General features: G+C 67.6%; 35 protein-coding genes, 1 pseudogene and 1 riboswitch. Of the genes and pseudogenes, 10 read left to right on the forward strand and 26 right to left on the reverse strand.

Going from position 1 to position 46,765, the window contains the following annotated elements:
- Positions 1 to 1,865, reverse strand: a 1,865-nt coding sequence (locus HMPREF0043_RS02240; RefSeq protein WP_198010264.1) for a hypothetical protein, incomplete at its 3' end; no start/stop codon positions are given.
- Here HMPREF0043_RS02240 and HMPREF0043_RS02245 point away from each other — a divergent pair.
- Positions 1,852 to 2,241, forward strand: a complete 390-nt coding sequence (locus HMPREF0043_RS02245) for a hypothetical protein (RefSeq protein ID WP_040317666.1) — start codon at positions 1,852 to 1,854, stop codon at positions 2,239 to 2,241. The two genes, HMPREF0043_RS02240 and HMPREF0043_RS02245, sit on opposite strands and share 14 nt — an antisense overlap.
- A 259-nt stretch (positions 2,242 to 2,500) precedes the next feature.
- On the opposite strand, the gene pgi is transcribed toward HMPREF0043_RS02245, so the two are convergent.
- From pgi to HMPREF0043_RS10580, 5 genes are all read right to left on the reverse strand, one after another.
- Positions 2,501 to 4,159: a glucose-6-phosphate isomerase gene (gene pgi, locus HMPREF0043_RS02250; RefSeq protein ID WP_040317674.1), complete on the reverse strand. Its 1,659-nt coding sequence runs from the start codon at positions 4,157 to 4,159 to the stop codon at positions 2,501 to 2,503.
- A gap of 249 nt (positions 4,160 to 4,408) precedes the next feature.
- On the reverse strand, positions 4,409 to 7,102 hold the full coding sequence (gene pulA, locus HMPREF0043_RS02255) for a pullulanase-type alpha-1,6-glucosidase (RefSeq protein WP_051317398.1): 2,694 nt from the start codon (positions 7,100 to 7,102) through the stop codon (positions 4,409 to 4,411).
- 724 nt (positions 7,103 to 7,826) lie between these two features.
- A complete protein-coding gene (locus tag HMPREF0043_RS10950) occupies positions 7,827 to 8,138 on the reverse strand; it encodes a hypothetical protein (protein ID WP_021601202.1) in 312 nt (103 codons plus the stop codon).
- 42 nt (positions 8,139 to 8,180) lie between these two features.
- Positions 8,181 to 8,738, reverse strand: coding sequence for an LppA family lipoprotein (locus tag HMPREF0043_RS10575; RefSeq protein WP_198010265.1), 558 nt, complete (start codon positions 8,736 to 8,738; stop codon positions 8,181 to 8,183).
- A 70-nt stretch (positions 8,739 to 8,808) separates the two neighbouring features.
- Entirely contained in the window at positions 8,809 to 10,527 is a 1,719-nt protein-coding gene (locus tag HMPREF0043_RS10580; protein WP_021601204.1) for an alpha/beta hydrolase, read from the reverse strand.
- 271 nt (positions 10,528 to 10,798) lie between these two features.
- Here HMPREF0043_RS10580 and HMPREF0043_RS02260 point away from each other — a divergent pair, with 271 nt between their 5' ends.
- Complete coding sequence (locus HMPREF0043_RS02260; protein WP_021601206.1) at positions 10,799 to 13,069, forward strand: 6-phosphofructokinase; 2,271 nt, start codon at positions 10,799 to 10,801, stop codon at positions 13,067 to 13,069.
- Between the two features lie 198 nt (positions 13,070 to 13,267).
- Here the strand turns inward: HMPREF0043_RS02260 and HMPREF0043_RS02265 are convergent, their stop codons facing one another.
- Together HMPREF0043_RS02265 and HMPREF0043_RS02270 are read right to left on the reverse strand one after the other, a co-directional pair.
- Entirely contained in the window at positions 13,268 to 14,572 is a 1,305-nt protein-coding gene (locus HMPREF0043_RS02265) for a hemolysin family protein (RefSeq protein ID WP_021601207.1), read from the reverse strand.
- A gap of 468 nt (positions 14,573 to 15,040) precedes the next feature.
- The gene (locus tag HMPREF0043_RS02270; RefSeq protein WP_021601209.1) at positions 15,041 to 16,465 is read right to left on the reverse strand and encodes an amino acid permease; all 1,425 of its coding nucleotides are present in this window, start codon (positions 16,463 to 16,465) and stop codon (positions 15,041 to 15,043) included.
- A 261-nt stretch (positions 16,466 to 16,726) separates the two neighbouring features.
- On the opposite strand from HMPREF0043_RS02270, the gene HMPREF0043_RS02275 reads away from it, so the two are divergent.
- Positions 16,727 to 18,211 (forward strand): amino acid permease, encoded by a 1,485-nt coding sequence (locus tag HMPREF0043_RS02275; protein ID WP_021601210.1) that lies wholly within the window; start codon positions 16,727 to 16,729, stop codon positions 18,209 to 18,211.
- Positions 18,212 to 18,270: 59 nt separating this feature from the next.
- Here HMPREF0043_RS02275 and HMPREF0043_RS02280 read toward each other — a convergent pair whose 3' ends face one another.
- On the reverse strand, positions 18,271 to 18,543 hold the full coding sequence (locus HMPREF0043_RS02280; protein ID WP_021601211.1) for a DUF3017 domain-containing protein: 273 nt from the start codon (positions 18,541 to 18,543) through the stop codon (positions 18,271 to 18,273).
- Between the two features lie 88 nt (positions 18,544 to 18,631).
- Between HMPREF0043_RS02280 and HMPREF0043_RS02285 the strand changes: the two genes are divergently transcribed.
- Positions 18,632 to 19,735 carry an FAD-dependent oxidoreductase gene (locus tag HMPREF0043_RS02285; RefSeq protein ID WP_198010266.1) on the forward strand — a complete coding sequence of 368 codons (1,104 nt, stop codon included), beginning with the start codon at positions 18,632 to 18,634 and terminating at the stop codon, positions 19,733 to 19,735.
- A gap of 96 nt (positions 19,736 to 19,831) precedes the next feature.
- Here the strand turns inward: HMPREF0043_RS02285 and HMPREF0043_RS02290 are convergent, their stop codons facing one another.
- The 7 genes from HMPREF0043_RS02290 to HMPREF0043_RS02320 all read right to left on the reverse strand — a co-directional run bounded on the left by HMPREF0043_RS02290 (position 19,832) and on the right by HMPREF0043_RS02320 (position 29,427).
- The gene (locus HMPREF0043_RS02290) at positions 19,832 to 23,224 is read right to left on the reverse strand and encodes a proline dehydrogenase family protein (protein WP_040317669.1); all 3,393 of its coding nucleotides are present in this window, start codon (positions 23,222 to 23,224) and stop codon (positions 19,832 to 19,834) included.
- Positions 23,225 to 23,286: 62 nt separating this feature from the next.
- A complete protein-coding gene (gene purH / locus HMPREF0043_RS02295) occupies positions 23,287 to 24,798 on the reverse strand; it encodes a bifunctional phosphoribosylaminoimidazolecarboxamide formyltransferase/IMP cyclohydrolase (RefSeq protein ID WP_021601214.1) in 1,512 nt (503 codons plus the stop codon).
- Positions 24,799 to 24,819: 21 nt separating this feature from the next.
- Positions 24,820 to 24,904, reverse strand: a riboswitch (ZMP/ZTP riboswitch).
- A gap of 345 nt (positions 24,905 to 25,249) precedes the next feature.
- A complete protein-coding gene (locus tag HMPREF0043_RS02300) occupies positions 25,250 to 25,516 on the reverse strand; it encodes a hypothetical protein (protein ID WP_021601216.1) in 267 nt (88 codons plus the stop codon).
- The gene (locus HMPREF0043_RS02305; protein WP_021601217.1) at positions 25,516 to 26,601 is read right to left on the reverse strand and encodes an alpha/beta hydrolase; all 1,086 of its coding nucleotides are present in this window, start codon (positions 26,599 to 26,601) and stop codon (positions 25,516 to 25,518) included. Before HMPREF0043_RS02305 ends, HMPREF0043_RS02300 begins: the two co-directional genes overlap by 1 nt.
- The gene (gene purN, locus HMPREF0043_RS02310; RefSeq protein WP_269528507.1) at positions 26,588 to 27,241 is read right to left on the reverse strand and encodes a phosphoribosylglycinamide formyltransferase; all 654 of its coding nucleotides are present in this window, start codon (positions 27,239 to 27,241) and stop codon (positions 26,588 to 26,590) included. Before purN ends, HMPREF0043_RS02305 begins: the two co-directional genes overlap by 14 nt.
- A gap of 9 nt (positions 27,242 to 27,250) precedes the next feature.
- Positions 27,251 to 28,486: a cell division protein PerM gene (locus tag HMPREF0043_RS02315; protein WP_040317670.1), complete on the reverse strand. Its 1,236-nt coding sequence runs from the start codon at positions 28,484 to 28,486 to the stop codon at positions 27,251 to 27,253.
- A gap of 659 nt (positions 28,487 to 29,145) precedes the next feature.
- Entirely contained in the window at positions 29,146 to 29,427 is a 282-nt protein-coding gene (locus HMPREF0043_RS02320) for a GNAT family N-acetyltransferase (protein ID WP_021601220.1), read from the reverse strand.
- Positions 29,428 to 29,739: 312 nt separating this feature from the next.
- Here HMPREF0043_RS02320 and HMPREF0043_RS02325 point away from each other — a divergent pair, with 312 nt between their 5' ends.
- Both HMPREF0043_RS02325 and HMPREF0043_RS02330 read left to right on the forward strand, forming a co-directional pair.
- Positions 29,740 to 30,114 (forward strand): ArsR/SmtB family transcription factor, encoded by a 375-nt coding sequence (locus HMPREF0043_RS02325; protein WP_021601222.1) that lies wholly within the window; start codon positions 29,740 to 29,742, stop codon positions 30,112 to 30,114.
- A 1-nt stretch (position 30,115) separates the two neighbouring features.
- The gene (locus tag HMPREF0043_RS02330; protein ID WP_021601223.1) at positions 30,116 to 31,051 is read left to right on the forward strand and encodes a cation diffusion facilitator family transporter; all 936 of its coding nucleotides are present in this window, start codon (positions 30,116 to 30,118) and stop codon (positions 31,049 to 31,051) included.
- A 205-nt stretch (positions 31,052 to 31,256) separates the two neighbouring features.
- Here HMPREF0043_RS02330 and sucD read toward each other — a convergent pair whose 3' ends face one another.
- Both sucD and sucC read right to left on the reverse strand, forming a co-directional pair.
- On the reverse strand, positions 31,257 to 32,177 hold the full coding sequence (sucD, locus tag HMPREF0043_RS02335) for a succinate--CoA ligase subunit alpha (protein WP_021601224.1): 921 nt from the start codon (positions 32,175 to 32,177) through the stop codon (positions 31,257 to 31,259).
- 26 nt (positions 32,178 to 32,203) lie between these two features.
- A complete protein-coding gene (gene sucC, locus HMPREF0043_RS02340) occupies positions 32,204 to 33,382 on the reverse strand; it encodes an ADP-forming succinate--CoA ligase subunit beta (protein WP_021601225.1) in 1,179 nt (392 codons plus the stop codon).
- Positions 33,383 to 33,457: 75 nt separating this feature from the next.
- On the opposite strand from sucC, the gene HMPREF0043_RS02345 reads away from it, so the two are divergent.
- A complete protein-coding gene (locus HMPREF0043_RS02345) occupies positions 33,458 to 34,543 on the forward strand; it encodes an oxidoreductase (protein WP_040317672.1) in 1,086 nt (361 codons plus the stop codon).
- Between the two features lie 15 nt (positions 34,544 to 34,558).
- Here HMPREF0043_RS02345 and HMPREF0043_RS02350 read toward each other — a convergent pair whose 3' ends face one another.
- Positions 34,559 to 37,201: a UvrD-helicase domain-containing protein gene (locus tag HMPREF0043_RS02350; RefSeq protein WP_021601227.1), complete on the reverse strand. Its 2,643-nt coding sequence runs from the start codon at positions 37,199 to 37,201 to the stop codon at positions 34,559 to 34,561.
- A gap of 184 nt (positions 37,202 to 37,385) precedes the next feature.
- Here HMPREF0043_RS02350 and HMPREF0043_RS02355 point away from each other — a divergent pair, with 184 nt between their 5' ends.
- The gene (locus HMPREF0043_RS02355) at positions 37,386 to 37,922 is read left to right on the forward strand and encodes an isochorismatase family protein (RefSeq protein ID WP_021601228.1); all 537 of its coding nucleotides are present in this window, start codon (positions 37,386 to 37,388) and stop codon (positions 37,920 to 37,922) included.
- 21 nt (positions 37,923 to 37,943) lie between these two features.
- On the opposite strand, the gene HMPREF0043_RS02360 is transcribed toward HMPREF0043_RS02355, so the two are convergent.
- The 5 genes from HMPREF0043_RS02360 to pflB all read right to left on the reverse strand — a co-directional run bounded on the left by HMPREF0043_RS02360 (position 37,944) and on the right by pflB (position 42,734).
- Positions 37,944 to 38,972, reverse strand: a complete 1,029-nt coding sequence (locus tag HMPREF0043_RS02360; protein ID WP_040317673.1) for a bile acid:sodium symporter family protein — start codon at positions 38,970 to 38,972, stop codon at positions 37,944 to 37,946.
- 195 nt (positions 38,973 to 39,167) lie between these two features.
- Positions 39,168 to 39,380, reverse strand: a complete 213-nt coding sequence (locus HMPREF0043_RS02365; protein WP_021601230.1) for a TOBE domain-containing protein — start codon at positions 39,378 to 39,380, stop codon at positions 39,168 to 39,170.
- Positions 39,381 to 39,421: 41 nt separating this feature from the next.
- Positions 39,422 to 40,285 (reverse strand): pyruvate formate-lyase-activating protein, encoded by an 864-nt coding sequence (gene pflA, locus HMPREF0043_RS02370; protein WP_021601231.1) that lies wholly within the window; start codon positions 40,283 to 40,285, stop codon positions 39,422 to 39,424.
- Positions 40,285 to 40,533 (reverse strand): autonomous glycyl radical cofactor GrcA2, encoded by a 249-nt coding sequence (gene grcA2 / locus HMPREF0043_RS02375; RefSeq protein WP_021601232.1) that lies wholly within the window; start codon positions 40,531 to 40,533, stop codon positions 40,285 to 40,287. Before grcA2 ends, pflA begins: the two co-directional genes overlap by 1 nt.
- A 98-nt stretch (positions 40,534 to 40,631) precedes the next feature.
- Positions 40,632 to 42,734 (reverse strand): formate C-acetyltransferase, encoded by a 2,103-nt coding sequence (gene pflB / locus HMPREF0043_RS02380; RefSeq protein WP_021601233.1) that lies wholly within the window; start codon positions 42,732 to 42,734, stop codon positions 40,632 to 40,634.
- A gap of 351 nt (positions 42,735 to 43,085) precedes the next feature.
- Here pflB and HMPREF0043_RS02385 point away from each other — a divergent pair, with 351 nt between their 5' ends.
- A complete protein-coding gene (locus HMPREF0043_RS02385; RefSeq protein ID WP_021601235.1) occupies positions 43,086 to 43,952 on the forward strand; it encodes an EamA family transporter in 867 nt (288 codons plus the stop codon).
- Between the two features lie 40 nt (positions 43,953 to 43,992).
- Here HMPREF0043_RS02385 and HMPREF0043_RS02390 read toward each other — a convergent pair whose 3' ends face one another.
- Positions 43,993 to 44,352: a hypothetical protein gene (locus HMPREF0043_RS02390; protein WP_021601236.1), complete on the reverse strand. Its 360-nt coding sequence runs from the start codon at positions 44,350 to 44,352 to the stop codon at positions 43,993 to 43,995.
- 204 nt (positions 44,353 to 44,556) lie between these two features.
- Entirely contained in the window at positions 44,557 to 46,125 is a 1,569-nt protein-coding gene (gene guaA, locus HMPREF0043_RS02395; RefSeq protein WP_156897481.1) for a glutamine-hydrolyzing GMP synthase, read from the reverse strand.
- Positions 46,126 to 46,322: 197 nt separating this feature from the next.
- On the opposite strand from guaA, the pseudogene HMPREF0043_RS11380 reads away from it, so the two are divergent.
- A pseudogene (locus tag HMPREF0043_RS11380) lies at positions 46,323 to 46,765 on the forward strand (phosphate acetyltransferase); the annotation flags it as partial.

The following is a 46,765-nucleotide window of genomic DNA, read 5'->3' on the forward strand; positions in this document are numbered from 1 at the left end:
CCGGTGCCGGTCGGGGACGGTGCGGGCGAAGCCGGCATGGACGTCGCCGAGGGCGAAGCCGGCGTGGACGTCGCCGAGGGCGAAGCCGGCGTCGCGGAGGCAGATGCAGACGGATCCGTCGGCCGCACCGGTGCGCGCGGCACGAGGACCACGGCCTGGGAGGCGTTCGTCTCCGGCTTCGTGTCGCCCAAGGCGCTCGCCGTGGTCCGCACCGTCTGCCGGACCGTCTGCAGGTCCGTCGGCGTCGCGGAGCGGCTCTCCGACGCCGGCTGGGCGCCTTCCTGCCGGGTCATGCCGAGGACGCCGTCGACGCCTATCCTCACCGATTCGCCCTTGGCGATCGAGGGGACGGTCCCCTTGAGCTTTCGACGCGCGGGGTCCCAGGCGAGATCGGCCGGGCACCGGGTCCCGCCGTTCGCCGCGCCGGTCACCGCGCACGTGGGCTTGACCTGGTCTCTGATCGCCACGCCGGAGGGGATCTGCGTCTCCACCGCAACGTTCTCGGCCACGCCGGCGGAGTTGGAGATCACGGCCGAGATGCCCAGGGGCGTCCCGATCTCGGTGCCGGATTGCCGGACGTCGGTGGCGGTGGAGACGTCGTTGCAGGCGATGTACCCCTTGACGGCGTCGCTCGTCCGCGAGGTCAGCGGCTCCCCCGCCTTCGATTCGACGCTCGCGCTGTTGTGGGCTTCGATCTTGGATCCTCCTGCGCACTCCACCCGCGAATTGACGACCACCCTGAACCTGATGTTGGACTTGGCGGGCAGGAGGACCTCCCTCGCGTCGATCACCTTGCCGTTCACCACGTCGAAGGCCTTGCCGTCGGCCCATTTAGGGCATCGGGCCTGGCCCCTGGAGCTGAGGCAGGAGACCGTCGCCGTGCTGCGCTCGCCCGTCGCGTTGACGACCTTGTACGCGTCGCGGAGGGTGAGGAGGAGGGACTTGGCCCCCGGATTGTCGAGGCTCAGCTCGTAGTGGCGGCCCTGCCCGGTGGCGACCGTCTCACTGCCCTGCTCTTTCGTGACGGTCACGGGCGAGGTGTCCGACGAGCAGTCGCGGGAGGCGATGTAGCCCACCCTGCTGTCGGTCGTCTGGCCTGCCACGTCCACGCCCTTTCCCTTGCCGACGAACACCTTGTTGGTCACCGTGATCTTCTGCCCGGCCGTGCACTTGGCCTGGGTTCTGATCGTCACTTTGATGACCAATTCCGAGCGGGCCTTCAGCGCGACCCTGCGGTCGAAGATCACCCCGTCCTTGACGGTGAAAGCCTTACCGTCGGCCCACGTCGGGCACGCGTGCCGTCCCGCGCATTCGACGGTCGCCGTAGTGGTGTCGTCGGCCGCGCCGTCCAGGCTGTAGGTCATCAGCAGCCGGGCGTCGGGAACCGCCACGAAGCCCCGGTTCTCCACGTGCATGGTGTAGACGCGGTCCTCGCCGGGGGCGGTGGTCTCCTTGTCCTGCCATATCATGGTGAGGATCGACGTCGAGGGGGAATCCAACGTCACGGTGTCGGACGCCCGGTTGGAGGACGGATCGGAGTCGGCGACTCCGGCGGGAGGGGCGACGGTCGCCGTCCATCGCGTCGAATTCACGCTCGGGAAGACGCCCGAGATCCCGACGGTCGCGAACTTGCCCGGAGCGATGCTCGGGATCGTCCCGCTCATCCTCCCGCCTGAGACGACGACGTCCTTGGCGTCGCCGGCCACGTACTCCAGTTTCGTCGGCGCGGGGTCCATGGCGAAGGCGAAAGTCGCGTTGTTCACCGTGCCGGATCCCCGGTTGTAGATCCTCATCCCGTACTGGAAGGTCGCGGTCTGCACTCCCCGGGTGAGGGACCAGTACATGCCCGGTATGAACATCTCCACCGCCAAGTCCGCGGTGTTCGAGGCGGCGGGGGCGCCCGTCGCGGTGGCAGCGCTCGCAGTCGGCGCTCCGGTCGCATTCTGCGCGGGGGCGCGGCCGGTCGTCCCGGTCCGCGCCGTCGCAGACGAGGGGCTCGCGGGCGTCGCGGGCGAGGGGGTCCCGGAGGCGGTTCCGTCCGCGGCGGGCGGAGTCGGCGTCGCCGGAGGGGTCTGGGCATGCGCGACTCCGGAAAGGGCCGTCAGCCCGAGGAGGGACATCGCGATCGCCAGAGTTCTCGCCAGCCGGCTCGCAGCGCCGCGGCGGGCGGTCTTCCGCGACCCTTCCGGTCGGGGTCGGTTCGTCGTGCGGGACATGGTCATGCCGGGCCTCCGTGGGTGAGCGACGATTCCAGCCGTGGACTTCCGCGCGTAAAGGGGCCGCGAAGGAGGCTGGAATCCTTCTAAGAAAGCACACAGGATCCCGGATCCGCGGGCATCATTCCACGGGATGAATGCGACGCCCGCCGAACGCGACCGTCGGACGAGTGCGCTGACGCGCCCGGCCCCGTTCACCCCCGACGGGTTCGGGCGTACGCCCGCCCAGGCCTGACTCCCGCGAACTCGGGGCGGGAGCCAGGCCTACGCTCAGACGGGCGCGCTCACGAGCGATTCCGACGGTAGTAGGCGATCAGGCTGGCGGTCGAGGAGTCCTGCTCGGCGAGAGCCGCTTCGTCGCCGCCGATCGCCGGGCCGAGGTCCTTGGCCATCTGTTTGCCGAGCTCGACGCCCCACTGGTCGTAGGAGTCGATGCCCCACACGCATCCCTGGACGAAGGTGATGTGCTCGTAGAGGGCGATGAGCTGGCCGAGCACGGACGGGGTGAGCGAGGGGGCCATGATCGAGGTCGTCGGCTTGTTCCCCGGGAAGACGCGCGCGGTGACGATCTCCTCGGCGGTTCCCTCGGCCCGCACCTCTTCGGCGGTCTTCCCGAAGGCGAGGGCCTTGGTCTGGGCGAAGAAGTTGCCGAGGAACAGTTCGTGCTGGTCCACCCCGTCCTCGCCCACCAGGGGGTGGGTCGGATTGGCGAAGGCGATGAAGTCAGCGGGGATGAGCTGGGTGCCCTGGTGGATGAGCTGGTAGAAGGCGTGCTGGCCATTGGTGCCGACCTCGCCCCAGAAGACTTCGCCGGTCGTGGTCGTCGCGTCGGATCCGTCCCAGCGCACGCGTTTGCCGTTCGACTCCATCGTCAGCTGCTGGAGGTAGGCGGGGAAGCGGTGGAGGTACTGGCTGTAGGGGAGGATCGCGTGGGTGGCGGCGCCGAAGAAGTTCGCGTACCACACGTTGAGCAGCCCCATGAGCAGCGGGACGTTCCTGTCGGCCGGGGCGGTGGCGAAATGGAGGTCCATGGCACGCAAACCGGCAAGGAAGTCGGTGAAGTTGCTCGGGCCTATGGCGATGGCCAGCGATGTGCCGATGGCAGAGTCGATGGAGTAGCGGCCCCCCACCCAGTTCCAGAAGCCGAAGGCGTTGACGGGGTCGATCCCGAACTCGGCGACCTTCTCCAGATTGGTCGAGACGGCGACGAAGTGCTTGGCCACCGCCCCCTCCGCCTCGACGCCCCTGTCGGCCAAGGCGTCGAGGAACCAGGCGCGGCAGGCCTTCGCATTCGTCAGGGTCTCCAGGGTGGTGAAGGTCTTCGAGGCGACGATGAACAGGACCGTCTCCGGGTCCACTCCGCGCAGCTTCTCCCCCGCGTCCGAGGGGTCGATGTTCGATATGAACCGGCACTCCAGGCCCTCTTGGACATAGGGCTTGAGCGCCTCGTAGGCCATGACGGGGCCGAGGTCGGATCCGCCGATGCCGATGTTGACGATCGTCGTCAGCGGTTTGCCGGTCACGCCGCACCACTGCCCCGAGCGGATCGCCTCGGCGAAGGCGTAGATCCGGTGGAGGACTTCGTGGACGTCCCCGACGACGTTCTGGCCGTCGACGACGAGGTGGTCTTCGGCGGGACGGCGCAGGGCCGTGTGGAGCACGGCGCGGTCCTCGGTGACGTTGATGTGCTCTCCGGCGAACATCGCCGCCCTGCGGGTGGTGATTCCCGTCTGTTCGGCGAGCTGGAGCAGGGCGGCGAGGATGTCCTCGTCGATGTAGTTCTTGGACAGGTCGACGAACAGGTCGGCGGCCTTGCGGGAGTAGCGTTCGGCGCGTGCGGGATCGTCGGCGAACCTCGCACGGAAGTCTGCGTTGAATCTATGGAAGAGTTCGGTCAGTCTCGACCAAGCGGGAGTCTGTGTGGCGTCCACGGGTGCGGTCATGATGAATCCTTTCATTCGGATGGGAGCGGGGCCGCCGGAGGGCAGCCTCGCGCCTCTCACCCCATCCTAAGGCGAACAGCGACGGTATATCGCCGAAATGTCCTGTCCGTCATATTATCCGCCTCCGAGGCCCCGCGCGGACGGCCCACGTTGTTCATCCGCTGCGCCGCCGAGTCGATAGTAGCCGAGGGTGCGCATCATGAGCGCCGGCCCGTTGACACGGGGCCGAGGGTGTGTCTCCGGCGTCTCTCACAGCCTCGCACCCGCGCTGGGCAGCGTGAGGACGGCGACCGTGCGTCCGGGGATCGTCACCGTCCCGGTGGCGGCGTCCCACACCGTCGACTTGACGACCGGGTCCGTGCCGTGCGCCTGGATCGGCGAGAGCCGATAGGCCTTGCCCCTGCCGCCCTCAATCGTCTCGACGATCGGGCGGGGCGAGGCGTTGAAGACCACCATGACCCCGTCCAGGGCCGGGTCCAGATCCTCCCCGACGGTGTCGTCGACGACCATGACGAGCAGCCCCAGCGTGGCGTTCGGGCCCGCATTGGGGAAGGAGACCTTCTGCTGGATCGTCTCGGCCTCCCCGAGGGTGAACAGCGGCGTGCTCCTGCGCAGCGCCAGGAGTTCCAGCGCCTGGCCGTGGGCGGCGGCGATGTCCTTCGCCCCCGGCTTGTTGGCGGGATTGGCCAGGTAGGGGGACATGGCCTGCCACCGGCTCCGGTTGTCGCGCTCGGGGGGCAGTCCGACGCCGAAATTCGACTCCTGCCCCGTCCAGTTGATGGCGTTGAACCAGTCGCCGGAGTTGTAGGAGTTGCGGTCCATGGACTTCGAGCGGAGCAAGTCGGTTCCCGCATGCCAGAACGCGGGGGACTGCCCCAGGGTCACGGTGGCCAGCGAGACGGTGTTCATGCGCACTCGGTCCTCCATCGTCGAGTTCGCGGGCATCTTCCACATGTTCAGGTCGTAGAGGGTCTCGTTGTCATGGGCATCCACGTAGTTGATGGACTCGTACGGCTGGCTGGCGTAGCCGACCACCTGGCCGTTGAAGTAGATCTCCGACCCTCGCCTCACGGTGCCGTCGCAGGCCGTGAACCGGTAGTCCCGGAGGTTTCCGGCCAGCCCGACCCTGATGACGTCGGTGAAGAAGCGCAGCTGGACGGCGTCGCCTCCCGCGATGCCGTTGGGGTCGGTGACCAGGCCGTTGCCGAAGCCCTGCGTGTCGTTCTTCCCGTCGGACTGCGAGCCGTGGACGGCGTCGCGCAGACGGTCGTTGAACGTCCCGATCCCCGTGCCGTTCATCGCGCCCTGCACGGACGGCGTGAAACGCGAGCCGTTGGCCGTCGTCCCGAACGACCACCCCTCCCCGTACAGGTACATGCTCTTGCCGTCCACGCCGTCCTCTTCCATGGTCAGGCCGTCCAGCGCAGCGCGGATCCTCTTCATGGACTCGACCGAGGTGAACTCCATGAGGTCGAATCGGAAGCCGTCGATCTTGTAGGCCCTGGCCCACGTGAGCAGGGAGTCGATCATGAGGTTCTCGGCCATGACGTGCTCGGTGGCGAACTCGCCGCAGCAGGGGCTGGTCAGCGTCTGGCCTTCGTATCCGAGACGGTGGTAGTAGCCGGGCACGATCTTCTCGAAGACGGACTTCGCATCCTGGCCGTAGGCGTAGGTGTGGTTGAAGACGATGTCCTGGACGACCTGGTATCCGGCCTTGTGGAGGTTGCCCACCATCTGGCGGTATTCGGCCGTGCGGGTCCCGCCGTTCGCCTTGACGGCGTACGATCCCTCCGGGGTCGTGTAGTGGAGGGGGTCGTACCCCCAGTTGAAGGCGTCCACGTCCGCGACCTTGCCGACGGCGGCCTGCTGTTCCTGCGAGTCGGGCGCCGCATCGGCCGGCACGGCCGCCTTCCGCTGCTCGGCCGGGTCCTCGGGCACCGAGCCCATGTCGTAGGTGGGCAGAAGGTGCACTGTGTTCATCCCCGCCGCCGCGAGTTCGCGCAGGTAGGCCATCCCGGCCGAGCCCTCGACGCCGAAGGCCCCGTACTTGCCCCGCAGCCGCCGGGGGACGGTCGCGTCCGTGGCGGAGAAGTCGCGCACGTGCAGCTCCACGATGGCGCGCTCGGCGAAGCCTCCGATCCGCGGAGCGGGGGTGTCCGCCCACACCTCGGGCATGTAGCGCTCGTCGGCCAGATCGAGGACGACCGATCGCTTGGAGTCGATGGTCAGCCCCACCGAGTTCGGGTCGGTGACGAGATTGTGCTGGACGGTTCCCGCGATCCGCCTCTGGGCTTCGTCTCCGGGGGTGACGGCGGTGACGGGGATGTAGACCTCGACGTCGTACAGGTAGGGCTTGTCCCTCCAGGTCGGCCTGCCGGTGAGGGTCCACGAGCCGTCCGATTCGCGCCTCATCGGATGCTCGGTGTACCTCTCCGAGATGGGGCCCCTGTACAGGCGGAGCGTGACGGACTTGGCGGTAGGCGCCCACAGCGCGAACGAGGGGACGCCGCCGGCGAAGGTCACGCCCTGGGGCCTCAGGCGCGCCGATTCGGCGTACATCGCGTCGAGGATCCGCGCCGTCTGGAGCGAGGAGAAGGCGACGGGCCTGCCGTCGGGGCCACGCTGGAGGACGACGACCTGCCCCGTCAGGAGGGCTGCGGCGTCCACGGGTTCGGCGAAGCCCAATGCTCCGAAGTCTTCGCCGTCGAACGTGTAGGCGCCCGTCAGGTAGGGGTCGAGGGCCTTCTGCCCGGAGGTGATCCCGCCGTCCTTGACCAGCAGCTCGACCGAGCCGTCCGCTCCCGTGACCCTCTCCCCGTCGAGTTCGATCCCCCCTCTGGCCGCGTAGTACAGCCTGTACGTCGACCCCTGGCGCGTCGGCCAGGCGATCGTGTCCTCGTCGAGCCAGAACCCGATGGCCTGGCCTTCTCCGATAACCGTCATCCTCTTCCTCACCTCCACCGTCGAAACGTGTGAGACGCATACCCTCGAATGTGTCCGATATGCGGCAAATACCGCGAGCTTACCCGGTGCGTCCGACGGATGCGCATTGCGCATCCCACACCCCCGCGCGGGGGAGGCATCTGCCCCATAGGTACCACTCTTCCTAGGCTTCGGGCCCACACCCCCACACGGGGAAGACATCCCACACGCCTATCCAACGCCTGAAGCCGCGGAGAATTTCCGGCCGGGCCGTCGGCGCCCGGCCGAGTCGAAGCCGGGGCCGGCCGCGGCTGCGCCCTTCGCGTCGACGTGAACGACCCGATAGCGCGTTCCCCCGGCGGCCTCCGGCCGTGGAAGGTTCTCAGGCCCTCGCCCGGCGCGGCGCAGGGCGAAGGCCCCTCGTGCTCGCGAGGCGACGGGAGAACGCCGTTTCCGCCCACCGCGAACCGGCCGGTGGAGACGGACGCGAGCGGTCGCCCGGCGCCAGCGGCTGCCTTCCGCTGCCCGGGCAACGTCGCGGTCGCGCACGATATCGACACGCAATTCCATCCCGCGACCGGATCGGAGTGAAATATCATTTATTTATGCCATAAGAGCTCAAATGAGTTGGTGCGGCAAATATTTGCCGCACCAACTTCGATTCAGCTATGAGTAGTTTCATCGCCTTCGACGGAGGAAAACAAACGATTCATTGCACTTTATAGCCGAAAATGACAGTTTGCAGTCAGGAATGTCCATTTTGTTTTCGAAGACCGTGAAAATTACTTGCTACATCGGAATCCGTTCCTTTTATTATCGTTCTGGCCTGTTCAGTTGCAGTTCTGTAGTGCTTCAGACGCTCGACGATAGTATCCCGACTATTCTGAAAAGCCGTGGCAGCAGATTCGGCTTTCGCGCTTAAGCCCGAATTCACCAGCCCATCCTCTGAGGCTCTAATGGCGTTTTCACCGTCAATGCGTTCGACTTGTTCAATAGCCGCGTCCAATTTCCATAAAATGGATTTTATAGTGGACTCATCGTATCGTAGGATATTCATTTCTTATTTTCCTTTCTTTAGAATTATTTCAAATAATAAATGTCATTTATTACTTGTGGCCCATGTTTCAGGAGGTTCATTATTTTCATGCCTCCCCGTTGTTCGCAGCCTTTGAGGAATATTTTCAGTGCCTTTGGGCCATTCATCATAAAGTTTACCTTTAACGCATGGTGTTTCAATTTGAATTATGCTTCTTTTTAAATATGAAATATAAATGCGTGCACCTTTAGGATGAGAAAATACCGCAGACGCGCCACCGGGTTCACTTATATCGGGTTTAGGTGCATTAAAACCGTAAGGTTGTGCTATTTCATGCATTTTATTTATGGCAGCCTGCCAATTCTGCCGAGTGAACGGCCCTGCAGAAGCCAGACGATACGCTTCCGACGTATAACCGATGGGACAATCGATATGAAAGTTTTCCTCCACCTGTGCCTGAACGGACTGTGGAACCCACTCCCCTACACCGAAATCACGCGTCAGAACATCATAAAACGATAAAAGAAGATTTACCGTTCTATAACGTGCCTCTACTATGGATAAACTGCTTATATTTTTATGTACGTGCCTATCAGTTATATAATCGTCTGATTTGTTCATACAACTTCCTAAGAGTGATATTATAGAATATATTGCAATCAATTTGAACAATTTCAGCTGCATATAGTCCTCAGTTCTCTGGAGCGGCCATTCCGTTACCAGCGAGAATACTCGCTATATTATACGCAGAAGTACGATAATGGCCGTCATCTGTTTTATTCATGTACTCTGAATGTCCATATGATCCGGCATAGACTTCACCTGACGGACTCTTCCATTTTTCCGTGCTGAAATGCTCATAATCGACGTTATGGTCTGGAATAGCGCTTGGCGGAGTATTATGCCAGGCCGATCCCGCTACCGGATCGCCTCTGGCGCCACCGACGAAAACATGCCCAGGAAGCATGTTGAGGTTGGAATTACCCCCTTTCCCAAATCCCGGGGGGCCGAAAGCGGTATATCCATCGGGGGCCGTCGTTCTATTGAGAGCATATGCACTCAATAATGATCCATAAGAATGACCTGTAACAATCATGTGGGGGTCACCATTATGAGTTGTCTGTACGGCATCGCACAATCTAGAGAGTTTTTTCGCACCAGATTTCGCATGTTCATTCGATAAGACAGACCCGTCAGTGTTAAAAAGCGTATCATTCCAACTAGGTGCATTATAGTTCAAATTATAAATACCAGCAACACTTTGATCTTTCCTATCTGATTTTGATAAAATCATACGAGTTAATTGAAGTATATTATTCATATCTCTTATTCCCCCTCCCCAATTGCCGTTCTTTCCGAATATATTCTTATCTACTGTACTATTCATCCCCGGAGTATGAACCATCACATGATCCGCATTGTCAACGTCTCCTACTCCCACAATTGCACGTAAATTGGCTTTAGGTGAGTCTCTGAAACCTATCAACGAATAGTTGAACGATTTTTGATTGAGAAGAGTGTTGATCTCCTCATCACTGATTGGAATAGAGAAATTTTTTTGTAGAATATCAAGCGGCTGTTTCATATCACTCAATTCTGTCAGTCTTTTTTCTTCATTCAATGTAAACGGAGGTCTACCTTTTCTCATAATGAGTCCCATTTCATTATTAATTGATATATATTTATTTCTTAAATACATAATATTAGCTTTATGACGATCATTGCATGGAACTCCATCCAAATTCCTTATCCAATCAGATTTATTCTTAATAATATCTATTTGCTCCTGTGGAGATCTAGAAGTCCACCAATCGTTAACTTCTTCTACATTCCATGACGGATTAGGCTTTTGGTTCCAATTCAAGACTGAAACTTTAGTACCTTTTGCTTTTTTGTTGAGTTGAATAATTTCACTATACACATTATCAACGAACTTTATTATATCCTTTGCTTTCCTTATGCATAACGCGACCATTGCATTCAATTTCTGATTCGCATCGGAAATCCCTTCCCAAAGATTTCTTCCACTCTTATAAATATGATCAACATTTACTTTGTAATTTTGATCTGCATCATATACATTGCCATCTGCTGTGAAGTGACCTCCAGCGGCGCACACTGAATTGAATATATCATTTGCCTCTCTGGAAAGCTCTTTGACTGCCTTCGAAGCCTCGGCCAAATCAGACTCGATTTTATGACATCCCGAGTAGAGGTCCATGGCGTCATCCGCTATCGCGCGCCGAGTGCGCATCTCCGATTCCGCGAATGCGCCGGAGAGCTTCGAATTATTGACATCTACGAGCTCGTCGTTGAGATTTTTGTACTTGCCAGCCGCGCAGTGAAAGTCGAAACTGGCCTTTTCAAGCCCTTCTCCACTCCAGGCCATCAGATCTTGAAGAGTGAACATGCGCATCCTTTCTTCAGACCTCTTACTCATTCATCTTTCCACACTGGAACCCTCAAGGACAAGAGGTGAAAGTGCATTTCGCAGCCTTTTGACGAGGATCCACCCGCACGCCATAAAGCCTGAAAGCCTTCGAAAAGCGGCGCAATCCCGCCATGTTCCGCCCTGGTCCCCTGATCGGAGCCCGGGATCTCCTCCGATTCCTGCGAAAGCCTCCCGAAGCGAGCGACGACGGGGCACAATAGTGGTAGGCGCCTAAACGAAGGAGTTCACCATGGCCGAGCCGACCAAGATCGCCGTACTGACGTCGGGCGGAGACGCCCAGGGAATGAACGCCGTGGTGCGCGCCGTCGTGCGCACCGCCATCCACGAGGGCGCCGTCCCCTACGCCGTCCACGAGGGGTGGAAGGGCGCCGTCGAAGGCGGGGGCCTCATCTCCGAGCTGACGTGGTCGGACGTCTCGGGCATCCTCAACGAGGGCGGGACGACCATCGGCACGGCCCGCTGCGCGGCCTTCCGCGAGCGCGACGGGCTGCGGGCCGCCGTCGGCAACTTCGTCTCCCGGGGCATCGACCGCGTCGTGGCCATCGGAGGCGACGGAACCCTCACCGGCGCAGACCAGCTCCGCGAGCTGTGGGGCGAGCTGCTGGCCGAACTCGTCGAGCGGGGGGAGGTCGCGCCCGAAGCCGCACAAGCCCACCCCCGGCTGCACCTGGCGGGCGTGGTCGGCTCGATCGACAACGACCTGGTCGGCACGGACATGACGGTGGGAACCGACTCGGCCCTCCACCGCATCATCGAGGCGATCGACGCCATCACGTCGACCGCCGCCTCGCACCAACGCACGTTCATCATCGAAGTCATGGGGCGCCGCTGCGGCTACCTCGCCCTGATGAGCGCGATCGCGGGCGGATGCGACTACGCCTTCATCCCCGAGCTCCCCCCGGCCGACGGGTGGGAGGACGGCCTGTGCGAGAAGCTCCGGGAGGGCCGGGCGGCGGGCCGCCGGGATTCGATCATCGTCGTGGCCGAAGGGGCCCAGGACCGCTCGGGGACCCCCATCTCGGCCGCGCAGGTCCGCGACCTCCTCGCCGAGCGCCTGGGCGAGGACGTGCGCATCACGTCGTTGGGCCACGTCCAGCGCGGCGGCACCCCCTCGGCCTACGACCGGTGGATGCCGACCATCCTCGGCTACACGGCGGCCCTCGAAGTGATCAACGCGGGCGAGGAGGACGAACCATGCATCGTCGGCACCCGCGGCAACAGGATCGTCCGCCTCCCGCTCATGGAGGCGATCGGCAACACGCGCGCCGTCAAGGGGATGCTCGCCTCGGGCGACTATCAGGGCGCCGTCGCGGCCCGCGGCCGCACGTACGAGAGGATGATCCGCATCTTCGAGACCATGTCCTCCCCCGTTGCCACCCCCCACGAATCGGCCGCGACGGCCAGGCTCGGCCGGCCGCCGCGCGTGGCGATCGTGCACGCCGGCGGGCTCGCTCCGGGAATGGACGCGGCAGCCCAGGCCGCCGTGCGCTTGGGCGTGGACCACGGCTTCACCATGCTCGGCGTCGAGGGCGGCTTCCCGGGCCTGATCGAAGGCGAGGTTCGGGAGCTCACGTGGGGCGACGTCGACACGTGGGTGGGAACGGGCGGCGCCCACCTGGGCACCCGACGGCAGATCCCCACGCTCGACCAGTACTACGCCATGGGCCGGTCCATCGAACGGAACGAGATCGACGCGCTGCTGATGATCGGGGGCTTCTCGGGGTACCTGGCCGCCTGGCAGATGGTCCAGGAGAAGAGCCGCTACCCGGCCTTCTCCATCCCGATCGTGTGCGTCCCCGCCTCGATCGACAACAACCTGCCCGGCTCGGAGCTGTCGATCGGCGTGGACACGGCCCTCAACAACAACGCGGAGGTGCTCGACCGCATCAAGCAGTCGGCGGCCGCCTCCAGGCGCTGCTTCGTCGCCGAGGCGATGGGGCGCCGGTGCGGATACCTCACCCTCATGTCGGGGATCGTCACCGGCGCCGAACAGGTCTACCTGTCCGAGACGGGGATCTCCCTCGCCCAGCTCACCAAGGACTGCGCCCGCATCGTCAAAGCCTTCAAGGGAGGCCGCGAACTCTACCTCGTCATCGCCAACGAGGAGGCGTCGGAGTACTACACCACCGAGGTCCTCACACATCTCTTCCAGGCGGAGGGCGGCAGCCTGTACGACGTGCGCCCGGCCGTGCTCGGCCACATGCAGCAGGGGGGCAACCCCACCCCCTTCGACCGGACGCTGGCGGTCAGCCTGGCGGCCCGCGCGATGGACGAGCTGGAGGCCCAGTTCGCCGAGGGGGCCAAGCGGGGAACGTACGTAGGCATGGACAGGACGGGGATCGCCGTCGGCAAGCTCTCCCACATGGACGAAGAGATCGACATGTCGACCCGCCTCCCCTACCACCAGTGGTGGAGGGACCTCGTCACCGTCCTCTACACGGTGGCGGACAAGGACTTCGACGTCCCGCTCGAACAGCTCCCGATCTACCAGCGCGACTGACGAGTCGGCGACTCCGCCGGTGCGGCCGACGCCCGGACAGGCAGGGCCGCGCCAAGGAGCCCATGGCGCTTGCCAAGGCCTCGGCGCCGCTGACGCCCGGGACGCTACGGGGGCGGATACGACGGAACCGGATTTCGGCAGGGAGAATTCCGTGAAAGCGGTGCCAGCCCGGGCCGGATGCGACGGGGCCGGGAGCGGTCAGCCGTCCTCGGCCTGGACGCCGTCGGGCTCCTCTTCCTCCTCGGTGACCCGCAGCCAGGATATCCGCCGCCCCTCCAGGCTTCTGACGCGAAGGACGCGGCGCCCCCAGCGGACTTCGTCCCCCACTTCCGGCATGCGCCCGAGTTCGTTGACGACGAAGCCGCCGATGGTGTCGAACGGGCCCTCGGGAAGTTCGTCGCCCAGGACCTTGACGACCTCGGCCCGGCTGGCCAGGCCGTCGACGTCGCGCGAGTCGCCGCGCTTGATGGCCACCGGGGTCTCCCGGTCGTACTCGTCGCGGATCTCGCCGACGAACTCTTCGACCACGTCTTCGAGCGTGATGATGCCGTCGGTGCCGCCGTATTCGTCGACGACGACCGCCAGGTGGGCGTGTTTGGCCCGCATCTCCGCCAAGGCGTCCATGACGGGCTTGCCGGTCGGGAACAGGAGGATGTCGCGGACGAGGTCGCCGACGCGGCGGACGTGCGGGGCGGGGCGGATGAGGTCGCGGATGTGGATGAAGCCGAGGACGTCGTCGTCCGAGGACCCCTGGCGCACGGGGTAGCGGGAGTGCTCCAGCCGCGAGACCTCCAGCTGCGCCTCCTCGACGGGAGTGTCGGCCGAGAGGAATTCGACCTCGGTGCGCGGCGTCATGATCTGCTCGACGGTCCGGTCCCCCACCGAGAGCATGTCGACGACCATCTCGCGTTCGTCGTCGCCGATCTCCTCCTGGCCGGCGACGAACGCTCGGAGCTCGGCGAGCCCCATCGTGTCCTTCTGGGCCTCGGGATTGCGTCCGAACAGCCGGAGGACGACGTTGGTCGAGACGCCGAGGAACCATACGACCGGGCGGAGGAGGGCCGTGATGGCGGCCAGGGGGCGGGCGACGAGGCCGGCGATCGCCTCGGCGGACTGCAGGGCGATCCGCTTGGGGACGAGCTCTCCGAAGACGATCGACAGGTAGGCGATGGCGATCGTCACGAGGACGAAGGCGAGCGTCGAGGCCCCCGAGGAGCTCACCCCCCATTCGCGGAGGACGGGGGCCACGATGGGCGCGATCTCGGAAGCCCCGAAGGAGGCCGAGAAGAACCCCGTGACGGTCACGCCGACCTGGACGGCGGAGAGGAAGCGATTGGAGTCCTCAGTCAGCCGCTTGACGGTCCGCCCCGAAGGCCTCCTCGCCGCCATCTCCTCGACCTGGGTCTCCCGCAGCGAGACGAGCGCCATCTCCGAAGCCGAGAAGAGCCCGCCGATGAGGGTGAACAGCACAACGAACAGGATGTTCTTCGCGAGTGGATCCACCGTTCCATTGTCGCCGAGGCGCGTACACCGGCCAACGAATGGCGCCGCCCAAAACTATGACGCTCACCGCAGAGGACGGCGCAGACGGCGGGAGAGCCCGCGATCGGCGGGAACCTGGGCGTCGTGTACTCCATTCCGCTGCGCCGCGCCCTGGTGACCGGCTCCGACCTGCCCTAAAGAGCGGCGAAATCCGGCGACGCAGGCGATCGGTCTAGGCGCACCCGGTGAAAGACGCAGGCGACATCCGGCGACGTCATCCCAGGCTTCACCGGGAACGAAACGCCAAGTGCGAGAAGCCCCTGGGCGCGAGACCCCGGCGCCGAAGGCGAAGGGCCATCAGCGTCGGCCCCAGAGCCGCTTGCGGGCGTGCTCAGCGACGTGACCCCGGCGCGAAGCCCGGGCGCGGGTCCCGAGCCCGCAGCCTCATGCTCGACGAACCCAAGGCTCGGCAGGCTCGGCCCGCTCGCGTCATCGCCGGCGACGGCGGGCGGCGAAGCGCTTGGCCGCATACCCGACCAACAGTGCGACGATCCACACGGGCGCCGCGATCACCGAGGGCCGGTAGTCCGGCGAAACGGCCATGAGCACGACCACCAACGCCAGGAATGCGAGCGCGAAGAACGACGCCGCCTTGCCTCCGGGCAGTCTGAACGTCAGGCGGGACGCCTCTTCTGCGCCGATCTTGGCCCGGAATCTGATCTGGGTGATCATGATCATCGTCCAGTTGATGATTCCCGCGGCCAGGGCCGTCGAGAGAAGGATGGAGAAGGCCTTGTCGGGGAGGGCGATCTTCAACACCACGGCCGCGGCCGTGATCGCGGAGGAGACGAGCACGCCCCGCACGGGGACGCCCCGCGGCGAGAGCTTGGCCAGGAATCGGGGCGCGTTGCCCTGCTCGGCCAGGGAGTGGAGCATGCGCCCGTTGGAGTAGAGCCCTGAGTTGTAGACGGAGAGGGCGGCGGTGACCACGACGGCGTTGAGGATGTGGGCGGCCGCCGTGACGCCGACGGAGTCGAAGATCTGGACGAAGGGGCTGAGCTTTCCGTTGATCCGGTCCCAGGGCACGACGGCCATGATGATCAGGAGCGCCCCGATGTAGAAGACGAGGATTCTGTAGACCACCTGGTTGACGGCCCGGGGGATGGACCGCTTGGGGTCGTCGGCCTCCCCCGCGGTGATGCCGATGAGCTCGACGCCGCCGAAGGAGAACATGACGACCACCAGCGAGGCGCTCATCCCGGAGAGCCCGTTCGGGAAGAACCCGCCTCGGTCGACGAGGTGGGCGAAGCTCGGGTCGGGCAGACTGGAGCCGGAGTTGACTGCCAGGCCGATGACGACCGCGCCCAGGACGATCATGCCGACGATGGCGACGACCTTGACGAGGGCGAACCAGAACTCGAATTCGCCGAAGGACCGCACGCCGACGAGGTTGACGGCCGTGATGGACACGAGGACGATCGCAGCCGTCAGCCAGTCGGGCATCCCCGGCAGCCAGTATCTGACGTAGGTGCCGATCACGGTCAGCTCGGCCATCGAGACGACGGTGTAGTTGAACCAGTAGTTCCATCCGGAGACGAACCCCGCGCACGGGGACCAGTAGTCGTAGGCGTAGCGGCTGAACGCCCCGGAGGAGGGAGTGTGGACCGACATCTCCCCCATGGCCCGCACGACGAGGAAGATGACCGCGCCGCCCAGGGCGTAGGCGAGGAGGATGGACGGGCCGGCCAAGGATATGGCGTCGGCCGAGCCGTAGAAGAGCCCCGTCCCGATCGCCCCGCCGAGGGCGATCATCTGGATGTGGCGGTTCTTCAGGCCCCGGCGCAGTCCCCCGTGGCCCGCGCCCTCCCCAGAACCGTCCGCGCCACTCCCGCGGGAGCCACCCGCATCACCCATGCCGCTCCCACCGGGGCCGCCGACACCGCTCCCGCCGCGGCCACCCGCAGCTTGCCCTTCGGCCGCCGCGCGGGCGCCTCCCCTCGCCATGGTTCCCTCCGATTCTTCGCCCGGCCGGCTCGCCGGCCACCGACGCCGCGAACGCGGCACCGCTCCATGGTAACGGCTGACCTCCGGCATGGTATCCCTCCCCGGTGCAGTTCGCCGCAGACGAGTGGAACGAAGCCGCGTCTTCGCATGCAGGTGCGTACAGTTGGTGCCATGCATTCCGACGAATCACCCCGGGCGTCCACGCAGGACGAGACATCCCAGGACGACGCGCTCCAGCGCGGCCTGAGCGCCAGGCACCTGACAATGATCTCCATCGGCGGAGCCATCGGCACCGGCCTGTTCGTGGCCTCCGGCAAGACAATCCACGACAGCGGGCCCGGCGGCGCCCTCGTCGCCTACGGGCTCATCGGAGTCATGGTCTTCCTGCTCATGCAGTCGCTGGGCGAGATGGCGGCCTACATACCCGTCGCGGGCTCCTTCGGCGAGTACGGCGCGCGCTTCATCAGCCCCAGCTTCGGCTTCGCCACGGGGTGGAACTTCTGGTACAACTGGGCGATCACGGTCGCCGCCGAGCTCGTCGCGGCGTCCCTCGTCATGAAGTACTGGTTCCCCGACGTCCCCGGGTGGGTGTGGTCGGCCGTCTTCCTCTCGATCCTCGTCGCGCTCAACGCCCTGTCCGCGCGCGCCTACGGGGAGGGGGAGTTCTGGTTCGCCCTCGTCAAGGTCGTCGTGGTCGTCGTCTTCCTCGTCCTGGGCGTCCTCATCATCGCCGGCATCCTCGGCGACACCCACCCCGGATTCGACAACTGGACGAAGGGCGAGGCCCCCTTCGTCAACGGATTCGCGGGTGTCCTGGCGATCTTCATGGTGGCGGGCTTCAGCTTCCAGGGCACGGAGATGGTCGGCGTGGCCGCCGGGGAGGCGGCCAATCCCGAGAAGCAGGTCCCCAAGGCCATCCGCACGATCTTCTGGCGGATCCTGCTCTTCTACATCGGCGCGATCTTCGTGATCGGCACCCTCATCTACTACAAGAACAGCAGTCTGCTCGGCGAGGATGTCACCGACGTGGCGATCTCCCCCTTCACCCTCGTTTTCAAACAGGCGGGGGTTGCGGCCGCCGCCGCGGTCATGAACGCCGTCATCCTCACATCGGTCCTGTCCGCGGGCAACTCGGGGCTGTACGCATCGACCCGCATGCTCTACGCCCTGGCGCATCGCGGCAGCGCCCCGGCCCTCTTCAAGCGGACGAACTCGCACGGGGTCCCCATCCCCGCCCTCGTCATGACGACCCTCGTCGGGGCGGCGTGCTTCATCTCCTCCCTCATCGGGGACGGGAAGGCCTACGAGTGGCTGGTCAACGCCTCGGGCCTGGCCGGGTTCATCACGTGGATGGGCATCGCCTGGTCCCACTACCGCTTCCGGAAGGCATTCCTCGCCCAGGGGCACAGCCTCTCGGAGCTGCCCTACCGCGCCCGCTTCTACCCGGCCGGGCCTCTCCTGGCGCTGGCCATGTGCGCGATCGTCATCGTCGGCCAGAACTACGAGGCCCTCATCGGCAACCGAAACTTACTCGCGCTGCTGTCGAGCTATATCGGGCTGCCCTTCTTCCTCAGCCTGTGGGGCATCCACAAGCTCGTCACGCGCCAGCCCAAGATCGACCCCCGCCAAGCCGACCTCTCCCGCGCGAGGAACTGAGGGCCGGGCGCACGCCGCCCTTTGCCTCGGCCCGCCAGCGCGCCTGAAGGCGATCGCCCTCAGGCGACCGTGGGGGTGTGCGCCCAATTGGCCAAGTACCACAGCGCGCCGGCCAGGAGCGCATAGGTGGCCACGTCGAAGAGCCTGGAGCGCACCCGCGGGACGACGCCTCCCGGGAGGACGGCCCTCCCGCAGCCGAAGGCGACCATGCTCGCGGACACGATCCGGCACGCGACTTCCGCGGACCACACGTAGCCGGAGGCCGCGACGCATCCCGTCCACAGGCCGAGGAAGATGTAGACGCCGGTGTGGGGCACTCGCTCGGGTTTCATGGACCACTACTGTACTCGCGGGGCCGGGAGCGGCCCTACGGCGCCGGCGGAGGCTGACGAGGACGGCCAGGCGGCTAGCATGGACGGCATGGAGCATGTCGGCATCGTCGGAACGGGCCTGGCCGGTGTGCGCGCAGCCGCCGAGCTGCGCGCCGCGGGGTTCACCGGAAAGCTCACCGCCTGGGACGCGGAGGATCGCGAGCCCTACGATCGGCCTCCGCTCACGAAATCCCTCTTCGGCGAGCGGGTGCGGCCGCTGGCGTCGCAGGGCCTGGGCGACCTGGCCGGGTTGGGCGTCCGGGTCGTGCCCGAGGCCGCTGCGTCCGTCGAGCTTTCGCCGTCGGGGGCTCTGCGCGTCTCCGGCGTGGCCGTCGACGCGGCGATCCTCGCCACGGGCGCCGCCCCGCACAGGAAGATGCCGGGGGCCCACGTCGTCTACACGTCCGACGACGCCGCCCGTCTCGCCGCCGCCATACCGCACTCCGCGTCCGTGCGGATCGCCGGGGCGGGATGGATCGGAACCGAGATCGCCTCGGCCGTCGCCTCCGCGGGCCTTCCCGGGCCCCGGGTCGAGCTGTGGGAGTCCAGCGGCCACATCCTCGGCCGCAGCTTCCACGGCGCAGTGGACGACCTGTGGCTCGGATGGCTCGAGGACGGCGGCGTCGACGTCCGGCTCGGCCAGCCCCTCCCCGAGGGGCAGGACGCGGACGCGATCCTCGTCCAGGCGACAGGATCGGCGCCCGCACTCGCCTTCCTCGCCGTCGAAGCCGACCGCACCGCACGCGGGGCTCTCGCCACGGACTCGCTCACCCGGGTCCTCTCAGGAGGCTCTCCCGTCCCGGGCCTGTACGCGGTCGGCGACTGCGCCGACGCCCTGCTCGGCGAGACGACACTGGAAGGCGGGCACTGGACGAAGGCCCTGAACGACGGAAAGGCGACCGCGGCGGCGATCCTGGGCGTCCCGCCTCCCGCGTACATCCCGCCCGTCGAGGTCTTCTCCACGCAGTTCGGCCACGAGATCGGCCTGGTCGGCACGGTGCCCGCAGACGTGGCGCCCGCACGCGAGGAGCCGCCGCGCGGAGGCTCGGTGATGCGCTGGGAGCGCGAGGGCCGACTGCTCGCGCTCCTGTCCGTGGACGCCCCCCGCGAGCTGTCCCGCGCCAGGAAGGCGCTGCGCGTCCGGCGCGACTGAAGCGCATGCGGATGGGGCGGGGACCCGCGGGTCCCCGCCCCATCCGTTCAGCGGTCCCGATCGCCGGCCGTCCCGGCGCCAGCGGACCGCACGCTGTCAGAGCACGCCGTCCAAGAGCCTCGTCGGGTTGCCGAAGCGATGGTTCGTGGCCGACACCGCCTGCTCGCGCAGGAACGGCAGGAGTTCGACTTCGCCGCAGCCGGTGACCGGCTCGGCGTAGACCGCCACGTCCACGCTGCCGCCCACGGCCTCGGCCAGGGCCCGCGCATCGCCTTGGATGAGGCGCACCCGCAGGCCGTCGACGGTGGTCGCGTGGAGCTTCGCGTAGCGGTGGAACTCCTCATCGGATTCGACGACCACGCCGGCCCCGCGTGACTCGAGGTATTCGCGCATCTGCTTGGAGACCTCCACGCGCGAAGAGACCCTCGGCGCCGTGCCGGCCGCGAGGGCCCCGGCTGCCACGGCCAGCAGGTCGCCGACCGCGCCGTCGCCCAAGCGGATGACGGCTTCGGGCACCGGCCTGTAGCGCAGGACGTTGACCTCCACTTCCAGGCCGCTCGGGTCGGAGGGCCGGAAGTGGCCCGCCAGGGCGCGGTCCATGCCCTCTATCACCGAGAGGAAGCGGCTCTGGTCCACCACGCTCATCGTCTCGGCGATCGCCCGCGCGCCGCGCAGGGTCTCGTCGGCGATGTGGACGCGGCCGAGGTCCTTGGGCGCGTCCTCGACATGTCCCATGCCGATGAGGTAGTTGGGGCCTCCCGCCTTCGTGCCGGCGCCCACGCACGAACGCTTCCATCCGCCGAAGGACTGACGGCGGACGATCGCGCCCGTGATCGCGCGGTTGACGTAGACGTTGCCCGCCTGGACCCTCTCCAGCCAGACGCGGATCTCCTCCCCGTCCAGGGAGTGCAGACCGGCGGTCAGGCCGTAGTCGACGGCGTTCTGCCAGTCGATCGCCTCGTCCAGCGTCTCGGCGCGCATGACGCCGAGGATGGGGCCGAAGTACTCCGTCAGGTGGTATTCGGACAGCGGCTTGACGCCGGCGCGCACGCCCGGGGTCCACAACCTCTCCCCCAGTCGGCGAGGCTTGACCGCCCAGGCCTCGCCTTCGCCGAGCTCGGTCAGCCCCCTGAGAAGCTTGCCGTGCGGCGGTTCGATCACCGGGCCCATCTGCGTGGACAGATCCTCCGGGTCGCCGACCTTCAGCGATCGCACGGCGTCGACGAGCTGACGCTGGAAGCGCTTGGAGAATCCGAGCGAGCCGACGAGGATGACGAGCGAGGAGGCCGAGCACTTCTGCCCCGCGTGCCCGAACGCCGAGTACACGACGTCCTTGACGGCCAGGTCGATGTCCGCGTTCGGCGTGACGACGATGGCGTTCTTCCCGGACGTCTCGGCGAACAGGCGCAGGTCGGGCCGCCAAGAGCGGAACATCCGCGCGGTCTCCGTCGAGCCGGTGAGGATGACCTGGTCGGCTCGTTCGACGATGACCCGCCCCAGGGAAGACGCGTCCATGCACACCAGGCGGAGCACATCGCGGGGCACCCCGGCCTTCCACATGAGGTCCGCCAGGTAGGCGCCGGTACGCCGCGTGAGCTTGGCGGGCTTGAAGACCACGCCCGACCCCGTGGCGAGGGCCGCGAGGACGCCGCCCGCCGGGATGGCGATCGGGAAGTTCCACGGCGGGGTGACGAAGGTCGTGGACACGGGCCTGTAGACCGCGCCGCGCAGCTCGTCGAGCCTTTCCGCCAGTTCCGCGTAGTAGAGCGCGAAGTCGATGGCCTCGGAGACCTCGACGTCGCCCTGGTCGAGCGTCTTGCCGGCCTCGCAGCCGGCGACCTCCATGAGTTCGGCGCGGTGGTCCTCCAACGCCTGGGCGACGGCCCGGAGGACCGCGGCCCGCTGCCGGCCCGAACGGGCCGCCCACGAGGGCGCGGCGGCGGCCACGGAATCGACGAGGTCCCCCGCCTCCTTCTCCGTGGCGACCATGTGCGCCTCGACGAGGTCGACCCCCAGTGTGGAGGAGGGGATGCGGGAGGCGATCCCCTCGGCCCAGACGATGTTGGCGTGGAGCGAGTAGTCGGTGTCCGGCACGTTGGCGAAGCGTTCGGGGACCCGCGTTCCGGCGCTGCGGTCCTGTGTGCGGCGCGGCCCCACGGCCAGGGAGCCGACCAGCCCGACGGCCCGTCTGAAGCGCGCCTCCTCCAGGGCGAAGACGGCCTCCTTGCCCAAGTCGAAGACGTTGGACATGAAGTTCTCGGGCGTGGCGTTCTCCTCGAGCCTGCGCACGAGGTAGGCGACCGCGACGTCGTACTCCTCGGGGCGGACGACCGGGACGTAGTACAGGACCGAGCCGACGGTGTCCCTGACGGCGCGCGACTGCGGGGTCGCCATGCCCGCCAGCATCTCGATGTCCACGCCCTCGGTGACGCCCCGGTCCCGGGCCGTCTCCAGGCCGTAGGCGAGAGTGAAGAGGTTCATGCCGGCTATGCCGATGTGGACGGCGTCGACGCGTTCGGGCGTGAGCGCGGCGTCGAGCACGGCCAGATAGTTGGCGTCGGTCTCGGCCTTGCCGGGCTGCACCGTGAGCTCCCAGCCGTGGATGACCGCGTCCACCCGTTCCATGGAGAGGTTCGCGCCCTTGACCACGCGCACCTTGATCGGCGCCCCTCCCCGGGCCCGCCGGGCCTTCGCCCACTCGGTCAGGTCGTCGAGGCGGCCGAGCGCGTCGGGAAGGTAGGCCTGGAGGACGATCCCGGCGCCGTAGCCCAGGAATTCCTCCATGTCGAGGATCCGCTTGAAGACGTCGATCGTCAAGTCGAGGTCGCGGTACTCCTCCATGTCGAGGTTGATGAAGGTCCCCTCGGCCTGCGCGAGCCGGTAGACGGGCAGGAGTTTGGCGACGGCGTCCTCGACGGCCGCGGTGTGCCCGAAGGGCGCGTGCGGGCCGATCACAGAAGAGACCTTGAGCGAGACGTAGTCGACGTCGTCGCGGGAGATGAGCTCCTCGGTCGCCTCCATGCGCCTGGCGGCCTCTGCGTCGCCGAGCACGGCCTCGCCCAGGAGGTTGAGGTTGAGACGCGATCCGTCGGCGCGGAGCTTGGCGATGGCCGGGCCGAGGCGGTCGGGCGTCACGTCGAGGATGAGGTCGCCGACGAGGGCCGCGAAGACCCTCTCGGCGGCCGGCGTGGCGAGCCCGGGGGCCATGGGCGCGATTCTCCCCCCGATCTTCGCCGGCAGGCCCAGATACCAGGGGAGGAACGAGGCGTCGCGTTCGGCCAGGCTTTTGAGGTTGTGCGCCGAGATGGCAGGGTCTTCGGGGCGGATCACGCCGTCCACGAACGACACCGTGTAATCGAGGCCTCCCGCATGGTCCAGCACCTGGGACAACAGCTTCGCCGAGGATGCCGTGGGATAGGCTCTGGCCGCCTCGCTCCATTCTTTGGCTTGGGCTACGGCGCGCTCCACACGGGATTTATCCAACTCCATCATTAGATCCTTTCTGAATCGCATCTGCTCGACTGTACAGATGATACGGGTCACTTCGACGATCAGTGTGCGAAATGGCGTGTTCCCGTCAGGTACATAGTGACACTCGAAGCCCTCGCCGAGGAAATCACCTCTTCGTCGCGGATGGAGCCGCCGGGTTGGACGACGGCGCGCACGCCCGCCCGCGCCAGGACCTCGAAGCCGTCGGCGAAGGGGAAGTAAGCGTCGGACGCGGCGACGGCCCCCGCGGCTCGGTCTCCCGCACGGGTCACGGCCAGACGGCACGAATCCACCCGGTTGACCTGTCCCATTCCGATGCCGACGCTCGCGCCGTCCCGCGCCAGCAGGATCGCATTCGACTTCACGGCGCGCACGGCCCTCCAGGCGAATTCGAGGTCGCGGAGGGCGGGGCCGTCGGCGGGGTCGCCGGACACGAGCGTCCAGGAGGCCGGGTCGTCCCCCGGCGCGTCGATGAGGTCCCGGTCTTGGAGGAGGATCCCGCCGCTGATCGGGCGCACGTCACGCGTCGGATCGAGCTCGCCGACCCGCAGAATCCTCAGGTTCTTCTTGCGCGAGAGGATGTCGAGCGCCTCGGGCGCGAAGCCGGGGGCGGCGATCGCCTCCGTGAAAACGCCGGCGACGGCCTCGGCCATGTCCGCGCTCACCTCGCGGTTGGCGGCTATGACTCCTCCGTAGGCGGAGACCGGGTCGCAGGCGTGGGCTCTGCGATAGGCGTCGGCGACGTCCTCGCCGACGGCCAGGCCGCACGGGTTGGCGTGCTTGACGACGGCTACGGCGGGGCCGGCGTGGTCGTAGGCCGCGCGCAGGGCCGCGTCGACGTCCTGGTAGTTGTTGTAGCTCATCTCCTTGCCGCCGAGCTGTTCGGCCTGGGCCAGCCCTCCGGTGCCGTCCGTGTAGACGGCGGCGGCCTGATGCGGATTCTCCCCGTAGCGCAGGGTCGATCGCCGGGTGAAGACGCCGCCGGCGCACTCCCCTTCGGAGATCCACTCGGCCACGGCGGCGTCGTAGGCGGCGGTGTGGGCGAACGCCTTGGCCGCCAGGCGCAGGCGCTCGCCGTCCTCGAAGCCGCCCTTGCCGGCCGCCTCGATCACGGCGCCGTAGTCCGCCGGGTCGGTGACGACGGCGACGCTCGCATGGTTCTTCGCGGCCGCCCGCACCATGGCCGGGCCGCCGATGTCGATCTTCTCGACGCACTCCTCGAAGCCCGCGCCCGAGGCGACGGCCTGCCGGAACGGGTAGAGGTTGACGACGACCAGGTCGAAGGCCGCGATCCCGAGGTCCGCGAGCTGGCGGACGTGGGACTCCTTACGCCGGTCGGCGAGGATCCCGGCGTAGACGGCCGGATGCAAGGTCTTGACTCTGCCGTCCAGGCATTCGGGGAAGCCGGTCAGAGCGGAGACCTCGGTGACCGGGATCCCGGCCTCGGAGATGGCCGAGGCCGTCGTGCCGGTCGATACGATGCGGCATCCGGCTTCGTCGAGTGCTCTCGCCAACTCTTCGACGCCCGTCTTGTCGGAGACGGATACGATGGCGCGGCGCAGGGGTATACGCATGGTGACTCCTTGAAATCTCCGGAGCGACACCCAGGCGTGCGGCGTCCGCTCTGTGGAGCCGCTCCCCGATGGTCTGTTCCATCCGACACCAGTCGCGGCCCGTCCAGTGTACAACGGCGGCCGCCTCGCGGCGGGTCCGGGTCCTCTCCGTCGCCTCCATGCCGGCCCGCATCGGCGCCGATCCGTCCCGCGGCGGGTCCGGGTCCACTGCGCAGGCGCCCGAGAAGGCCGTCAGGACGCCGGCCTACGAGACCTGCGTCCACCGCCGCGCATGCCGCGTCGGAGAAGGCCGCCGGACTTCGCCGGAGGGGTTTCCGTCCGACCGCAGATCCACGCGCCCCGGGGACGGAGCTGAGCTTGAGGACGGGTGTGATGATGCGCCAGGATCCCCGTCCGGGGACGGAGGGAGCCGCAGTCGTAGGGAGGGGAGCCTCAGTCGTACAGGCAAATGCTAGTCGTACAGGCCGAGGAGGTTGAAGAACTCGCCTATCTCCGAATACGAGGAGACGCTGCCCGTCCCCCAGTTGAAGACGAGCAGAGCGGTCACCAGGCCGAACAGCCAAGACAGGACGACGAGGCCCACGCGGCCGAGCACTCCCAGGACGGCCCTGCGCCCCTCGAAGACGAGCCGCGGCCCGAGCTTCACGCTCGCGACGGTGGCTCCGACCGTGGCGGCCAGGCTCAGGAGGAAGGTCCCCACGCCGGTGATCTCGAACATCACGGTTTCTCATTCCACTTGAGGGCCGCGGGAAGCTGTCCTCGCCACACACTCCAATTGTGCCCTCCCTCCGATCCGAGGAACGTCGTCAGCATGACGTTCTTCGAACCCACGGAGCGCAGGGACTTGATGAAGTGCGACGACTTCCGATCGTTCGCAGTGCCGGTCGCGTAGTATTTCTGAGGCCACTCCCTCTGCTCGGCCATCAGGCGGGACACCGTGAACTTGCGCCTGACGACTCTGTTGGCGGCGAGGAGATGGCCGGTTTCGGGGGCGTCGTACCCGGAGAAGGCGATGATCCGGGAGAAGAGGTGGGGGTTGGTCAAGCCCAGGACCGGCGCGCAGTAGCCGCCGAAGGACGCCCCCGCGATGGTCCACCCCTCTCGCGTGGAAGCGGTGTTCGGGAAGTTGTGCCGGACCATTCCCACGACGTCCTGCGTCACCCATGTGCCGATGCGCGGAGCGCCCTTGATGTCCACGCAGTCGCCGTACGCTCGGCGGATCTTCAGAGAGGGGATGGCGAAGATCGTGTCGGGGTGGGCCTTGGAGATAGCCGCCAAGTCGAGCTGAAGCGGCACTCTCTTCGGATTGCCGGGGTACCCATGGAGGATGAGGACGACCTTGTACACCTTGCCGTTGTTGGGCGAGTACCCGGGCGGAACCCATACCCACACCGACTCGTGGACCTTGGAGATCGGCCCCCGGAAGTCGGTCTTCAGCGCGCCGTTGGAATCCCGGTTGAACGAGGTCTTCCACGCGGGATCGTCCTCGTGGCCCGGGAGGACGGGGTCGCGCGCTTCCCGCTTGGGCGGCTTGTGGAGGACGGGGTGGACGGGGCCGGAGTCGATCGAGGGGTCGAGCAAGTCGAGCACGTCGCCCCATGTCTCGACGTACCCGAGGTGCCTGTTGATCTGCAGGCCCATCGTGCTCACGCCGCAGACGATGGCCGTGACTATGGCCAGAACGGAATAGGCGACCCGCCGGCGGGTGGTGGCCCGGCCGACGGACCACACAGCCCATGCCAGAGCGGCGATGGCGGCCACCGCGAAGATGACGAGCGTATGGAGTCTGTCAGGTCCGAGCATACCGTTCTCCTATTCCCGCACGCCGGCCGTCGATCCACCATCCTTCTCGTGCCATAGCACCGACGATCTCGACGAGCTGGATGCGTTCGACGTCCTTGATGCGCTCGCTGAGCGCCTCCTCGGTGTCCGCGTCCAGCACGGGGCACGTCACCTGTCCGAGGATCGGCCCTGTGTCCATCCCCGAATCGACGATGAAAACGGTGGCGCCAGTCACTTTGACCCCATAGGCTAGGGCGTCGGCCGGGCCGTGGACTCCGGGGAAGGAGGGGAGCAGAGCGTTGTGGGTGTTGACGACCCTCCAGGGGAAGGCGTCGAGGAAGGCGGGGGAGACGAGCTTGAGGAAGCCGGCCAGCACGACGATGTCGGGGCTGTGGGCGGCCACGTCGTCGCGCAGGGCCTCGTTCCACGCCTCTCGCGTGGGCGAGCCGGACAGTTGGCGGACGAAAGTCGGCAGGCCCGCCCGCCGCGCCGCCTCGACGCCGCCGGTGTCCGACCTGTCGGCGCCTACGGCGACGACGCGAGCACCGTAGGAGGGGTCTCCCGTCGCCTCGAGGAGTGCCGCCATGTTGGTCCCCGCGCCCGACACCAGCACGACGATGCGGGCGGGACGGCGATCGGGCCGTATGGCGAAAGAGGTCACCTGTTGATCCTACCCCTTGACGGGGCCTTCACGAGACGGGGAGAGGTCTTCACCACCCGTCTGTTCGCCTGCTTCACCCTCGCCGGTCTCACCGGTTCCGGGCGCCGTGGCTTGGCGGGCCCCGCCCGAGCCGCCGTCCGCCGGACGCGCCCTTCTCACCAGCGCCAGCCCGTGCCGAGCCAATGCCCCCAGGGCGAAGGGGAGCCCGATCTCCAGTGCGACGGCGGCGGCGAAGGCCACAGGCCGAGGGCCGGTCTCGCTCATCCTCCCGGGGCCGATCGAACCGTGGGAGACGATCCCGGCGGCCAGCGCGCCCACGAAGAGGAGGCCCGTGACCGTGACCGCCAGCACTGCCGCCCTCCCGGCCTCGCACCCCCTCGAACGTCGCACGCCCAGGCCGAAGGAGAGGACGAGGAGGACGATCACGAGCCACGCCGCCCTCGTCCCGGTGGGGGGAAGGGCTCCGAAGACGGGGATCGCGGGAAGCGGCTGGGTGTGGGATCCGAAAGCAGAGAAGTCCGTCCCCTGCCCGACGGCGAAGCCCGACCCGCTCGCGTACGCCAACGCCCAGACGAGGAAGGTCGGCAGGTAGAGGAGCTGGACCAGGGTCAGCGTGACGACTCCCGCCGCGCCCGCCATGTAGTAGCCGTAGATGGTGGCGATGCGGGAGCGGCCGAGCACGAGGGCAGCGGCGAGGAGGAGCGCCGCCGCGGCCAGCAAGACGAGGAGGATCGATGCGAGCGCCGATCGGGCGGAGCGGAGAGCGTCCCAGACTCTGCCTTCGGCAGGTCGCTCGGACCGCATGCCCGCCGCGGCGGCCAGGCCCACGAGGAGGGCGGCCGTAGCGGCGCAGAGGAGCCAGGCGGTCCCCGGATGCATGGACAGCCCCAGGATCGCGGTGGTGACGAAGGCGGAGCCTGCGGCGACGCCGACGTCGTTCCACGTCCCGACTCCAACCGACCGGAGCATCCGGTAGGCGAGCCATGCGATGGCGACCGTCAGCGCCAGGGGGATCAGGGAGATCCGGGCGTCGGGCAGATCCAGCGGGGCGCCGAGCGCCAGCGCCCACAGCGAGGCCCCCAGCCGGGCCGAGTCGCGCCACGACGTGTCCCCCAGGGCGGGAGACGACGCGGTCACCGTATACGCCAGCATCGTCAGCACGACGGCGCCCACCCACGTGGAGACGAGGGCCCGCACCGGGGCGAGGGCGACGGGCACGGCCCGGTGACGCTGTTCGGATCTCACCCGACCAATCGTGGCAAGCCTCGCCCCGCGGCGTGAGACGACGCCCCGGCGTGTCACTCACATTCGGGGGATCGCGCGGAGACGGGACCCCGTGTGACCAAGTTCCAGTTCTCATTCCCCATTCCGCTTCGCACACCGCCGGTTGTAAAGCTAGTATTCAGTAGTGGAGCACTCTCTAGTCTTCTCGTCCCTCCATTCCACATATCGCTCCTGCCGGGTAGTCTTCCAGGGGCGAATCCGACCATGCTTCCCCATGTGCACATGGGGAAACAGGGAATCTGTCACGCTCCCCTTCGGGGAGATTCCCGGGTGTGGCGGCGGTTGTCAACTGCCGCCACACCTTACGTGACGTCTCCCCCCGGTCGGGCGGTGGCCGGTGCACGCCTTTGAGTGGCATTCCACTCCGCCAGGCCGCGACCGTGGGCGATGGTGAGGCTGGACGGAATCGCCCCGCCGTGCGGGCCAGGCTCAGGCAGCGCGGTCAGATCCGGATCCGCCGAGGCCGGAGGACCGCGTCGACGGCCTCGCTCCTCCCGTGTCCTCGCGCGGCACGCCGCGCGCCCGGGAGAGCCGCATTGCGACTCGGCGCCGTCTCACGCCGCAGGCGCCGCCACATTGGATCGGCGGCGCAATCGCCGGAGCAGGGCGCCGCAGAAGGATCACACGGCTACGCGGACGCCCGCTTCGGGGTGCTTGTCGATCCAGGCCTTGACGAAGGGGCAGGTGGCCCACACGGCGTACTCGCCCTTGACGTCGTCCATGGCGAAGGCGATGATGGCGCTCGCCAGGCCGCGACCGGCGAACGCGGGGTCGACTTCGGTGTGCGGGAAGACGGCGACGTCGCCGCGGATGCTGAAGTTGGCGAAGCCGGCCAGGTTCTCCCCCACCCACGCCTCGTACCGCGACTCGGCCTCGTTCTTGACGATTCTCGTATCGGTCATGCCGCGATTGTAATTCCGATCGGGATCCCGTCGGCCTGTGCGGCGTTCACGCGCAGCGATACGCCCGCCGCGAAGCCCGGCCGCCGTCCAGCCTCGGAGGCGTCGCATCCGGGCGGGGCGGTCGCATCCGGGCGGGGCGAAGGCCTCGCCCGTCCGCCTCCGAACCGCCACGGCCCAGGCGCATCGATGCCATCCTGACCGGCCTGTGCCGCCGACAGCCCAGTCGGAGTGTATCGACGACGTCGCCGGACGGCTCGGCGCCGCCCGTCACACCCCTTCCCATTCATCGCTCTCTGCCGATATAATCGATTTATGGCGAATAAGATTGCCGTGGCCGAAGCCGCCGCGGAACGAAGCTTTGCGGACGCCTACGCGATCCTCTTCCACGCGCTCTCCGATCCGACCCGTCTGACCATCCTGCGGCACCTGGTCGGAGGCGAGCACCGGGTGCGCGACTTGGTCGACCACCTCGGCCTGGCCCAGTCCACCGTGAGCGCCCATCTGAGGTGCCTGCGCGACTGCGGGCTCGTCGTCTCCCGTCCCGAGGGGCGGTCGTCCTGGTTCTCCCTGTCCTCCCCCGAGGACCTCACCAAGCTCCTAACGGTGGCGCTGCCGCTGCTGCCCGTCTCCGAGGGCGCCGACCTCCGCACGCACCTGTTCGCCCACGCTTCCCAGGGCGGCGCGTGATATGCCGCCCCACGACCATTCGCACGCCGCGCCGGCCGGCCCGCCCGGCGCCCCCGACGTGCGGGGCAAGATCGCGATCGCCTTCGCCGTGACCCTGACGATCCTCCTGGCCCAGGCGATCGGCACGGCGCTCACCGGCAGCCTCGCGCTGCTGACCGACACCGTGCACATGGTCGTCGACTCGTCGGGGCTCCTCGTCGCCCTCGTCGCGGCGACGCTCGTGCGGCGGCCGTCGTCGCCGAAGCACACGTGGGGATACCGGCGCGTCGAGGTGCTGGCCGCCCTCGCGCAGGCGACGGTCCTGGCGGGCACGGGCGTCTACGTGGTCGTCGAGGCGATAGGCCGGTTCCGCAAGCCACCCGAAATGCCGTCGACGATACTCGTGGCCTTCGGCGTCGTAGGGCTGGTCGGCAACGTAGTCTCAATACTGGTCCTGGCCTCGGACCGCCGGTCGAACCTCAACATGCGGGCGGCCTTCCTCGAGGTGGCCAATGACGCCCTGGGCTCGATGAGCGTCATCGTCGCGGCGATCGTCATCGCCACGACGGGTTGGCAGCGCGCCGACGCCGTGGCGGGCCTGTTCATCGCCGCGCTCATCCTGCCCCGTGCGTTCAAGCTCATCAGGGAGGCCGGGGCGATCCTCATGGAGACGACGCCCCGCGGCTTGGATCTCGACGAGGTCCGCGAGCACATGACGAGGTTGGACCACGTGCTCGCCGTCCACGATCTGCACGCCTCGACGGTCGCCACCGGCCTGCCCGTCATCTCGGCGCACGTCGTCGTGGACGACGGATGCTTCCAGGACGGACACGCCATCGACATACTCGACGACCTGAGGACGTGCGTGGCGGAGCACTTCGACGTGGCGATCCACCACTCCACGTTCCAGTTGGAGACCCGCTCGGCCCGGCAGCGCGAGACCGACACCCACGGGTGAGGGCAGACCCGACCCGCAGGGCGCAAGCCCGCAAGCCGCCCGTTCGCGACGGGGCCGACCCGCCGACCCGGAGCCGCGAATGCCCCGGGCGGGCGCGTCGGGGAGCTCCTGGCACCCGAGACGCCAACGAGGGCGTCCCCCAGATTGCCCCAGGCGGGCGTCCCTCGCCGACGAGCTCGGCGGGATCATCCCCGCAAGGCGTCCCTCACACGCCCAGGACGTCCCTGGCGATGGCGGCCGTCTGGCTGGGCGTCCCGCCCACGCGCACGCCCACGGCCTCCAGAGCCTCCTTCTTGGCGGCGGCGGTTCCCGCCGAGCCCGACACGATGGCGCCGGCGTGCCCCATCGTCTTGCCCTCTGGGGCGGTGAAACCCGCGACGTAGGCCACGACCGGTTTGGACACGTGTTCGGCGATGTAGGCGGCGGCGCGCTCCTCGGCGTCGCCCCCGATCTCGCCGATCATGACGATGAGGTCGGTGGCCGGGTCCTCTTCGAAGGCCGCGATCGCATCGATGTGGGTGGTGCCGATCACCGGATCGCCGCCGATGCCGATGCACGTCGTGAATCCGATGTCCGCGAGCTCGTACATGAGCTGGTAGGTGAGCGTGCCCGACTTGGAGACGAGGCCGAGCCTGCCGGGCCCGGTGATGTCGGGCGGGGTGATGCCGACGTTCGACTGGCCGGGAGAGATGATGCCGGGGCAGTTCGGGCCGATGAGCCTGACCCCCCGTTCGGCGGCGTAGGCGAGGAATTCGACCGTGTCGGCGACCGGGACGCCTTCGGTGATGATCACGACGAGGTCGAGGCCGGCGTCCACCGCTTCGAGGACCGCGCCCTTCGTGTGGGCGGGCGGGACGAAGACGACCGAGACGTTCGCGCCGGTGGCGTCCTTCGCCTCGGCGACTGTGCCGAAGACGGGAACGGAGACGGTTCCGGCGGCCCGGCCCTCGGCGCCGGGGCCGATGGGGAGGACGTCGAACTCCACGGACGTGCCCGCCTTGCGCGGGTTGACGCCGCCGACGACGTTCGTACCGGCGCCGAGCATGCGGCGCGTGTGCTTGCGCCCCTCGGATCCGGTCATCCCCTGGACGATGACCTTCGAGTTCCCATCGAGGAAGATAGACATAGCTGCTCCTTAACTTCGCGTCCGGCTTAACCCGCTCGGCCTGCAGCGGCGGCGAGCCGAGCGGCCTCGGCCGCTGCGCCGTCCATCGTGTCGACGAGGGTGACGAGGGGATGGTTCGCCTCGGCGAGGATCGCGCGCCCTTCGGCGACGGCGTTGCCGTCGAGGCGCACGACGATCGGCTTGGCCGCCGCCTCGCCGAGGGTCTCGAGGGCGGCGACGATCCCCCTGGCGACTTCGTCGCAGGCCGTGATCCCGCCGAAGACGTTGACGAACACGGAGCGGACCTCGGGGTCGCCCAGGATGACGTCGAGGCCGTCGGACATGACGTCGGCCGAGGCTCCTCCGCCGATGTCCAGGAAGTTGGCGGGCCCCACGCCGAGCTCCTCTCCGGCGGAGGCGACGACGTCGAGGGTGGACATGACCAGGCCCGCGCCGTTTCCGATGACTCCAACCTGGCCGGAGAGCTTGACGTAGTTCAGGCCCAGCTCCTTGGCCCGCGCCTCCAGCGGGTCCTCGGCCGCCTTGTCGAGGAGGGCCTCGTGGGCCGGGTGGCGGAAACGCGAATTGTCGTCGAGTGTGACCTTGCCGTCGAGGGCGAGGACCTCGCCCCGCTCGGTCAGCACGAGCGGGTTGACTTCGACGAGCGTCGCGTCCTCCCCGGTGTAGACGTCCCACAGTCTGAGGAGGACGGGGGCGACCTTTCCGCCCGTCTCGGGGTCGAAGCCCGCGGCTCGCACGATTTCGCGCGCCTTCGCTTCGTCGAGGCCCGCGAGCGGGTCGATCGGAACCCTCGCGAGCGCCTGGGGCCGTTCCCTGGCGAGCTGTTCGATCTCCATGCCGCCTTCCACCGAGCACATGGCCAGACAGCGGCGTTCGGCGCGGTCGAGGAGGACCGAGAAGTAGAATTCGCGCGCGACGTCGACCCCCGATGCGACGAGGACGCGGCGCACCGTGTGCCCCTTGATGTCCATGCCGAGGATCGCCTCGGCGGCGGAGTGCGCCTCGGCCGGCGTGCGGGCGAGTCTGACTCCTCCGGCCTTTCCGCGCCCGCCCGTCTTGACCTGGGCCTTGACGACGGTGAGCCCTCCGCCGAGCCGGCGCGCGGCGGCCTCGGCTTCGGCGGGAGTCGAGGCGACGACGCCCGGCGGAACCGGTACGCCGTGCGCTTCGAACAGGTCGCGGGCTTGGTATTCGTAAAGGTCCACGTAGTCGTCCTTCCGGCTCCTCGTTTCCAGACGCCCTCAAGTTTAGACGAGACCGCCGACGCCTTCGAGCGTACGATGAGGCGCATGAGTTCGCTTTTCTCCCCTCTGTCATTACGCAACGCGACGGCCCGCAATCGCCTGTGGCTGCCCCCGATGTGCATGTACTCGGTGTACGCCGAGGACGGGCGGGCCACCGACTGGCACGTGCAGCACTACGCGGCGCGCTCCTCCGGCGGATTCGGGACGATCGTCGTCGAGGCGACGGCGGTCAGCCCCGAGGGGCGGCTGTCGCCGCGGGACCTCGGCCTGTGGGACGGCGGGCAGGTCGCCGGCTTCGCGCGCATCGTCGAGGCCATCCACGCGGGCGGCGCCCTGGCGGGCGTCCAGCTCGGCCACGGGGGGCGCAAGTCCGAGGTGAACCCCGCTTCCGAAGGCCCCGATTCCCGGCGGGGAGGGAAGCCGGAGTGGGACCTTCTGGCTCCCAGCGCCGTCGCCTTCCCCGGCATGCCCACGCCGGAGGCGCTCGACGAGGCGGGCATCGACCGGCTCGTCGACGCCTTCGCGGCCGCCGCCTCGCGTGCGGTCGAGGCGGGCGTCGACGTGGTCGAGCTCCACGGGGCCCACGGGTACCTCATCCACGAGTTCCTCTCCCCCCTGTCGAACACCCGCACGGACTCCTACGGCGGCAGCGAGGAGAACCGCCGGCGCTTCCTGCTGCGCATCGTCGACGGCGTGAGGCGGGCCGTGGGCGACCGCGTCCTGTGCGTGCGGCTCTCGGCGACGGACTGGCTGGACGGGGGCCTCACGTCCGAGGCGACGTGCCGGCTCTCCTCCGTCCTGGTCGAGCACGGCGTCGACGTCCTGCACATTTCGTCGGGGGCGCTCCTTCCCGCCGACATCCCGCTCGGCCCCGGCTACCAGCTGCCCTTCGCCGCCGACGTCAAGCGCGCCGTGGCGGGAAGCGAGGCGAAGGTCGTGGGCGTGGGCATGGTCACCTCCGCGGAGCAGGCCGAACAGGCGCTCGTCACCGGGCAATGCGACGCCGTCGCGGTCGGCCGCCTCGCCCTGACCGATCCCTACGCCCCTCTGCGTTGGGCCGCGCGGCTCGGCGTCGACGACTCCCCGATGCCCGTCCAGTACCGGCGCGGCGTCTGGGGGTGAGCGGGCTTCAGGGCTTCAGATCCTCTCCAGCGGCGCGAAGCGCAGGGCGAGCCGTTTGGTCTGCCCGTTGGCGAAGCGCACCTTGGCCACGGCGGACCGCCCCTGGCCTTCGAAGGCGAGGATCCTGCCCGTGCCGAAGCTCTTGTGGCGGACGTCGTCCCCGATGGAGAAGCCTGCGTGGTCGATGAGTCCTGAGTCGGCGCCCGCCGCCTGCGCCCCGCCGGCTCGCTCCTCAACTCGCTCCGGGGCCTGGGGCCCGGGCGCGTCGACTCCGAGCCTGCCGGGGACAAAGCCTGTGCCTGACCCCACCACGGGGGCGTCGTCGAAGGCGGAGTCGTAGGAGAAGCCGTCCGCTTCCCCGCGTTCTCCGCGCCTGCCGCGGCCCGCGCCCGGCCGGCTCCATCCCGAGGAGCGCAGGGCGTCGTGGCTCGACTCCTGCCTGCGCCAGTCGATCAGTTCCGCCGGTATCTCCTCGATGAACCGCGACGGCGGGAACTCCTGCGGCGCCCCCCAGGCCGAGCGGGCGGCCGCGCGCGTGATGTACAGGCGTTCGCGGGCCCTCGTCAGCGCGACGTAGGCCAGGCGTCGTTCCTCGGCGAGCTCCCGGGGGTCGGCCAGGGACCGCATGTGCGGGAAGGTGCCGTCCTCCAGTCCGGTGAGGAAGACGACCGGGAATTCGAGCCCTTTGGCGGTGTGGACGGTCATGAGGGTGACCTCGCCTTCGCGGCCGTCCTCATCGGCGAGCTGGTCGCTGTCCGAGACGAGCGAGATCCGGTCGAGCCAGTCCGCGAGCGTCGCGTCGGGATCGGCGTCCGCGAATTCCAGCGCCACCGAATGCAGTTCCGCGAGGTTCTCCAGGCGGGACTCGTCCTGCGGGTCGGTGGACTGCCTGAGCGTCTCCAGGTATCCGGCGGCTTCGAGGATCTCGTCGAGCACGTCGGCGGGGGCCTGGCCGGCCTCCGCCATGGCCCGGGCGCGTTCGATCGTCTCGACGAAGCCGGTCATCGTCTTGCGGGCCCGCGCCGTCAGGCCGGGAACCGGCCCCCGTCCGGCGGCTGCGGCGCCGGACTCTGCCGCCCCGTCCTGCCGCTCTTCCCCGCCGTCCTCGCCGCGCTCGCCCTCCGCGACGTCGGCCAGCGCCCGGCCGAAGGATATCCCCCACCGTTCGGCGTGCCGGGCCACGGCCTCCTCGGCCTTCTTCCCCAGCCCGCGTTTGGGCGTGTTGAGGATGCGCCGGATCGAGACGGTGTCGTCGGGGTTGACGACGGCGTGCAGGTAGGCGAGGGCGTCCTTGATCTCGCGCCGTTCGTAGAAGCGGGTGCCGCCGATGACCCTGTAGGGGATCCCCGCGCGGACGAACATGTCCTCGACGGCCCGGGACTGGGCGTTGGTCCGGTAGAAGACGGCCACGTCCCCGTATCGGCACCCGTGGCTCTCCCTCAGGGAGTCGATCTCCTCGACGACGAAGGCCGCCTCGTCCGCCTCCGCGTCGGCGACGTAGCCGACGATCCTCTCGCCGTCCCCCCGGTCCGTCCACAGCCGCTTGGCCCGTCGGCCCGGGTTGTGGGAGATGACGTGGTTGGCGGCGGAGAGGATCGACTGGGTCGAGCGGTAGTTCTGCTCGAGGAGGATCGACGTCGCCTCGGGGAAATCCTCCTCGAAATCCTCGATGTTGCGGATGGTCGCCCCGCGGAAGGCGTAGATCGACTGGTCGGCGTCCCCCACGACCGTCAGGCCGGAGCGGACGGCGTCCTTCCGCGTGCCGGTGAGCAGGCGGATGAGCGCGTACTGCGCGTGGTTGGTGTCCTGGTATTCGTCGACGAGGACGTGCTGGAAGCGCCGCCGGTAGTGCTCGGCGAGACCGGGGTTGTCCCTCAGAAGGGCGACCGTCTCCATGATGAGGTCGTCGAAGTCCATGGCGTTGGCCTCGCGCAGCCGCCGCTGGTAGACCGCGTACGCCTGGGCCGCGACTCGCTCCTCCGGCTCATGGGCCGCCTCTACCGCGGCTGCGGGCGTGACGAGCTCGTTCTTCATGTCGGACACGCGCCGGGAGATCCGCTTGGGCGGATGGGCGCGGGAGTCGATCTGCTCCTCGCGGCACACCATGGCCATGAGGCGCTGGGCGTCGGCGGCGTCGTAGATGGTGAAAGTCGAGCGCATGCCGAGCGCCGCGTGCTCGGAGCGCAGGATGCGCACGCAGGCCGAGTGGAAGGTCGAAATCCACATGGCGCGGGAAACCCGTCCGAGCATCGCCTCCAGGCGCTCGCGCATCTCCCTGGCGGCCTTGTTGGTGAAGGTGATGGCCAGGATCTGCCCGGCGTCGGCGCGCCCGGACGCGATGAGGTAGGCGATGCGGCTCGTCAGGACCCTGGTCTTGCCCGAACCGGCCCCGGCTACGACGAGCAGCGGGCCGCCTTCGTGGACGACCGCCTCGTGCTGCTGGGGGTTGAGGCCGCGGAGGATCCTCTCGGTCCGGGAGTCGCCGGGGTCGCGCATCGGCGGCTTGGCTCCCGTGCGTGCGCGATCCCGGCCGGCGCCCTCCGACCCCCGGCCCCCGGCGTCCCTCGCGGCGCTCTCCCGGATTCTGGCGCGAAGCCGCTCCATCGTCGCCTGATAGGCGGGATTCGTCTCATCGGAAGGGAGGTTCTCGGTACGCATAGGCCTCCAGCCTACGCCAGGGGCCGACGCTCGCGTAGGCGCCCGCACCGGCCGGCCGATGGGCCGCGATCCGACCGCCGTCCCCATTCGAGCGAGCCCACGCGGTCGCCCGGTCGAGGCGCAGGTTGACCCGCCGTCGGCTCGGACGTACGCTTCTATCAAACATTCGTTCGAAAGGATCTCCATGGCGGCTTGTGATGCAACGGCCCTGCTCGTCGTCGATGCGCAAAACGACATCATGGCCGGGACCGCCCTGCGCGAGAAGACGATCGCCAACATCGCCGACTGCGTCGGCAGGGCGCGGGCGGCGGGCATCCCCGTGGTGTGGGTGCAGCATACCGACGAAGGCATGCCCGAGGCGAGCGGCGGATGGCAGATCGTCGAGGGGCTCTCCCCCGCGCCCGGCGAACCGATCGTCCACAAGGCGTACGGCGATTCCTTCGCGGAGACCGAGCTTCAAAACCTCTTCGAGCGCGCGGGCGTCACGCATTTCTTCCTGTGCGGCGCCATGACGGACGCCTGCATCCGCTCGACTCTCTTCGGAGGGCTCTACCGCGGATACGGGGTGACGCTCGTAGCCGACGCCCACACCACCGCGGATCGGGACGGCGCGCCGTTCACTGCGCTGCAGGCCATCGGCCTGGTCAACATGATGGCCGAGTACTCCACGCTGCCGGGCGTGCGTTCGCAGACCACGACGGCCGCCGAGTTCCCCGGCTGAGGCGCGGCTGGACGCCGCCGGCTACAGGCGCATTCCGAGTCCTCCGCCTTCTCGCGGGAGCCGTCTGCGGATGACGGCGGCGACGAGCGCTGCCGTCACCTGTTGGAAGAGCGTGGAGACGATGACGGGGAAGACGGTCGCCGCGGGGAAGTAACTCACCGCGATGACGGCTCCGGCGTTGATGTTGCGCATCCCGGACCCGTAGATCATGGCGACGACGTCTCCCCGATCCCTCCGCATGGCGCGTCCCGCCGCCCATCCCAACAGGTAGCCTGCGGCCGATACGAGGAACATGACGGCGGTGACCACGGCGAGCAGCGGATTCAGGGTTCGCACGAGCGGGGCGATGCGCGTCGCGGAGGCGAGGATGACGAGGAGGATCCCGAGCTTGACGACGATCTCCAGCCACGGCCCGGCCCGCCGCCCGCAGCGTCCGCCGCTCGCCTCGTTGACGAGCACGGCGAGCACTCCCGGGATGAGTATCATGACGGCCATGTCCCACGCGAGGCTGGACGTGCTGATCGCGACGTTCGAGCCGATGAAGACGCGGACGCCGAGCGGGATGAAGACGGGTGACAGGACGGTGTCCGCGAAGACCGCGACGAGGCCGAGCGGCGTGCTGCCCCCGCAGATGGAGATCCAGGCGAATCCCGCGCTGGCCGTCGGCGCGAGGAATTCGAGGATCACGCCCTCGGCGATGTCGGGATGCGCCGCGAACCCCACCCGGGCGACGGCCCACGCGAGCACCGGCATGACCGTGTGGAGGATCGCGAGAATGGCCAGGAGGGGCGCGGGCCTGCGGAGCACGTCGCGGATGCTGGTCAGGCGGAGCGCCGCCGACCCCGCGAAGACGACCACGAAGAAGACGGCGGGAACGGCCGGGACGAGGCGTCCGACGATTCCCGGCAGGAGGATGCCTAGCGCCATGGCGCTGGGAACGACGAAGGGCATCGCGCGGGAGATCGCGCGATTGGCCTGGCTCACGGTCACCGGCCGCCGCCCCCGCCGGGCGCGCGCCTCCACCGGACGGGGCGCCCACGCCGATTCCACACGCCCGCCTTCCGTGCGCTCGGCGACTCCGATATCGCGCGCTCCAGGCCGCGCTCGGGCCTGACCGCGGGAGAGAAGAGAGCCGGCGCGCTTCCGCCCGCGGTTGGCGCACCCGTCCCGCCGCGGAGCCGCCCGGTTCGCTGCGCGCATCCGGGCGGCCGTCCGATGCGGCGCCCGGATGCGCGAGCCGGGGGCTCAGCCTTCCACACCGACGATGACGTTGGACGCCTTGATCACCGCGTACGCCTCGACGCCCGGGGCCAGGCCGAGTTCGTCGATCGCCGCATTGGTGATCGAGGAGGTGATGACCATTCCGGGAGCCACCTCGATCTTGACCACGCCGTTGACGGCGCCTCTCTCGACGGACACGACGGTCCCCTTGAGCTGGTTGCGTGCGCTGAGTTTCATGGTCTTCCTCCGCGGTTCGAGGGCGGGCGGGAATCCGCCCGTCAGTACACCGTCAGTCCGCGAGCGCGGAAGATCCGCCGGGCGGCTTCGGTTTCCTCCCGTGTGGGGGGCTTGGTGTCTTCGAGTTTGTAGTCCAGGCCGAGCGACTTCCACTTGTCGCGACCCATCTGATGGAAGGGAAGCACTTCGACGCGGCTGACGTTCGGCCACTTTGCGACGATGTCGGCAACCGCCTCGACGTTCTCCGGGTCGTCGGTCAATCCGGGCACCAGCACGAACCGGATCCACACCTCCGTGCCCTTCGCGGCCAGCCGGTCCCCGAATGCGATGGTGGGCGCGAGTTCGCGTCCCGTGACTTTCTTGTACGTCTCCGGTATCCCGGATTTCACGTCGAGGAGGACGAGGTCGATGTCGTCGAGCATCTTGTCGCTCACGTGGGATCCCAGGAATCCCGACGTGTCGATGCAGGTATGGATCCCCATCGCCTTGGCGCCCGCGAGCAGCTTCGCCGCGAACGCCGACTGCATGAGCACCTCCCCGCCCGACACGGTCAGTCCGCCTCCTGAGGCTTTGAACGTCGGCCGGTACCGTTTCAAGCGCCTGAGCAGCTGGTCGACTTCCACAGGCTCGCCGTCGCGCATCTGGAAGGTGTCCGGATTGTGGCAGTACAGGCAGCGCAGAGGGCAGCCTGCCATGAAGATCGTCATACGCACGCCGGGCCCGTCGACAGCTGTGACCAGTTCCCACGAGTGAATCGATCCGAGCGTGCCTTCGCGCATGCGGCGCAGACGGTCCGCGTGTTCGAGGTCCGTCAGCTCGATGAGGCCGGCGGTCCCGTTGCCCTTGAGACGGGAAGCCGGGGCCAGGAAGTCCTGGTCCCCGGCGCCCACAACGAGTGGAGACATCACATACGGTGGAAGGTGCGCGAGAGCACGTCGAGCTGTTGCTCGCGGGTCAGGCGCACGAAGTTCACCGCGTATCCGGAGACTCGGACGGTGAGGTTCGGATACTTTTCCGGGTGCTCCATCGCGTCCTCGAGGGTGTCTCGATTCAGGACATTGATGTTGGCATGGTACAGGCCGGCGATGCCGCCGCGGTCCTCGCGATTGGCCTTCATCGAAGCCAAACGCTCTTCGTATGTTTTGGTGGCCATGTTTCGGCTCCTTCTGTCGTGTCGGACTGATGTGTCATGAAGCGATCCGCCCCATGCTCGATGTCCGGGACTCCGGGTCGCGCAGTCCCGGAGTCCCGTCAGGAGAGGAACGAATCCTCCGGGATGAAGCCGCCGTCGAGAACGGCGACGAGGTTGCCCACCTGCTCGTTCTTCGTGCGGCCCAGCCCGCTCGGGGTGATCGTATTGGTCAGCGATATGCCGTCGAGCGCGTCCTCGTAGTCGAGCTTGCCCACCGAGAGCATCGACGCGAGCATTCCGTGCGTGTCCATGCCGTTCTCGGGGTTGGCGCCCGGGCTGAACGGAGTGCCCCTGCGGTGCCCCGAAGGGAAGCTCCCGGTGTTCCGGCCGTAGACGACGTTCGACGTGATGGTCAGCACCGACTGGGTCGGGATGGCGTCGCGATACATGGGGATCGCCTTGATCTTGTCCATGATCGTGTGGACGATCGTCGCGGCGATGTCGTCGGCGCGGTCGTCGTCGTTGCCGTAGGTCGGGAAGTCGCCCTCGGTCAGGTAGTCGACGATGAGCCCCGTCTCGTCTCGGACCGGCGTCACCTTCGCGTACTTGATCGCGCTCAGCGAATCCGCGACGATCGACAGGCCCGCGATGCCGCAGCCCATAGTGCGCACGATGTCGGAATCGTGCAGGGCCATCTCGACGGCCTCGTACGCGTAGCGATCGTGGCAGTAGTGGATGATGTTGAGGGCCTCGACGTAAGTTCCGACGACCCAGTCGAGCATCTCCTCGTACTTGGCCCACACGTCGTCGAAGTCGAGCGGGCCGTCGCCTCGGACGGGCTCGAAGCCTTCGACGATCTGCTTGCCGGACATCTCGTCGCGCCCGCCGTTGATGGCGTACAGGAGGGCCTTGCCCGCGTTCACCCGCGCCCCGAAGAGCTGCATCTGCTTGCCGACGCGCATGGGCGACACGCAGCAGGCGATGGCCGCGTCGTCGCCCCAGTGCCCTCGGATCTGCGGATCGGACTCGTACTGGATCGACGAGGTCTCGATCGAGATCGCGGCGCAGAACTCCTTGTATCCCGCGGGGAGCTCCGGCGACCAGAAGATCGTGATGTTCGGCTCGGGGGCCGGGCCGAGGTTGCGCAGCGTCTGGAGCAGCCGGAAGGACGTCTTGGTGACGAGCGTGCGGCCGTCTTCGCCGAACCCGGCGTCCGACCAGGTGGCCCAATAGGGATCGCCCGAGAAGATCTGGTCGTAGTCGATCGTGCGGAGGAAACGGGTGATGCGGAGTTTGATGACGATGGCGTCGATCATCTCCTGGGCGTCGGACTCGGTGATGAGGCCCGCTTTGAGATCGCGCTCGAAGTAGACGTCGAGGAAGCCGGACAGGCGCCCGATCGACATCGCCGCGCCGTCCTGGCTCTTGACGGAGGCGAGGTAGCCGAAGTACGTCCATTGGACGGCCTCTTTGGCGTTCTTCGCCGGGCCCGACAGGTCGAAGCCGTAGAGCTCGCCGAGCTTCTTCAGCTTCTTGAGCGCCTTGATCTGCTCGGAGTGCTCCTCGCGGTACCGGCACCAGTGCTCGGAGAACGGCTGGTCGGCGACGGCGTCCTTGGCGGCCTGCTTCTGGGCGATGAGGTAGTCGACGCCGTACAGGGCCACCCGGCGGTAGTCGCCGATGATGCGGCCGCGGCCGTAGGCGTCGGGCAGGCCGGTGATGACGTGGGAGGAGCGAGCCGCGCGGATGCGAGGCGTGTAGATGTCGAAGACGGCATCGTTGTGCGTCTTGCGGTAGCGGGTGAAGATCTTCTCGACTTCGGGGTCGACCTCCTTGCCGGCCTCCTTGATGGCCTGCTTGACCATCCGCCAGCCACCGTTGGGCATCATGGCGCGCTTGAGGGGGACGTCGGTCTGCAGGCCGACGATGACGTCGTCGTCCTCGCTGATGTAGCCGGCGGGGAACGCGTCGATGTCGGCGGGTATCTTGGTGTCGACATCGTAGATGCGGCGCTTGCGCTCCTCGGAGAGATAGGTGGACTCGAGCGTGTTCCACACCCGAAGGGTTTTATCGGTCGGGCCCGCCAGAAACGAGGCGTCGCCCTCGTAGGGAGTGTAGTTCTTCTGGATGAAATCCCGGACGTCGATGTTCTCGGTCCAGTTCCCGGGAATAAAGCCTTCCCACGCCTTGGTGGTGACGTCGACGGCTGTGTCGGTTTCCATGGTTCACTTCTTCTCTTCGTAGGGGACAGAGACCTGATGGATAGGTCCATTGTCCCTCCCGGTACGCCGGTCTGTCTCCCCCCGAAAGGTGTACGTCCTGTCACATTCGCGCCATCGTCGCCGTCGCAAGGAAAGCTCGGCCGTCAACGGCATGTGACGTCCATCCAATCGTTGTCAAAATCACAGAAAAGAACCCCCGTTCCAGTGTCGCAGACGGCCCGCGCGGCATTCCCCTCCTCGGCCCACGGCGGATCGCTCATCGGCCCACGGCGGATCGCTCATCGGCCATAATGGGAAGGGGCGATCGGGCGCACCGGTCGCCCCGCACCCGGAAGTCGAGGGAGGCGGGGTATGTGGCTCGTGTTCGCCCTCGCCTCCGCCCTTCTCGCGGGCCTGACGTCGATCCTCGCCAAATGCGGGATCCGCGAAACGGACTCCGACGTCGCCACCGCCGTGCGCACCGCAGTGGTGGTCGTCTTCGCCTGGACCATGGTGGGCGTGGCGGGCTCCTTCGGGCAGATCGCCGACATAGACGCGCGCAGCCTGCTGTTCCTGATTCTGTCGGGTCTGGCGACGGGCGCGTCGTGGCTCTGCTACTTCCGCGCCCTGCAGATCGGCGACGTGAACAAGGTCGTCCCGGTCGACAAGTCGAGCACCGTGCTCACCATCGTCCTCGCCTTCGCCTTCCTGGGCGAACGGGTCAGCCTGGCCACGGCGGCGGCCGCGGCGTCCATCGGCCTGGGGACCCTCATGATGGTCGAGAGGAAGGACGTCGCAGACCGACCGGAGGCTCGCAGGGGCGGCTGGCTGCCGTTCGCCATCCTGTCCGCCGTCTTCGCGAGTCTGACGGCCCTGCTCGGCAAGGTGGGGATCGAGGGCGTCGAGTCGAACCTGGGAACCGCCGTCCGCTGCGTGGTGGTCCTGGCCATGGCGTGGCTCGTCGTGCTGGCCAGGGGCAAGGGCGGGCTGGTCCGGGCCTCGCCGAGAGGCGAACTGGGCTTCCTGTGCCTGTCGGGCCTGGCGACGGGCGGGTCGTGGCTCTGCTACTTCCGCGCCCTGCAGGAGGGGCCCGCCAGCGTGGTCGTGCCCGTGGAGAAGCTCAGCGTCCTCGTGTCGATCGGGTTCGCCTTCGTCGTCTTCCGCGAACGGCTCACCCGCAAGGGCTTCGCCGGCCTGTGCCTCGTGACCGCCGGCACGCTCGCCATGGTCGCGCTCTAGCGCGGCCGCGGTTGCCGGCACGCCGGCGAGGGCGCCCTCCCTACCACACGCTCACCGTGCGCGAGTAGACGACGGCGTCGTCCTGGCTCTTGCCCTGCACGGTGATCGACCGCGCGACTCGGCTGGGGCCGTTCTCGTCGTACTCGAGATCGCAGGCGTACTTCGACACCTGGCCTCGCCGCTCGAGCTCGTCGACTTCCGCGTCGCACCGCATCTTCTCCTCGGCGGCCTCCGGGGTCACGTAGACGCTGTTCATGGGGCCTTCGAAACCCCCTCGTTGAGGCGGCACGAGGAAAACGCGCGCCAGCGCTCCGCGTGCGACCAATGCCCCCGCCTTATCGGGCGAATCGACCGCGGCGAAGTCGACCTTGACCTTCTTCTTGCGGCTGAAGAGTCCCAAAATGCTGTCCTCTCATAGGGTTGCACAATCGCGTCAAGCTCACCTGACGTCGCCTCGGCCTCCGCCGGTTCCCGGGCCGGCGCGCGGACGGCGCCCCCCGCCCCACCCGGACCGATCACCCGCGGGGGCGGCATCGGCGCCGAGACCGGCCGAGTGAGAAGAACGCGGGCACCATGCCCGTCGCGGGCACCGGCGCCCCTCGCCTCACTCCCATTCGATCGTGCCCGGGGGCTTGGACGTGCAGTCGAGCACCACCCTGTTGACTTCGGGGACGGAATTCGTGATGCGCGTGGAGATGCGCGCCAGAACGTCGTAGGGAAGGCGCGTCCAGTCCGCCGTCATCGCGTCCTCGGAGGAGACGGGCCGCAAAACGATCGGGTGGCCGTAGGTCCGCCCGTCTCCCTGCACGCCCACGGAGCGCACGTCGGCCAGCAGGACGACGGGGCACTGCCAGATTTCTCCGTCCAGCCCGGCGGCGGTGAGCTCTTCGCGCGCGATGAGGTCGGCTGCTCGCAGCGTCTCCAAACGCTCGCGCGTCACCTCTCCGACGATGCGGATTCCGAGGCCCGGCCCGGGGAAGGGCTGGCGCGCCACGATCTTCTCGGGGACGCCCAGCTCGCGGCCCACCGCGCGGACTTCGTCCTTGAACAGCGCGCGAAGGGGCTCGATCAGATCGAAGGCCATGTCCTCGGGCAGGCCGCCCACGTTGTGGTGGCTCTTGATGTTCGCGGCCCCTTCGCCGCCGCCGGATTCGACGACGTCGGGATAGAGGGTCCCCTGGACGAGGAATCCGACCTCGCCGCCCTCGGCCCCGATCTCGGCGATCAGCCGCTTCTGGGCGGCCTCGAAGGAGCGGATGAACTCGCGCCCGATGATCTTTCGCTTGGCTTCGGGATCGCTGGCCCCAACCAGGGCCGCCAAGAAGCGATCGGATTCGTCGACGGTGACGACGCGGATGCCCATGCCCGCCGCGTAGTCGCGCTCGACCTGCTCGCGCTCCCCGGCGCGCAGCAGCCCGTGGTCGATGAAGAAGCACGTGAGCTGATCGCCGACGGCGGCGTGGACGAGGGCGGCGGCCACGGACGAGTCGACGCCGCCCGACAGCGCGCAGATCACCTGAGCGCCGCCGACGCGCCGACGTATCGCCTCGACCTGCTCGTCGACGATGCTGCCGGGCGTCCAGACGGGTTCGAGCCCGGCGCCTTCGTAGAGGAAGTTCTCCAGCGCGGCCTGCCCGAACCGGGTGTGGCCGACCTCGGGGTGCCACTGCAGGCCGAAGAGTCTGCGCTCACGGTTTTCGAAGGCCGCGACGGGGGTCTGCGAGGTCGAGGCCGTGACCTCGAATCCCTCGGGGGCCGCCTGGACGGCGTCGCCGTGGCTCATCCACACGACCTGGTCCGCCGGGGTCCCGTCGAAGAGGCAGGAGCCCTCGGCCACGCTCGCCTCGGTGTGCCCGTACTCGCGGGTCCCCGTCCTCCCCACGGTCCCGCCGAGCGCCTGCGCCATGGCCTGGAAGCCGTAGCAGATGCCGAGGATCGGGACCCCGGCGTCGAAGATGGCGGGATCGAGCGAGGGCGCTCCTTCCTCGTAGACGGAGGAGGGGCCTCCCGAGAGGACGATCGCAGCCGGATCCTCGGCGAGCATGTCGGCCGCGCTGGCCGTGTGGGGGACGATCTCGGAGTAGACGTGCGCTTCGCGCACTCGCCGCGCGATGAGCTGAGCGTATTGCGCACCGAAGTCGACGACCAGGACCGGACGGGGAGAGGCGTTCACGCGTCCAATGGTACGCCGCGGCACGCCGTCCGCCCCGCCTGCTTCGCGAAAGGGCTGAATTCCGGCGAACGTGCCCATTTTCACGGGAAGGCGTTCCCTCCCGTTCTTCGCAGGCCCCGCCGGTGTGGCACAATCATCGAGGCGAGATACACCACCGAACACTCCCGACTGGAGTCGGGCTGGAAGGATTTTGCACCGTGGCACACTGCGTGTACTTCACTGCCGCCGAGACCGACTGCGACACCCAGGCCCTGGCACTGGCCTACCTCGAAACGCTCATGGCCTCCTACCCCAGGGTCGGAGTGTTCCGCTCCTTCACCAACGGCGCCATCGACGACGATGCCGCCTTCCTTGAGCTGCTGGCCAGAGCCGGCCGCAGCCAAGACGCCGAACGCGCCTGGGGGTCGACCCGCGAGACCTACGTCGCGAGCGAAGAGGACGCCATGAACGCCATCGTCCAGCGCTTCACCGAATACGCCGAGGATTTCGACGCCGTCCTGGTGACCGGCCTCCTCGACGGGGACCCCGTCCTGCCCGGCTCCCTCGACCGCGCCGGTCGGGCCGCCGCCAACCTGGGGACGACCGTCGTCATGGCGGTCTCCGGAGCCTCGCGGACGGGCAGGCAGGTGGCGGCGACCGC

The organism is Actinobaculum sp. oral taxon 183 str. F0552, from assembly GCF_000466165.1.
GTDB lineage: Bacteria > Actinomycetota > Actinomycetes > Actinomycetales > Actinomycetaceae > Peptidiphaga.

Bases quoted from the DNA above. Each gene is read 5' to 3' on its own strand.
- HMPREF0043_RS02245 (WP_040317666.1), top strand. From the start codon at position 1,852: ATGAACATCTCCACCGCCAAGTCCGCGGTGTTCGAGGCGGCGGGGGCG.
- pgi (WP_040317674.1), bottom strand. From the start codon at position 4,159: ATGACCGCACCCGTGGACGCCACACAGACTCCCGCTTGGTCGAGACTG.
- pulA (WP_051317398.1), bottom strand. From the start codon at position 7,102: ATGACGGTTATCGGAGAAGGCCAGGCCATCGGGTTCTGGCTCGACGAG.
- HMPREF0043_RS10950 (WP_021601202.1), bottom strand. From the start codon at position 8,138: ATGAATATCCTACGATACGATGAGTCCACTATAAAATCCATTTTATGG.
- HMPREF0043_RS10575 (WP_198010265.1), bottom strand. From the start codon at position 8,738: ATGAACAAATCAGACGATTATATAACTGATAGGCACGTACATAAAAAT.
- HMPREF0043_RS10580 (WP_021601204.1), bottom strand. From the start codon at position 10,527: ATGTTCACTCTTCAAGATCTGATGGCCTGGAGTGGAGAAGGGCTTGAA.
- HMPREF0043_RS02260 (WP_021601206.1), top strand. From the start codon at position 10,799: ATGGCCGAGCCGACCAAGATCGCCGTACTGACGTCGGGCGGAGACGCC.
- HMPREF0043_RS02270 (WP_021601209.1), bottom strand. From the start codon at position 16,465: ATGGGTGATGCGGGTGGCTCCCGCGGGAGTGGCGCGGACGGTTCTGGG.
- HMPREF0043_RS02275 (WP_021601210.1), top strand. From the start codon at position 16,727: ATGCATTCCGACGAATCACCCCGGGCGTCCACGCAGGACGAGACATCC.
- HMPREF0043_RS02280 (WP_021601211.1), bottom strand. From the start codon at position 18,543: ATGAAACCCGAGCGAGTGCCCCACACCGGCGTCTACATCTTCCTCGGC.
- HMPREF0043_RS02285 (WP_198010266.1), top strand. From the start codon at position 18,632: ATGGAGCATGTCGGCATCGTCGGAACGGGCCTGGCCGGTGTGCGCGCA.
- HMPREF0043_RS02290 (WP_040317669.1), bottom strand. From the start codon at position 23,224: ATGGAGTTGGATAAATCCCGTGTGGAGCGCGCCGTAGCCCAAGCCAAA.
- purH (WP_021601214.1), bottom strand. From the start codon at position 24,798: ATGCGTATACCCCTGCGCCGCGCCATCGTATCCGTCTCCGACAAGACG.
- HMPREF0043_RS02300 (WP_021601216.1), bottom strand. From the start codon at position 25,516: ATGTTCGAGATCACCGGCGTGGGGACCTTCCTCCTGAGCCTGGCCGCC.
- HMPREF0043_RS02305 (WP_021601217.1), bottom strand. From the start codon at position 26,601: ATGCTCGGACCTGACAGACTCCATACGCTCGTCATCTTCGCGGTGGCC.
- HMPREF0043_RS02320 (WP_021601220.1), bottom strand. From the start codon at position 29,427: ATGACCGATACGAGAATCGTCAAGAACGAGGCCGAGTCGCGGTACGAG.
- HMPREF0043_RS02325 (WP_021601222.1), top strand. From the start codon at position 29,740: ATGGCGAATAAGATTGCCGTGGCCGAAGCCGCCGCGGAACGAAGCTTT.
- HMPREF0043_RS02330 (WP_021601223.1), top strand. From the start codon at position 30,116: ATGCCGCCCCACGACCATTCGCACGCCGCGCCGGCCGGCCCGCCCGGC.
- sucD (WP_021601224.1), bottom strand. From the start codon at position 32,177: ATGTCTATCTTCCTCGATGGGAACTCGAAGGTCATCGTCCAGGGGATG.
- HMPREF0043_RS02345 (WP_040317672.1), top strand. From the start codon at position 33,458: ATGAGGCGCATGAGTTCGCTTTTCTCCCCTCTGTCATTACGCAACGCG.
- HMPREF0043_RS02350 (WP_021601227.1), bottom strand. From the start codon at position 37,201: ATGCGTACCGAGAACCTCCCTTCCGATGAGACGAATCCCGCCTATCAG.
- HMPREF0043_RS02355 (WP_021601228.1), top strand. From the start codon at position 37,386: ATGGCGGCTTGTGATGCAACGGCCCTGCTCGTCGTCGATGCGCAAAAC.
- HMPREF0043_RS02365 (WP_021601230.1), bottom strand. From the start codon at position 39,380: ATGAAACTCAGCGCACGCAACCAGCTCAAGGGGACCGTCGTGTCCGTC.
- pflA (WP_021601231.1), bottom strand. From the start codon at position 40,285: ATGTCTCCACTCGTTGTGGGCGCCGGGGACCAGGACTTCCTGGCCCCG.
- grcA2 (WP_021601232.1), bottom strand. From the start codon at position 40,533: ATGGCCACCAAAACATACGAAGAGCGTTTGGCTTCGATGAAGGCCAAT.
- pflB (WP_021601233.1), bottom strand. From the start codon at position 42,734: ATGGAAACCGACACAGCCGTCGACGTCACCACCAAGGCGTGGGAAGGC.
- HMPREF0043_RS02385 (WP_021601235.1), top strand. From the start codon at position 43,086: ATGTGGCTCGTGTTCGCCCTCGCCTCCGCCCTTCTCGCGGGCCTGACG.